Annotated in this window: 55 protein-coding genes, 2 tRNA genes, 1 pseudogene and 1 other annotated feature (1 of these 59 running past the window's edge); of the genes and pseudogenes, 52 read left to right on the top strand and 6 right to left on the bottom strand. The window is 47.9% G+C overall.

Features of this window, described 5'->3' with window-relative positions:
- Positions 1 to 523, top strand: partial view of a 16S rRNA (cytidine(1402)-2'-O)-methyltransferase gene (gene rsmI / locus HPY28_RS25850; protein ID WP_017246929.1) — the 3' portion only. Its footprint begins 350 nt before the window's first position; only the last 523 of its 873 coding nucleotides appear in the window; the start codon falls outside the window, past its left edge; it ends in the stop codon at positions 521 to 523.
- 132 nt (positions 524 to 655) lie between these two features.
- Positions 656 to 1,306, top strand: coding sequence for a class I SAM-dependent methyltransferase (locus HPY28_RS25845; protein ID WP_174231692.1), 651 nt, complete (start codon positions 656 to 658; stop codon positions 1,304 to 1,306).
- Positions 1,307 to 1,366: 60 nt separating this feature from the next.
- Here the strand turns inward: HPY28_RS25845 and HPY28_RS25840 are convergent, their stop codons facing one another.
- Entirely contained in the window at positions 1,367 to 1,615 is a 249-nt protein-coding gene (locus HPY28_RS25840) for an AbrB/MazE/SpoVT family DNA-binding domain-containing protein (RefSeq protein ID WP_007719913.1), read from the bottom strand.
- Positions 1,616 to 2,059: 444 nt separating this feature from the next.
- Positions 2,060 to 2,314: a binding site (T-box leader), on the top strand.
- Between the two features lie 58 nt (positions 2,315 to 2,372).
- Here HPY28_RS25840 and metG point away from each other — a divergent pair.
- The 11 genes from metG (at position 2,373) to spoVG (ending at position 11,906) form a co-directional block, all read left to right on the top strand.
- Positions 2,373 to 4,400, top strand: coding sequence for a methionine--tRNA ligase (gene metG, locus HPY28_RS25835; protein ID WP_017246932.1), 2,028 nt, complete (start codon positions 2,373 to 2,375; stop codon positions 4,398 to 4,400).
- 27 nt (positions 4,401 to 4,427) lie between these two features.
- Positions 4,428 to 5,198 (top strand): TatD family hydrolase, encoded by a 771-nt coding sequence (locus HPY28_RS25830; protein WP_017246933.1) that lies wholly within the window; start codon positions 4,428 to 4,430, stop codon positions 5,196 to 5,198.
- Positions 5,199 to 5,557: 359 nt separating this feature from the next.
- Positions 5,558 to 6,655 carry a resuscitation-promoting factor gene (locus HPY28_RS25825; protein WP_017246934.1) on the top strand — a complete coding sequence of 366 codons (1,098 nt, stop codon included), beginning with the start codon at positions 5,558 to 5,560 and terminating at the stop codon, positions 6,653 to 6,655.
- A 170-nt stretch (positions 6,656 to 6,825) separates the two neighbouring features.
- The gene (gene rnmV / locus HPY28_RS25820; protein WP_017246935.1) at positions 6,826 to 7,374 is read left to right on the top strand and encodes a ribonuclease M5; all 549 of its coding nucleotides are present in this window, start codon (positions 6,826 to 6,828) and stop codon (positions 7,372 to 7,374) included.
- Between the two features lie 3 nt (positions 7,375 to 7,377).
- On the top strand, positions 7,378 to 8,271 hold the full coding sequence (rsmA, locus tag HPY28_RS25815; protein WP_017246936.1) for a 16S rRNA (adenine(1518)-N(6)/adenine(1519)-N(6))-dimethyltransferase RsmA: 894 nt from the start codon (positions 7,378 to 7,380) through the stop codon (positions 8,269 to 8,271).
- A gap of 216 nt (positions 8,272 to 8,487) precedes the next feature.
- Entirely contained in the window at positions 8,488 to 8,760 is a 273-nt protein-coding gene (gene veg, locus HPY28_RS25810; protein ID WP_005830485.1) for a biofilm formation stimulator Veg, read from the top strand.
- 117 nt (positions 8,761 to 8,877) lie between these two features.
- Positions 8,878 to 9,057: a small, acid-soluble spore protein, alpha/beta type gene (locus HPY28_RS25805; RefSeq protein WP_017246937.1), complete on the top strand. Its 180-nt coding sequence runs from the start codon at positions 8,878 to 8,880 to the stop codon at positions 9,055 to 9,057.
- Positions 9,058 to 9,272: 215 nt separating this feature from the next.
- Complete coding sequence (gene ispE / locus HPY28_RS25800; RefSeq protein ID WP_017246938.1) at positions 9,273 to 10,151, top strand: 4-(cytidine 5'-diphospho)-2-C-methyl-D-erythritol kinase; 879 nt, start codon at positions 9,273 to 9,275, stop codon at positions 10,149 to 10,151.
- Positions 10,152 to 10,206: 55 nt separating this feature from the next.
- The gene (purR, locus tag HPY28_RS25795) at positions 10,207 to 11,040 is read left to right on the top strand and encodes a pur operon repressor (protein ID WP_007719934.1); all 834 of its coding nucleotides are present in this window, start codon (positions 10,207 to 10,209) and stop codon (positions 11,038 to 11,040) included.
- A 6-nt stretch (positions 11,041 to 11,046) separates the two neighbouring features.
- Positions 11,047 to 11,427 (top strand): RidA family protein, encoded by a 381-nt coding sequence (locus tag HPY28_RS25790; protein WP_017246939.1) that lies wholly within the window; start codon positions 11,047 to 11,049, stop codon positions 11,425 to 11,427.
- Between the two features lie 191 nt (positions 11,428 to 11,618).
- The gene (gene spoVG, locus HPY28_RS25785; RefSeq protein WP_007719936.1) at positions 11,619 to 11,906 is read left to right on the top strand and encodes a septation regulator SpoVG; all 288 of its coding nucleotides are present in this window, start codon (positions 11,619 to 11,621) and stop codon (positions 11,904 to 11,906) included.
- Positions 11,907 to 11,953: 47 nt separating this feature from the next.
- On the opposite strand, the gene HPY28_RS25780 is transcribed toward spoVG, so the two are convergent.
- Positions 11,954 to 12,970 (bottom strand): CobW family GTP-binding protein, encoded by a 1,017-nt coding sequence (locus HPY28_RS25780; protein WP_017246940.1) that lies wholly within the window; start codon positions 12,968 to 12,970, stop codon positions 11,954 to 11,956.
- A gap of 196 nt (positions 12,971 to 13,166) precedes the next feature.
- On the opposite strand from HPY28_RS25780, the gene glmU reads away from it, so the two are divergent.
- The 30 genes and pseudogenes from glmU to nadA all read left to right on the top strand — a co-directional run bounded on the left by glmU (position 13,167) and on the right by nadA (position 47,221).
- Positions 13,167 to 14,552: a bifunctional UDP-N-acetylglucosamine diphosphorylase/glucosamine-1-phosphate N-acetyltransferase GlmU gene (gene glmU / locus HPY28_RS25775; protein ID WP_173624227.1), complete on the top strand. Its 1,386-nt coding sequence runs from the start codon at positions 13,167 to 13,169 to the stop codon at positions 14,550 to 14,552.
- A 22-nt stretch (positions 14,553 to 14,574) separates the two neighbouring features.
- Positions 14,575 to 15,525, top strand: a complete 951-nt coding sequence (locus tag HPY28_RS25770) for a ribose-phosphate diphosphokinase (protein ID WP_017246942.1) — start codon at positions 14,575 to 14,577, stop codon at positions 15,523 to 15,525.
- Between the two features lie 89 nt (positions 15,526 to 15,614).
- Positions 15,615 to 16,223 carry a 50S ribosomal protein L25 gene (locus tag HPY28_RS25765; RefSeq protein WP_017246943.1) on the top strand — a complete coding sequence of 203 codons (609 nt, stop codon included), beginning with the start codon at positions 15,615 to 15,617 and terminating at the stop codon, positions 16,221 to 16,223.
- A gap of 106 nt (positions 16,224 to 16,329) precedes the next feature.
- Entirely contained in the window at positions 16,330 to 16,899 is a 570-nt protein-coding gene (pth, locus tag HPY28_RS25760; protein WP_017246944.1) for an aminoacyl-tRNA hydrolase, read from the top strand.
- Positions 16,900 to 16,960: 61 nt separating this feature from the next.
- A complete protein-coding gene (locus HPY28_RS25755; RefSeq protein ID WP_007726431.1) occupies positions 16,961 to 17,191 on the top strand; it encodes an anti-sigma-F factor Fin in 231 nt (76 codons plus the stop codon).
- Between the two features lie 146 nt (positions 17,192 to 17,337).
- Positions 17,338 to 20,886: a transcription-repair coupling factor gene (gene mfd / locus HPY28_RS25750; RefSeq protein ID WP_017246945.1), complete on the top strand. Its 3,549-nt coding sequence runs from the start codon at positions 17,338 to 17,340 to the stop codon at positions 20,884 to 20,886.
- 40 nt (positions 20,887 to 20,926) lie between these two features.
- A complete protein-coding gene (locus HPY28_RS25745) occupies positions 20,927 to 21,994 on the top strand; it encodes a peptidylprolyl isomerase (RefSeq protein ID WP_017246946.1) in 1,068 nt (355 codons plus the stop codon).
- 235 nt (positions 21,995 to 22,229) lie between these two features.
- Positions 22,230 to 22,772 carry a stage V sporulation protein T gene (gene spoVT / locus HPY28_RS25740; RefSeq protein WP_017246947.1) on the top strand — a complete coding sequence of 181 codons (543 nt, stop codon included), beginning with the start codon at positions 22,230 to 22,232 and terminating at the stop codon, positions 22,770 to 22,772.
- 109 nt (positions 22,773 to 22,881) lie between these two features.
- Positions 22,882 to 24,546, top strand: a complete 1,665-nt coding sequence (locus HPY28_RS25735; protein ID WP_173624225.1) for a putative polysaccharide biosynthesis protein — start codon at positions 22,882 to 22,884, stop codon at positions 24,544 to 24,546.
- Between the two features lie 9 nt (positions 24,547 to 24,555).
- Positions 24,556 to 26,025, top strand: a complete 1,470-nt coding sequence (gene yabN, locus HPY28_RS25730) for a bifunctional methyltransferase/pyrophosphohydrolase YabN (RefSeq protein ID WP_174231704.1) — start codon at positions 24,556 to 24,558, stop codon at positions 26,023 to 26,025.
- Positions 26,015 to 26,308: an RNA-binding S4 domain-containing protein gene (locus HPY28_RS25725; protein ID WP_012683879.1), complete on the top strand. Its 294-nt coding sequence runs from the start codon at positions 26,015 to 26,017 to the stop codon at positions 26,306 to 26,308. The genes yabN and HPY28_RS25725 overlap by 11 nt, the downstream gene beginning before the upstream one ends.
- Before the next feature lie 109 nt (positions 26,309 to 26,417).
- Positions 26,418 to 28,553 (top strand): GDYXXLXY domain-containing protein, encoded by a 2,136-nt coding sequence (locus tag HPY28_RS25720; protein WP_174231691.1) that lies wholly within the window; start codon positions 26,418 to 26,420, stop codon positions 28,551 to 28,553.
- Positions 28,554 to 28,811: 258 nt separating this feature from the next.
- On the top strand, positions 28,812 to 30,845 hold the full coding sequence (locus HPY28_RS25715; protein WP_173624223.1) for a copper amine oxidase N-terminal domain-containing protein: 2,034 nt from the start codon (positions 28,812 to 28,814) through the stop codon (positions 30,843 to 30,845).
- 183 nt (positions 30,846 to 31,028) lie between these two features.
- On the top strand, positions 31,029 to 31,313 hold the full coding sequence (gene yabP / locus HPY28_RS25710; protein WP_007726414.1) for a sporulation protein YabP: 285 nt from the start codon (positions 31,029 to 31,031) through the stop codon (positions 31,311 to 31,313).
- A complete protein-coding gene (yabQ, locus tag HPY28_RS25705; RefSeq protein WP_017246952.1) occupies positions 31,310 to 31,882 on the top strand; it encodes a spore cortex biosynthesis protein YabQ in 573 nt (190 codons plus the stop codon). The genes yabP and yabQ overlap by 4 nt, the downstream gene beginning before the upstream one ends.
- 18 nt (positions 31,883 to 31,900) lie before the next feature.
- Entirely contained in the window at positions 31,901 to 32,209 is a 309-nt protein-coding gene (locus tag HPY28_RS25700; RefSeq protein WP_017246953.1) for an FtsB family cell division protein, read from the top strand.
- 41 nt (positions 32,210 to 32,250) lie between these two features.
- A complete protein-coding gene (locus HPY28_RS25695) occupies positions 32,251 to 32,622 on the top strand; it encodes a S1 RNA-binding domain-containing protein (protein WP_017246954.1) in 372 nt (123 codons plus the stop codon).
- Between the two features lie 285 nt (positions 32,623 to 32,907).
- Positions 32,908 to 35,382, top strand: a complete 2,475-nt coding sequence (gene spoIIE, locus HPY28_RS25690) for a stage II sporulation protein E (protein ID WP_106836629.1) — start codon at positions 32,908 to 32,910, stop codon at positions 35,380 to 35,382.
- Positions 35,383 to 35,521: 139 nt separating this feature from the next.
- Positions 35,522 to 36,283, top strand: coding sequence for a vWA domain-containing protein (locus HPY28_RS25685; protein WP_017246956.1), 762 nt, complete (start codon positions 35,522 to 35,524; stop codon positions 36,281 to 36,283).
- Positions 36,273 to 37,208 carry a serine/threonine protein kinase gene (locus tag HPY28_RS25680; protein ID WP_254613005.1) on the top strand — a complete coding sequence of 312 codons (936 nt, stop codon included), beginning with the start codon at positions 36,273 to 36,275 and terminating at the stop codon, positions 37,206 to 37,208. Before HPY28_RS25685 ends, HPY28_RS25680 begins: the two co-directional genes overlap by 11 nt.
- Positions 37,209 to 37,223: 15 nt before the next feature.
- Positions 37,224 to 37,973: a threonine/serine exporter family protein gene (locus HPY28_RS25675; protein ID WP_017246958.1), complete on the top strand. Its 750-nt coding sequence runs from the start codon at positions 37,224 to 37,226 to the stop codon at positions 37,971 to 37,973.
- Between the two features lie 5 nt (positions 37,974 to 37,978).
- Positions 37,979 to 38,425 carry a threonine/serine exporter family protein gene (locus tag HPY28_RS25670; RefSeq protein WP_017246959.1) on the top strand — a complete coding sequence of 149 codons (447 nt, stop codon included), beginning with the start codon at positions 37,979 to 37,981 and terminating at the stop codon, positions 38,423 to 38,425.
- Positions 38,403 to 39,833, top strand: a complete 1,431-nt coding sequence (tilS, locus tag HPY28_RS25665; RefSeq protein ID WP_017246960.1) for a tRNA lysidine(34) synthetase TilS — start codon at positions 38,403 to 38,405, stop codon at positions 39,831 to 39,833. The genes HPY28_RS25670 and tilS overlap by 23 nt, the downstream gene beginning before the upstream one ends.
- Positions 39,830 to 40,369 carry a hypoxanthine phosphoribosyltransferase gene (gene hpt, locus HPY28_RS25660; RefSeq protein WP_017246961.1) on the top strand — a complete coding sequence of 180 codons (540 nt, stop codon included), beginning with the start codon at positions 39,830 to 39,832 and terminating at the stop codon, positions 40,367 to 40,369. Before tilS ends, hpt begins: the two co-directional genes overlap by 4 nt.
- 69 nt (positions 40,370 to 40,438) lie before the next feature.
- Positions 40,439 to 42,397 (top strand): ATP-dependent zinc metalloprotease FtsH, encoded by a 1,959-nt coding sequence (gene ftsH / locus HPY28_RS25655; protein WP_017246962.1) that lies wholly within the window; start codon positions 40,439 to 40,441, stop codon positions 42,395 to 42,397.
- Positions 42,398 to 42,746: 349 nt separating this feature from the next.
- The gene (locus HPY28_RS25650; protein ID WP_017246963.1) at positions 42,747 to 43,616 is read left to right on the top strand and encodes a Cof-type HAD-IIB family hydrolase; all 870 of its coding nucleotides are present in this window, start codon (positions 42,747 to 42,749) and stop codon (positions 43,614 to 43,616) included.
- 4 nt (positions 43,617 to 43,620) lie between these two features.
- Positions 43,621 to 45,030 (top strand): helix-turn-helix transcriptional regulator, encoded by a 1,410-nt coding sequence (locus tag HPY28_RS25645; protein ID WP_174231690.1) that lies wholly within the window; start codon positions 43,621 to 43,623, stop codon positions 45,028 to 45,030.
- 13 nt (positions 45,031 to 45,043) lie between these two features.
- Positions 45,044 to 45,415 (top strand): annotated as a pseudogene (locus HPY28_RS25640) (ABC transporter substrate-binding protein); the annotation flags it as partial.
- A 20-nt stretch (positions 45,416 to 45,435) separates the two neighbouring features.
- Positions 45,436 to 46,188, top strand: a complete 753-nt coding sequence (locus HPY28_RS25635) for an alpha/beta hydrolase (RefSeq protein WP_174231689.1) — start codon at positions 45,436 to 45,438, stop codon at positions 46,186 to 46,188.
- Between the two features lie 88 nt (positions 46,189 to 46,276).
- On the top strand, positions 46,277 to 47,221 hold the full coding sequence (gene nadA, locus HPY28_RS25630) for a quinolinate synthase NadA (protein WP_007729946.1): 945 nt from the start codon (positions 46,277 to 46,279) through the stop codon (positions 47,219 to 47,221).
- A 63-nt stretch (positions 47,222 to 47,284) separates the two neighbouring features.
- Here the strand turns inward: nadA and HPY28_RS25625 are convergent, their stop codons facing one another.
- The 3 genes from HPY28_RS25625 to HPY28_RS25615 all read right to left on the bottom strand — a co-directional run bounded on the left by HPY28_RS25625 (position 47,285) and on the right by HPY28_RS25615 (position 49,515).
- Positions 47,285 to 48,577 carry an FtsW/RodA/SpoVE family cell cycle protein gene (locus HPY28_RS25625; protein ID WP_017246968.1) on the bottom strand — a complete coding sequence of 431 codons (1,293 nt, stop codon included), beginning with the start codon at positions 48,575 to 48,577 and terminating at the stop codon, positions 47,285 to 47,287.
- Positions 48,574 to 48,909 (bottom strand): PadR family transcriptional regulator, encoded by a 336-nt coding sequence (locus tag HPY28_RS25620; protein WP_017246969.1) that lies wholly within the window; start codon positions 48,907 to 48,909, stop codon positions 48,574 to 48,576. The genes HPY28_RS25625 and HPY28_RS25620 overlap by 4 nt, the downstream gene beginning before the upstream one ends.
- A gap of 111 nt (positions 48,910 to 49,020) precedes the next feature.
- Positions 49,021 to 49,515, bottom strand: a complete 495-nt coding sequence (locus tag HPY28_RS25615) for a PCYCGC domain-containing protein (RefSeq protein WP_017246970.1) — start codon at positions 49,513 to 49,515, stop codon at positions 49,021 to 49,023.
- A gap of 192 nt (positions 49,516 to 49,707) precedes the next feature.
- Here HPY28_RS25615 and HPY28_RS25610 point away from each other — a divergent pair, with 192 nt between their 5' ends.
- The 7 genes from HPY28_RS25610 (at position 49,708) to HPY28_RS25580 (ending at position 56,284) form a co-directional block, all read left to right on the top strand.
- Positions 49,708 to 50,688, top strand: coding sequence for a metal ABC transporter substrate-binding protein (locus HPY28_RS25610; RefSeq protein ID WP_017246971.1), 981 nt, complete (start codon positions 49,708 to 49,710; stop codon positions 50,686 to 50,688).
- Between the two features lie 132 nt (positions 50,689 to 50,820).
- Entirely contained in the window at positions 50,821 to 51,591 is a 771-nt protein-coding gene (locus tag HPY28_RS25605) for a metal ABC transporter ATP-binding protein (protein ID WP_069852625.1), read from the top strand.
- Positions 51,592 to 51,626: 35 nt separating this feature from the next.
- Positions 51,627 to 52,466, top strand: coding sequence for a metal ABC transporter permease (locus tag HPY28_RS25600; protein ID WP_007729939.1), 840 nt, complete (start codon positions 51,627 to 51,629; stop codon positions 52,464 to 52,466).
- A gap of 39 nt (positions 52,467 to 52,505) precedes the next feature.
- Positions 52,506 to 52,931: a Fur family transcriptional regulator gene (locus tag HPY28_RS25595; protein WP_016740938.1), complete on the top strand. Its 426-nt coding sequence runs from the start codon at positions 52,506 to 52,508 to the stop codon at positions 52,929 to 52,931.
- Between the two features lie 115 nt (positions 52,932 to 53,046).
- Positions 53,047 to 54,669, top strand: coding sequence for an L-aspartate oxidase (nadB, locus tag HPY28_RS25590; RefSeq protein WP_017246972.1), 1,623 nt, complete (start codon positions 53,047 to 53,049; stop codon positions 54,667 to 54,669).
- Positions 54,656 to 55,504, top strand: a complete 849-nt coding sequence (gene nadC / locus HPY28_RS25585) for a carboxylating nicotinate-nucleotide diphosphorylase (protein WP_174231688.1) — start codon at positions 54,656 to 54,658, stop codon at positions 55,502 to 55,504. The genes nadB and nadC overlap by 14 nt, the downstream gene beginning before the upstream one ends.
- A 12-nt stretch (positions 55,505 to 55,516) precedes the next feature.
- Positions 55,517 to 56,284 carry a type III pantothenate kinase gene (locus tag HPY28_RS25580; RefSeq protein ID WP_069852630.1) on the top strand — a complete coding sequence of 256 codons (768 nt, stop codon included), beginning with the start codon at positions 55,517 to 55,519 and terminating at the stop codon, positions 56,282 to 56,284.
- On the opposite strand, the gene HPY28_RS25575 is transcribed toward HPY28_RS25580, so the two are convergent.
- Positions 56,279 to 56,710: a GNAT family N-acetyltransferase gene (locus HPY28_RS25575; RefSeq protein WP_174231687.1), complete on the bottom strand. Its 432-nt coding sequence runs from the start codon at positions 56,708 to 56,710 to the stop codon at positions 56,279 to 56,281. The genes HPY28_RS25580 and HPY28_RS25575 overlap by 6 nt on opposite strands.
- Before the next feature lie 755 nt (positions 56,711 to 57,465).
- Between HPY28_RS25575 and HPY28_RS25570 the strand changes: the two genes are divergently transcribed.
- Positions 57,466 to 57,558 (top strand) — tRNA-Ser (locus tag HPY28_RS25570).
- A gap of 16 nt (positions 57,559 to 57,574) precedes the next feature.
- A tRNA-Glu gene (locus HPY28_RS25565) sits at positions 57,575 to 57,648 on the top strand.
- Positions 57,649 to 57,671 lie beyond the last annotated feature (23 nt).

The raw sequence follows: 57,671 nt of genomic DNA, 5'->3' as shown, positions 1-57,671 counted from the left end.
TATCCCCGTTCCAGGTGCCAATGCGGCGTTGACAGCTTTGATTGCTTCCGGTCTTCCTACTGATCGCTTCGTATTTTGCGGATTTATAGGCCGCGAAAACAAAGAAAGACGCGAAGAGCTGGAACGATTGAAGCGATATCCAGAAACGCTCATTTTTTATGAAGCTCCTCATCGAGTGGAAAAGACGCTTGCTGCCATGCGGGAGGCGTGGGGGAATCGGAGAGCTGTCCTGGCAAGAGAGCTGACAAAGCGCTACGAGGAATTTGTGCGTGGGACGTTGGACGAGCTGCTGGAATGGCTCAGAAGCGGCGAGGTGCGCGGTGAGTTTTGTGTCATTGTCGAAGGGAACACAGGACCACTGGAAGCGGAAGTCGATGATACATGGTGGCAATCGCTGAGTATCGTGGAGCACGTGGATCATTACTGCGCACAAGGCATGGGGAAAAAGGAAGCCATCAAGCAAGCAGCCGATGATCGAAACGTATCCAAACGAGATGTTTACAACGAATATCATCGGGAATAGAAGGCAATGAGTGAGCAAAGCTGGCCGATACGGTCGGCTTTTTTTCTTTTCGTCATGTCGACGGTGTACGTGAATACGATGGTAATGGGCGTTGACGGTGTTTTCGGAAGGAAAGGAAGGGGGGAATCAGCAGTGAGTATACGTGATTCTCGTTTTATTGTGAATACAGATGAAAAAGACGATCACTTCATTTTTACACTGCCGGTTACATGGAACAGTAGGCCGTACGAATATGCCTGGGCCAAGCAATTTGCCAATCCGAATGATGTTGTGCTTGATTCGGCATGCGGGATATGCCATCCATTCAAATTTTATTTGGCTGATCAATGTCGAGAAGTACACGCTTGTGATCTCGATAATCGGATTCTGTATAAGGAAGCGATCTATCAAGATATTGTGGACGTATTTGGGAAAAGAGTAGCAGACAGCTTGCCTGCGCATTATTTTGACGGTATTCATTATTGTCGAGCCAATTTGACCTACTTGCCGTACCCGAATCAAAAGTTTGATACGGTTTTTTGTATTTCTGTTCTCGAGCATCTCGAAGACCCGATTATGGTGCAAGCATTCCGCGAATTTCACAGAGTGCTAAAAGACGATGGGCAGCTTGTACTCACTTTTGATTACCCGCTGATCAATTTAGCGCGACTACAGCAAGTTTTGGCGGAGGTTGGGCTACAGTTTTCTAGCGATGTATCCTTTGAAATGCCGGCTGATGTGGTCTATTCTGATTTGTATGCGCCTAGGCTGTTCTTCTTCCGAGCGCTGTTGAAGAAAAAATAGCAAACAAAAAGCCTTTGTGAGGCTCGTCCCACAAAGGCATGTTTATGTAATCAAATGATATTAGCGTTTAACAGGCATTTCTGTCAGGCAATCTTGGCACACGATTTTACCTTTAAAGTGAGATACTTTGTCAGCGTTTCCACAGAAGATACATGCAGGCTCATACTTTTTCAGGATGATGCGCTCTCCGTCAACGTAGATTTCCAAAGCATCTTTCTCAGCGATACCCAGAGTGCGGCGCAATTCGATTGGAATAACAACACGACCCAATTCATCTACTTTGCGAACGATACCGGTTGATTTCATCATAGTTAAAATCTCCTCCCAAAAACTGTATATGTCGATGCTATTGTTATACACTCATCATTTATCGTCAATATTCGACATTTTCTGTTGGGATAATCATACCAGCCATTCCCAAAGGTGTCAACATGATTTTGACAATTCCTTGAAAAGCAAAATGTTTTTTCAAAACGAAAATGCCGTTAAATCAGTGTTTATCAAAGCATTGGAAGCGATATGGAAATTTTTATGGATAAAATTTACTGGGATTATTGGGTGTCGAATAAGTCGATGAATGTCGAAACACATCAAGGCGATTCGACAAAAACTCCAAGTTTTCTCTTTTCTTCTTGTAATTTGTAAAGCTGGTATGAAGCAAGCGATAAAATTCCTTAGGAAAATGGGCTTGCCGAGGATGTTTACAAAACAGGTTGGTCGTGTACAATAGAGGATAAATGCAGCAAATGATACCAAACGACCATGATGGGAAGAGTAAGCCGATCCTCCTTATTTCAGAGAGCCGGGGTAGCTGAAAACCGGTATAAGTGAGCAAGCTGAACATGGACCCTGAGTCTTGCAGATGAACAGTGACGGCATTGACCGTACCTAGTAGTCTGTGACGTATGCCCACGTTACGGGTAGAGTCATGTTTTGACTCACCAAGTCTGTTCTCCGTGAGGGGACGGAGTGTTTGGGTGGTACCGCGAGATAGAGCTCGCCCCAATTTTTTTGGGGTGGGCTTTTCCTTATTTTAATAAACGTAAACAGGAGGGGAATAGTTGCAATGAAACCTACTTATTACATCACAACACCGATCTACTATCCGAGTAACAAACTCCACATCGGTAACGCCTACACCACAATCGCGTGTGATGCTATGGCTCGTTATAAGCGTTTGCGCGGCTATGATGTGTATTACCTGACAGGGACAGATGAGCATGGTCAAAAGCTCCAAGAGCGTGCTGCCGAGGATGGCAAACAACCGCTGGAATTCATCGACCCGATTGTCGATTGGGTAAAGGACCTGTGGCAAAAGCTCGACATCTCTTATGACGATTTCATCCGTACCACAGAGCCTCGTCATAAAGAGGTTGTACAAAAAGTGTTCCAGCGCCTGCTCGACCAAGGTGATATTTATTTGGGCGAGTATGAGGGCTTCTACTGTGTACCTTGCGAGGCTTTCTGGACAGAAACCCAAGCGAAAACGGACAACGGGTATGCTTGCCCAGACTGTGGTCGCGAAGTGAAAAAAGTGAAGGAGAAAAACTACTTCTTCCGCATGTCCAAGTATCAGGACAGACTGCTTGCGCACATCGAAGCAAACCCTGAATTTATTCAGCCGGAGAGCCGCCGCAACGAAATGATCAACAACTTCCTGAAGCCAGGTCTCCAGGATTTGTCTGTATCCCGTAGTACATTTGACTGGGGAATCAAGGTGCCAAGCGATCCAGAGCACGTCATTTACGTATGGATCGATGCATTGACGAACTATATCTCTGCTCTCGGCTATTTGTCCGAGGATGACAGCAAATATCGTAACTTCTGGCCTGCCAATGTTCATATGGTTGGAAAAGACATTTTGCGCTTCCATACGATCTACTGGCCAATCCTGTTGATGGCACTGGATATCCCGTTGCCAAAACAAATTTTTGGTCATGGCTGGCTTCTGATGCCAGATGGAAAAATGTCAAAATCCAAGGGCAATGTCATTGATCCGAAGGTTTTGATCGACCGTTACGGTTCTGACGGCGTTCGCTACTTCCTGCTTCGTGAAATCAACTTCGGTCAGGATGGCATCTTCACGCCAGAATCGTTCGTACAGCGCCTGAACTACGACTTGGCTAATGACATCGGAAACCTGCTGAGCCGTACCGCTACGATGATTGAGAAATATTTCGATGGTATCGTTCCAGCGCCACAGGATGCAGGAGAGCCGGATGACAGCTTGATCGGCCTCGCGATGAAAACGAAAGCGCTGGTGGAAGAGCACATAGAAGAAATGCGCTTCTCCAATGCACTGGCTCACATCTGGGAACTGGTGGGACGTACAAACAAATACATCGACGAGACCATGCCTTGGAATTTGGCAAAAACCGAAGAAACCAAAGGTCGTCTGGCAACCGTTATGTACAATTTGGTGGAAAGCATCCGCATTAGCTCCGTGCTGATCCAACCGTTCATGACCAAAGCACCAGCGAAAATTTGGGACCAACTGGGTATTTTGGGCAATGAAGAAGCAACAAGCTGGGAATCTGCAAGTGTATGGGGTGGATTGCCTGCTGGAAGCACCGTTAGCCGCAAGGAACTGCTCTTCCCTCGTCTGGATGTTCAAGCAGAACTGGCTTTCATCGACGATTCGACAGCAGAGGCACGTCGCCAAGCAGAGGAAAACAAGAAAAAGCAAGCAGCTTTGAAAGGGGAAGCACCTGTGAGTGAGACAAACACCAACCAAACAGAAGCAGCAACAGACAAACCAGCTGATGCAAAAGAAGAAATTAGCATCGACGATTTTGGAAAAGTAGAGCTGCGCGTCGCACAGGTAGTGGAATGTGCCAAGCATCCAAATGCGGACAAACTGTTGGTTCTGCAATTGGATCTCGGCTACGAGAAGCGCCAGGTTGTTTCTGGTATCGCGAAATACTACTCCCCAGAAGATATGGTCGGCAAAAAAGTGATCCTCGTAGCTAACCTGAAGCCAGTGAAGCTTCGCGGCGAGCTGTCTCAAGGGATGATCTTGGCAGCATCGGCAGGAGATCAGTTGACACTTGCGACTGTTGACCCAAGTATGCCAAATGGAGCAATCGTGAAGTAACGAGGGCAAGGAAAGGAAGGACCCATCTTGTTATTTGAAACCCATGCTCATCTAAATGCGAAGGAATTCGATGAAGATCGTGCAGAGGTCATTGCTCGTGCGCAAGAAAATGGCGTCAGTACAATTGTGAACATCGGATTCAACGCTGAAACAATTCCAACTTGCATGGATTTGGCTCATGCGTATGACTTTATTTACGCCGTCATCGGTTGGCATCCACAAGACGCCAAGGACATGACAGACGAACACCTAGAATGGATCGAGGAGCTCAGTCGTGATCCGAAAGTAGTGGGATTGGGTGAAATGGGCTTGGACTACTACTGGGATACGTCGCCACGTGATGTGCAGGCAGAGGTGTTTCGCAAGCAGATTCGTCTGGCTCGCAAGCTCGACATGCCGATCATCATCCACAATCGCGATGCGCACCAAGACGTTTTAACGATCCTGAAGGAAGAGAAGGCAGCAGATGTTGGCGGCATCATGCACTGCTTCTCTGGCAGCTGGGAAACAGCGAAGCAGGCACTCGATATGAATTTTTATATTTCGTTCGGTGGTCCGCTTACATTCAAAAATGCCAAGCAGCCAAAAGAAGTAGCAGCGAAGGTACCGCTAGACAAGCTGTTGATAGAGACAGATTGCCCGTATCTCACTCCGCATCCTTTCCGCGGGAAGCGAAATGAGAGTGGATATGTGCGCTACGTCTGTGAGGAAATGGCGAACATTCATGGTTTGTCTTACGAGGAAATGGCACAAATTACCGCAGACAACGCCAGACGTCTTTTTCGCATGAATGGTTAATAAAAACGGGAAATCACGATTGATTACGTGATTTCCCGTTTTTTTTGTGTTATGTAACCGGGTTCTACTCTATTTTGTCGACGCATACGATGAACAATGTGTCGAACGATTATTGTCCATCCGACATGGCTTCTCGACAGGTTTCTGCTACCATTCGCCATGCCTATTTTGCTAGTCTGGTACCATTATCGCTTCAGCCAAAAGGGAGGGTAAATTTGACAAAGCCGGGAAAGTGAAATACAATCAAAGCCGACCTTGTGAAGTACCGGCCACTTCCAGAATATTAGTGCAATTACATCGACCCTTACCTGGCTAGACAAGAAGAGCCTTGCGCTTTTCTAGGAAAAGGAGTGTGGGAAATGGAGTTACGCGCGATATGGGAAAGGTATAAGAATCGTGGGCTAGTCATGTTTGGCTGCCTTGCTCTTGTGCTCGTTCCCATGATTGGCTATTTCTCTGCCCAGGCTACTCAGCCAAAACAGGTCACTTTTTCGTTGGACGGAGAAAGCAAGACGGTCGCTACAAAAGCCAAGACCGTTGAGCAGTTCTTAACCGAGCGAAACATTACGGTAACGGAAAAGGATTCCCTTCAACCGACCCCCGAGACGAAGCTAAAAGACGGAGCACTCATTACTTTATATACAACCTGGTCCATACCAATCCAGGTTGACGGGCAGAAAAAAACGATAGAGACACTTAGTCGTGATGTTGCTGGTGCGTTGAAGGACGGCGGCATCGTGCTAGGTGAGAAGGACCGGGTAGAACCGGCATTGACCGCTACACTTACCAAGGACTCCTCGATCAGCGTAAAGCGGGTTGTTGAGAAAATGGTAAAAGTCGATGAGCGAGTCACCTTTCAAGAAATACGCAAAAATGATCCAGCGCTGGAAAAAGGTAAGACCCGCGTATTACAGAGCGGGCAAGAAGGTAAGGCAATTGCACACTATAAGCTAGTCATGGAAGATGGAAAAGAAGTCTCCCGTGATCTGGTCAAAAAAGATGTACTTGTACCGAAGAAAGATAATGTCGTAGCCGTGGGTACCGCAGTCCCAACGTTGCAGAAAAAGGGTCAACCAGATCGGGTCCTGGTTGCTTCAGCAGCGGGTCCGGTATCACGTGGTGGAAAAGTGTTTAGGCCGAAAAAAGTACTGAACGGGGTTACCCTGACTGCTTATACTCCTTCGGGAGGTGGCAAACACCCAAGCTCTCCGGGATATGGACGCACATCGACAGGGGTAAAAGCCAAGACAGGTCACACAATCGCTGTAGATCCTAAAGTCATTCCGTATGGATGGTGGGTGTACATTGAAGGTGTTGGGTATCGTCGAGCTGAAGATACGGGTGGTGCCATGAAAGGTGGCAAAATCGACGTATTCGTAGGCACGGAATCCGAGGCGAGGAAATTCGGTCGCAAGCGAAACAAAACTGTATATATCATTGGACCACAGAAGCCTTAGGACAGGAGCGATTGCTCCTGTTCTTCTGTTTCCTACATGGTTATTGTGATAAGCTGTTTGTTAGTTAGACGATCCTTTTTACCAAATGTTACATGTATTTTTGGCTTTGGGTACGGTTTTTTTTGGAACACTAGTATCGTACCGACTTTGTACGAAAGTGGGAGCACATGATGAAGATCAAGGAAGTCATCGTGGTGGAAGGACGAGACGATACCGCAGCAATCAAGCGTGCGGTTAATGCTGATACGATTGAAACTGGTGGTTCTGCCATTCATAAAAGAACGATTGAAAAAATCAGGCTGGCGCAACAAAAACGCGGTGTTATTATTTTTACAGACCCTGATTATCAAGGGGAGCGCATCCGAAAAATTATCAGTAAGTCGGTTCCAGGCTGCAAGCACGCATTTATTACCCAGGAGGACGGGACCAAAAAGGGCGACATCGGCGTTGAGAACGCGTCACCTGACGTGATTATTCGTGCGCTTTCAGAGGTACGTACCGAAATGGCGGAAACGGCTGGAGAGATTACCTCAGACGATCTGTTGGCAAATGGCCTTACGTCCGGAGTAGATGCTAAAGATCGCAGAATTAAGCTGGGAGAAGCATTGGGGATCGGATACGCCAACGCCAAGCAAATGCTGCAGCGGCTCAATGCCTTCCAAATCAGTCGAGCAGAATTCGAAGCGGCCATTACGGCTATCAACAAAGAGAGGGAGTAAGCCATGACCCAAATAGCGGGCAAGGATATTGCGACACCTACGCGTACAAAAGAAATATTGGAGAAGTACGGCTTTTCTTTTAAGAAGAGTCTGGGCCAGAACTTCCTGATAGACACCAACATTTTACATAACATTGTTTCAGAGGCAGACCTTACCAAGGAAAAGGGAGCGATTGAAATTGGGCCCGGTATCGGTGCGCTGACGGAGCAATTGGGACGAGCAGCCAAAAAAGTAATGGCGATCGAAATCGACCAGCGTCTTTTGCCTATTTTGCAGGACACGCTGTCACCCTATGAAAATATTGAAGTCGTTCATGGGGACGTACTGGAGCTGGATCTGAAGAAGTTAATAGAAGAAAAGATGACAGGAGTGGAAAAGCTGAGCGTAGTGGCGAATCTGCCTTACTATGTGACGACCCCCATCCTGATGAAGCTGTTGGAAGAGAGATTGCCCCTCGAAAACATCGTGGTCATGATTCAAAAGGAAGTGGCAGAGAGAATTGCAGCCAAACCAGGAACGAAAGACTATGGCTCTCTTTCAGTCGCAGCTCAATTCTATGCAGAAACAGAAGTAGCGATGATTGTGCCTGCAAGTGTGTTCATTCCGCGTCCGAATGTCGACTCGGCAGTGATTCGCTTAAAGGTAAGGGATCGTCCTCCAGTGGAAGTAGACGACCAGGATGTGTTTTTCCGGGTGGTACGCAGCTCGTTTGCGCAGCGCCGTAAGACGTTGTTGAACAACCTAATGAACGGACTGTTTCCTAAAACCCAAAAGGATGAAGTAATACAGATGCTCACTGACATCGGGATCAATCCGACTCGACGTGGTGAAACACTCAGTTTGGACGAATTTGCCCGCCTAGCGAACGAAGGTATGCGCCGCGGACTGATTACATAAATCGTGTAGACGACCCCCTTGTTTTTGGGCGAGATCACCCAAGAATGGGGGTTTTTGTGTATTTATGCCCTTTATGCATATCTTTTGACAAATATCTACGTTTTTTATGAAAAAAACCCCGTTGACAAAATATCTACAGGGTTGCTATAATTTTTTATTTCTTTGACAAAATATAAGTGAGCTGTTATAATAGATGTAAGCGAGGTGGATGGAACAATGGCAAGAAACGCGTTACTTGACATTAAACGCAGTTTAGACGGACACATCGGTGAGCGCATCCTGCTGAAGGCTAATGGCGGTCGCCGCAAAACCGTTGAACGTAGTGGCATCCTCGAAGAAACTTACCCATCTGTGTTTGTGGTAAAGCTGGATGACGACCAACTCTTTGAGCGGGTATCTTACAGCTATGCTGACATCTTGACGGAAACAGTAGAATTGACGGTGTGCCGCGAAAACGAGCACATCCGCATCACATTTGTACAACAGTAGAGCCCTTTTGGGTTCTACTGTTTTGTTTTTTATATCGAAAAGCTCTGAACATTTGGTTGAGGCAATAAAAAGAGCAGCATAGAGCACACTAAGCCTGTCAACGAGAAGGAGGGTGCTATGGGGCGCAGACGAGGACTGATGTCAGAGCAGTTTAAGATGGAACTGGCCAAAGAGCTTGGGTTTTACGATACAGTAAAAGCCGAGGGTTGGGGAGGCATCACGACACGGGATGCGGGTAACATGGTCAAGCGTGCTGTTCAGCTTGCTGAGGAAGCATTAGCCGCTAAGCGATTGTAGCATTTGGTTTGATCGTACGGACGTTTCTCACCATATAAACACTCGTTGACAAGGCCGGGGCAACCCGGTTTTTTTTCTGTAAAGAGAGCTGAATTTTCGAAATACCCATAATGATCTCGATCCTATTCTTTTTAATTGATCAAGTGGCATGGGAGAGTTTGCCTATGCTACAATAAGAGACTAGGAAATTTAGAAAGTAGGCAGAGGTGAATTACGTGCGTATCTCGGTCAAAGCTCCGGCCAAAATTAATTTGACTCTCGACGTGCTTGCCAAACGGCCGGACGGTTATCACGAAGTGGAAATGGTGATGACAACCGTAGACTTGGCAGATCGTGTGGACATGACTCTACGCGAAGATGGTGAGATTACGCTGGACTGTTCTGCCAGCTTCGTACCGGATGATATCCGTAACCACGCATATAAAGCGGCAACGCTCATGAAAGAAAAATTTCAAGTACGCCAGGGCGTACACTTGTATATCGACAAGCAAATTCCGGTTGCGGCTGGACTGGCAGGTGGCAGTAGTGATGCAGCAGCAACACTACGCGGCTTGAACCAATTGTGGAATCTCGGGTTGACCAGAGATGAGCTGGCCAAAATCGGAGCAGAAATTGGCTCTGATGTGCCATTTTGCGTTTATGGAGGAACAGCGCTGGCGACAGGGCGTGGCGAACAGATTGCGCATCTGGGAGCGCCTGCACCGTGCTGGGTCATTCTAGCCAAGCCGCCTATCGGAGTATCTACCCCGGATGTATACGGAAACCTGCGTGTGGCCCAGATCGATAATCATCCAGATACCCAACAAATGCTGCAAGCCATCGCGACTCAAGACTTTTCACTCATGTGCCATTCTCTTGGGAATGTGTTGGAGAACGTCACGCTATCGCTCCATCCACAAGTAAGACAGATCAAGGATCTCATGGTCGCTTCGGGGGCAGATGGTGTCCTGATGTCTGGCAGTGGTCCTACTGTGTTTGCTCTTGTGCAAAAGGAAGCGAAAGTACATCGGATCTACAACGCGTTGCGAGGTTTTGTCAAAGATGTGTTTGTTGTCCGAATGTTAGGCGCTCAAGATGGGGAAATACTTGCATAAACCCGTATGGAAATGATACATTATCAGCATAATATTCGGTTTTGGAGGAAGAGCCATGAAGAAATTGCGCAGAAGTGCACGTCTGGTTGATATGACGCAGCACTTGCTCGCCCATCCCCATACGCTGACTCCTCTCACTCTGTTCGCGGAACAATACGGCGCAGCGAAATCATCCATCAGTGAAGACTTGTCTATCATCAAAGAGGCTTTTGAAGTCCAAGGGGTAGGCTTGTTGAAAACGGTGGCGGGAGCGGCAGGCGGAGTGAAGTATATTCCACAGGTCAAAACGGAAGAGGCCCTTCACTTCATGCGCGAACTGATCGGTCAACTCGCTAATCCAGAGAGACTTTTGCCAGGTGGATACTTGTACATGTCCGACATTCTCGGGAATCCACAAACGATGGCGAAGATCGGAAAGCTCTTTGCAACCGCTTATGCGGATAAAAATGTGGATGTCGTTATGACGGTGGAAACAAAGGGGATTCCACTTGCGTATGCGACGGCTATGTTTTTGAATGTGCCTGTTGTGATTGTGCGCCGTGACAACAAGGTGACGGAAGGTTCAGTAGTGAGCATTAACTATGTATCGGGTTCCAGTAAACGAATTCAAACCATGTCACTCGCTCGCCGCGGTTTGGCCGAGCAGTCTCGCGTCCTCATTGTGGATGACTTTATGAAAGCTGGCGGGACATTGCGGGGCATGATTGATCTGTTGCAGGAATTCCGTGCAACCGTAGTAGGGTGCGGCGTACTGGTAGAAACAACAGCAGATGTTTCTGAGCGTTTGGTAGATGAATATGTATCGCTTGCAAAACTGCAGGATGTAGACTTCAAGGGCAAGCAAATTGAAATAGAGCTAGGCAGTTTTTTTGAAAATAGAGGGGAGTAGATAGGTATGGCAATCTCTTTTGTTTCAACTGACAAGGCTCCTGCCGCTATTGGTCCTTACAGCCAAGCTGCGAAGGTAGGTCCATTTCTTTTTGCATCGGGTCAAATTCCGCTGCGTGCTGACGGCACTCTGGTAGAAGGTGACGTCGTGGAGCAAACCCATCAGGTTTTTTCCAACATTCAAGCAGTACTAGCAGAAGCCGGTGGCAACCTGACGAACGTAGTGAAGGCGACTGTATTCATCAAAGACATGAATGATTTTGGCCAACTGAATGAAGTGTACGGCCACTATTTCGGCGATCACAAGCCAGCTCGTTCCACTGTGGAAGTGGCACGTCTGCCACGCGACGTAAAAGTCGAGATCGAAATTGTAGCTTATATCGAATAGAAAAAATTGGAAAATAGCCTGATGCCACGCGCGTTAGGCTATTTTTTGTGTGATTGTAGAAAATTTCCAAAAAATGACATATAAACATATTTATATATTTTTTCAAATATTGCATAATGGTAAGCAGGAATATTTACCCAGCGAGTGGAAATAATCCTAAACGCGTTACATAGATAAAGGGAGTGAACTAGATGGAAGTAACAGACGTAAGGCTGCGCCGAGTGAATACGGATGGTAGGATGAAAGCGATTGCATCCATTACAATTGACCATGAGTTTGTGGTTCATGATATCCGTGTCATTGACGGAAACAATGGTATGTTTGTAGCTATGCCGAGCAAGCGTACACCAGATGGAGAATTCCGTGATATTGCCCATCCGATTTCTTCGACTACCCGTGAAAAAATCCAGGCAGCAGTTCTCACAGAATACGACCGCGTAGGTCAAGAGGAAGAAAGCACTATCGAAGCTGGTGCTTAAAACACACAAAGCACCCTGTCACTTGCGGCAGGGTGCTTCGGCGTCCGTTAACCATAACATTTTTTTAGGTCGTTCAAAATAATTTCTCGGTCCATGCCTTCCCCGATGAAAACAGCCACCATTTTTGGTCCGAAATTTTCAAAAGGGAACAGGAGCACCTGATTATCGGTATGTTGAAACGAGATCAGCTCGGGCTTTCCGTGAAACTGGACGTAACCTTTTGCCCGATAGACGTTTTTGGGGAGATCGTATAGGAAGTCCTCGAATTTTTTCGCGTCTACTGGTCCGGTGAATACATAGGAAAATGTTTCGATACTATTGTAGAGAGAGGGCTGGCTTGTTTTTAGGCCAAGGGATTGCTTGAGCCTGTCCATCGTGGACATTCGGCCGATGCTTTTCTGTACGGCAATAGGGCGGTTTGTCTCGTTGTCGAGCGGTCGCTCATGAACGGTGCGTTTGACAGACAAAAGCCGGGAGACTTCAATTTCCGCCTGAACAGTAGCGTGTATGGGTGCAGTGGGATTGATTTCACTGAGCTTTTGACGAACCCGCTCTATGACATCAGGACTGGTCAAATCGGTTTTGTTCAAAAGAAGCAAGTCTGCGTAACGCACTTGGTTTCGAATCGTTTTGACCAGAGTGCCAGTCGAGGAGAATCGGGAGTTGAGGTCCAGAAAGCGAGAGGCGTCGACAACACTAATGGTCCCTTTTAACTCCAGTCGATCATACAGCTCTGGATGGGTAATCGTATCGATGACATCAAGTGGATCGGCTACGCCAGTAGTCTCGATGAGGATTCGGTCTGGCGCAATGGCGTTCATAATATCTTTCAAACCCTCCGTCAGCTCGCCCTTGATCGAGCAGCAGATGCAGCCATCGAGCATTTTTTTGACAGGAAAGCCGAAGCCTTGCAATTGTTCCCCGTCAATATCTTCCTCCCCCATTTCATTCATCAAGACGACTACTTTCTGGTCTGTGATGCGCAAATGAGTCAGCCATTGTTGCAAAAGGGTGGTTTTTCCGCTTCCTAAATACCCAGTCAGCAAGTATACCTCTGCGCTCATCTCATCCTACCTCCTTCAAAATAACCCCTTTCGCCCAACAATATATCACATTTCTGTCAGAAAATTAAATGTTGTCTGCCTTGTGTCTAACTACTGGCAATGCAAGGAATCGGGGATAATCCTGTATCGATTGTCTTGAAATTCACATATGAATTAGGATATAGTCATTGTGGAACTTCTACGATGGAGGGTTGACATGTCTAAGATCCATGCCGTGGTTCTGGCTGCTGGTCAGGGTACACGGATGAAATCGAAGCTGTACAAAGTCCTGCACCCTGTGTGCGGAAAGCCTATGGTTCAGCATGTAGTCGATACGATGGCGTCCATGCAGGTTCAGGATATCGTTGTCGTCGTAGGTCATGGTGCTGACGCTGTCCGCGCCAAGCTAGGCGAGGATATCACTTATGCACTGCAAGAAGAACAGTTGGGAACGGCACATGCCGTTTCGCAGGCAGCGCCGTTTTTACAGGATAAAGAAGGAACTACGTTTCTTTTATATGGCGACGTTCCCCTCTTGTCAGCGACTACGTTGTCGGCCTTGCTGACCTATCACGAGGAGCAGCAAGCGGCTGCAACTGTATTAACCGCCGTATTACCTGATGCAACAGGTTATGGGCGTATCGTGCGCAATGAGGCGGGCGAAGTATTGCGAATCGTGGAACATAAGGACGCTACAGAAGCGGAACGGGCGATCAGAGAAATTAATACGGGCATATACTGCTATGACAACCGAAAATTATGGAAAGCCTTGGCGGAAGTGAAAAATGACAACGCACAAGGCGAATACTATGTAACAGACGTTGTCGGTATTTTGCGTGAGGCAGGTGAAAAGGTAGTTGGGTACGAAGCGGTTGACCCGGAGGAAACGATGGGTGTGAACGATCGTGTACAGCTATCCGAAGCAGAAGCCTACATGAAAAAACGTATTATGATTGGTCACATGCGAAATGGTGTGACAATCATCGATCCAGCTTCTACGTACATCGAAACTGATGTGAAGATTGAGGCAGATACCGTGATCCACCCAGGTTCTTTCCTGCGTGGACAAACAACCGTGGGAGCTGATTGTGTAATCGGACCTCAAGCGGATCTGACGAATGTGGAAGTAGCGAGTGGCGTGACCATTTCTTACTCGGTAATGGTTGATTCGAGTGTGGAAAGCGAGTCTTCTGTTGGGCCATTTGCTTATGTTCGACCAGGAACACAGATTGGAAGCAATGCTAAAATCGGTGATTTCGTGGAATTGAAAAATGCGAAAATTGGTGACGGTACGAAGGTTCCTCATCTCAGCTATGTAGGAGATGCGGAGATCGGAGACGGAGTCAATATTGGCTGTGGAACGATTACCGTCAACTACGATGGGGCAGTAAAGCATAAAACGACAGTAAAAGACGGCGCATTCATCGGTTGCAACAGCAATCTGGTGGCGCCCGTTACAGTTGGACAAAGTGCTTATGTAGCTGCTGGCTCGACCATTAACCAAGATGTGCCGGATAATGCGCTTGCGATCGCACGTGAGCGTCAAGTCAATAAGATCGATTACGCGAACAAAATGCCTCGCAAGGGCAAAAAGCAATCATAAACGGGAGGTTCTTGAGAAGATCATGGCTAACTACCGCGACCCAAAACTGAAGGTATTTACGTGCAACGCAAACCCGGAACTGGCAAAAGAAATCGCCGAACACATCGGTGTACCACTCGGAAACGCACAAGTAGTGCGCTTTAGTGATGGCGAATGCCAACTCAAACTCAATGAAAGCGTTCGCGGTTGTGACGTATTTGTCATTCAGCCAACATCTGCTCCCGTTAATGAGCATCTGATGGAGCTTTTGGTCATGGTCGATGCATTGAAGCGCGCTTCGGCTAAGAGTATTAACGTGGTAATTCCTTACTACGGCTACGCTCGTCAAGATCGCAAAGCACGTGCACGTGATCCAATCACAGCCAAGCTGGTTGCTAACCTGATCGAGACTGCAGGTGCACAACGTGTGATTACGATGGATCTGCACGCAACACAAATCCAAGGCTTCTTCGATATTCCAGTTGATCATCTGCTGGGTGTGCCTATCTTGGGTAAACACTTCTCTGAAAAAGGTCTGAAAGATATCGTTGTCGTATCTCCAGACCACGGTGGAGTGACTCGTGCTCGTAAATTGGCAGAACGTCTGGAAGCGCCTATTGCCATTATTGACAAACGCCGCCCAGAACCAAACGTAGCCGAAGTAATGAACATCGTAGGTAACATCGAAGGCAAAACAGCGATCATCATCGACGATATTATCGATACCGCTGGAACGATCACACTGGCTGCAAGTGCACTTGTAGAAGCAGGCGCACGTGAAGTATATGCATGCTGCACGCACCCAGTTCTGTCTGGTCCTGCTATCGAGCGTATTGCTAACTCGACGATCAAGGAACTGATTGTGACCAACTCGATCCCGCTGACAGAAGAACAAATTATCGATAAGATTACCGTTCTTTCCGTAGCGCCAATCATTGGTGAAGCAATCATTCGTGTTCACGAAGAGCTTTCCGTAAGCAAGTTGTTCGATTAATATACAATCCCCTGTAGGGGATTGAACTAAACCTCCGATGGACAAGCTAGTGAGGAAACTTTTACTAGCAGTCCGAAGGAGGTTTTTTTGTGGAACAATTACAGGCACAGTCTCGTGAAAAAAAGACAGGCAATGCTGTAAAGGTACTGCGCAAGGAAGGCTGGGTTCCCGGTATTATGTACGGCAGCGAAGTGGGCAATAAGCCGATTCAGCTCAAAGGAAGAGAACTGGATGCGGCCCTGCGTCATCAGACGACGAATAAGCCATTTCGGTTGAGTGTAGACGGGGACACGCACGATGTCATGGTTTATGAGCTGCAACGGCATCCTTTGCAGGGAAACATTTTGCATGCAGATTTTAAGAAGATCAATATGAATGAAAAAATACACACGTCCGTACCTGTCCTCATGACAGGAGATCCGGAGTTGGGTGTGGCTACTCTTGTCCGCCATAGTGTGGAAGTGACTTGCTTGCCAGGTAATATACCAGAATCGTTCCTAGTCGATGTAGACGGGTTCAACATCGGGGATGTCGTTTTGGTAGCGGATCTGACAGTCCCGCCAGGAGTGGAGCTAGGGCTTGATTCCACGGAAGTGCTGATCAGTGTCCTGCCAGTTAAGGTCAAGTCCGAAGAATCGATTGATGCGGAGCAAGAAGCAGAGGCAGTGGCCGAAAAAGCAGGAACCGCTAACGAATAAAATCATGGCTTAAAAAAAGAAGGGCGAGGTGATTTCATCTCTGCCCTTCTACTTTTGTTCACGTAACCATTCGAGTACAATGGGGAGAGAGTGGGAGGGAATAAGCGTGAAAGTCATAATTGGATTGGGTAATCCCGGCAAAAAATATGAAGACACCAGACATAATGCTGGCTTTATGGCCATAGATAAGATTAGCGACAAATGGGGAATTCCTGTTACGCAAAACAAGTTTCGTGCACTAGTTGGCGAAGGCCGAATCGAAGGCGAGAAGGTGCTGCTGGTGAAGCCGCAGACGTACATGAATCTCTCTGGTGAATCGGTAGCGGAAGTCCTCAAGTTTTACAAACTGATTCCAGACGATCTCGTTGTCATCTACGACGATCTTGATTTGCCGACCGGACATCTTCGTCTGCGAGAAAAAGGCAGCGCTGGTGGGCACAACGGCATCAAGTCGATGATTCAGCATTTGGGCACACAGGAGTTTAAACGAATCAAGGTAGGTATCAGTCGTCCTGAACCAGGGCGGAGCGTCAGCGACTATGTTTTGAATACGTTTCCAGTGGCGGAAAGAGCCGACATTCAAGAAGCGGTGAGCGTGGCTGCTGAAGCATGCGCCATGTGGACAAGAGAGTCGTTTTTAAAGGTCATGAACCATTACAACAGCTTGAAGAAGTAGTATGATTTCCCACCCAATCGTCCATACTAACCGATAGGAACAGTATGGGGGTGGTATGTGCATGAGCATACGCTATACATGTCGTTGCTGCGGCATGAAGATTGCAGAATTTGACGAATCGCAAGTAACAGAAGCGCAGCTCGGGTTTGATTCCTTGACCCCGGAGGAACGTGCTCTTATAATATCGAGAGAACAAAGTGGAGATACGGTCGTCAGCATCACGTGCGACTATTGCCGTGAAGCGCTGATTCAGCATCCAGAGCTTTCGCTAGTCGGAAACCCACTTCAATAAGTGGATACGCATTAGGAAGGCTTGCACTGACAAGGCCTTAGCTTGGGGAGCTAAGGCTTCTTTTCGCATGGCTGACCTGCGGTTATTGTGAACGTGAGCGAGGCTCTGCTTTTAGTTGACAGAAGAATTAGAGAGGGGATTAGTGAATGCAAGTCATCATTAACCCGATGAAACAGGACACGAATGTCGGGACAATCGTGGCTGGTTTGGAGAAGGGGCTTCATGAGCAGCTTGTCTCTGGCTTAGCTGGTTCCGCCCGGCAAGTATTGATGGCGTCATTGCAACAAATGTCAGATCGTCCGGTCTGCGTAGTGACGCATAACATGTACCAAGCACAAAAAGTATACGAAGATTTGATCGAGTTGGTTCCCTCTGATCAGGTGTTGCTTTATCCCGGTAATGAGCTGATTGGCTCTGAGCTTGCCATTGCCAGCCCTGAAATGCTGGCGCAGCGAATTCATGTATTCAACCGTCTGGCCCAAGGCTTTACGGGTTTTTTGGTTGCACCTTTTGCTGGCTTGCGTCGCTTAGTCGTTCCCCCGCAAGTATGGAAGGAAGCACAAATTCAGTTATCTGTCGGTGATGAGCTCGATATTGATTCCTTTTTACTCCGATGTATTGAGCTTGGCTATGAGAGAGTGGACATGGTCGAGCGCAAGGGAGAAATGAGTATTCGCGGTGGAATTATCGATTTGTATCCGATCGATTCGGAGTGGCCGGTGCGGATTGAGCTGTTTGATGTGGAGATCGACTCGATCCGTACGTTTGACATGCTCTCCCAACGGTCACTGGAATCCGTCCAGACTTATATTCTCGGTCCGGCAAAAGAAATGATCGCTTCGACTCCGTTATTGCAGGAATCGGCTGTTCGCTTGGAACAAAAGCTGGGAGAAACCATCGCCAATTTGAAGGATGGGGCTGCCAAGGAAAAAGTCATGGAGCGAATCGGCTCTGATGCAGAGAGAATGAAGCAAGGACAGCGTTTTGCACAGCTGTATTCGTACATCTCTGTCATTTACCCGACGGGTGATACCTTATTGTCCTATATGCCTTCCGATACCTTGCTGATCGTTGATGAGCCTTCCCGTGTGTTGGATACGGCAGCGCAATTGCAAAAAGAAGAAGGGGAATGGCTGACAGGACGCATCATCCAGGGCGAATACATGTCCAATCTCAGCCTGTCGCGCACGTACGACGAGATCGTGTCGACGAAAAAGCGCCAGATCGTTTACCTCTCCCTATTTTTGAGACAATCACCAAAGACTCAGCCGCAAAACATCGTGAATCTGACTTGTCGTACCATGCAAAACTTCCATGGACAGATGAACGTACTGAAAACAGAACTAGCTCGTTGGAAGAAGTCCCAGGATCAGATCGTCTTTGTCGCAGCTGATTTGGAGCGTGCAAAGCGACTGGAGCGTGTCCTGCATGACTACGAAATGGAAGCGGATGTTTTAACTGATGCAGTGGAAACGGTGCCTCCGGGGCGTCCTACGATCATTTTAGGAAATCTCCAGACAGGCTTTGAGCTGCCATTAAACAAGCTGGTCGTTATTACGGAAGGCGAAGTTTTTACAGCAAAACAGCGCAAGGCACGCAAAGTTCAACAGACGATGAACAACGCCGAGCGTATCAAAAACTACCTTGAGCTCAAGCCCGGTGATTTCGTCGTCCACGTCAATCACGGGATTGGGAAATACCTCGGAATTGAAACCAAGGAAATTCTCGGAATTCATAAAGATTACCTTCATATTCAATACGCGGCAGGAGACAGTCTGTTTGTTCCGATTGATCAAATCGACCATGTGCAGAAGTACGTGGCGAGCGAAGAGGCACAGCCGAAGATTTACAGCTTGGGCGGCAGCGAGTGGAAACGGGTCAAAAATAAAGTCCAGTCGTCTGTAAAGGATATCGCTGAAGATTTGATCAAGCTGTACGCAGCACGCGAAGCGGCTGTCGGGCATACATTCTCTCCCGACACGACAGAGCAGCGTGAATTTGAGGCGATGTTCCCGTATCAGGAAACACAAGACCAGCTCCGCGCGATTTCTGAAGTCAAAGCGGACATGGAGCGCAAACGTCCGATGGATCGCCTCGTTTGTGGGGACGTGGGTTACGGGAAGACAGAGGTTGCGATTCGTGCTGCCTTCAAGTCTGTCATGGACGGAAAACAGGTAGCCGTTTTGGTTCCAACTACGATTCTGGCTCAGCAGCATTACGAGACGTTCCGTGAGCGTTTTGCGGAATATCCGATCCGCGTGGAGGTATTGAGTCGATTCCGTTCGCGCAAAGAGCAGAATGCCACGTTAAAAGGACTGAAGGAAGGCACAGTCGATGTCGTCATCGGTACACACCGTCTCCTTTCCAAAGACCTGACATTCCGCGAGCTCGGTCTGTTAATCGTAGACGAGGAGCAGCGCTTCGGTGTGAGCCACAAGGAAAAGCTCAAGCAGATCAAAACGAATGTGGATGTCATGACACTGACCGCTACGCCGATTCCACGTACCTTGCACATGTCGATGCTCGGTGTGCGTGATTTGTCTGTTATCGAAACACCGCCAGAAAATCGTTTTCCGGTGCAGACGTATGTGATGGATTACAGCCCTGCTTTGGTTCGCGAAGCGATTGAGCGTGAGATGGCTCGTGATGGTCAAGTGTTCTTCCTCTACAACCAAGTACAAGGAATCGAACAGATGGCGGAGCAGATTTCTATGCTCGTGCCTGACGCGCGCATCGCTGTGGCGCATGGGCAGATGAACGAAAGTGAGCTGGAGGGCGTCATTCTCGACTTTTTGGAAGGGAATTTTGACGTATTGGTCAGCACGACGATCATTGAGACCGGGGTGGACATCCCGAACGTCAATACGCTGATTATTTACAATGCAGATAAAATGGGCTTGTCCCAGCTGTATCAGCTGCGTGGACGTGTAGGTCGTTCCAACCGAATTGCGTACGCTTACTTTACGTATCAACGGGACAAGGTGCTGACAGAGGTAGCGGAAAAACGTCTGCAAGCCATCAAGGAATTTACCGAGCTCGGCTCTGGTTTCAAGATCGCGATGCGAGACTTGTCCATTCGTGGAGCCGGTAATTTGCTGGGCGCGGAGCAGCATGGTTTTATTAATACGGTCGGATTCGACTTGTACAGCCAGATGCTGAAAGAGGCCATTGATGAGCTAAAGGGCGAAGTCAAACACGAAATTGTCACACCTGTGGAGATCAATCTGCAACTGGATGCCTATATTCCGTCGATGTACATTACGGACAGCCGACAAAAAATCGAGATGTACAAAAAGTTTGTCGCGGTGTCTACATTGGAAGACGTCGACGATTTGGCAGAGGAGCTGCTAGACCGTTTTGGACCAGTTCCGAAGCCGGTTGATAATCTGTTGACCATTTCCCGTTTGCGTGTGTATGCCCTGAAGCATCACATCACCGAAATTAGCCAAAAGAATCCAGACGAGATTAAATTGTTCCTGCACCCTAGTCAGAACAACAACATCGATGGTGGAGCCTTGTTTGCACTTACCAGCAACTGGAGTAAGAGGGTTGGGCTGTCGGGTGGACAACAGATCACGATTGCTGTTAAAGTAAAGGGGTTAAAAGAAGATGAGGGCGTGCAGTTGGTTGAAAAGCTGCTGCGTCAATTTCACCAGGTGCGAAGAGACACCGGTACGGAAAGCCCCGTGTCTTAACTGACAAAATGGGCTTGCCCGGGAAGGGAGAACCTTATTTATGAAACGTTCTGTAGCGATTCTATCTTCGGCTGTTCTGGTCGTTGCACTCATGACTGGTTGCGGCGGAAAAGCAGAAGAAGCGAAACAAGAATCAAAAACTCCAGCGAATCAGACAGATGGCAGCAATCAAGCTGCTAATGATCCTTTGGTACAATTCCCTAAACTCACTCTGCCTTACGCAGCAGACCCGAAAGCGGTCATTGTGGAGTATCAAGGAGGAACTGTAACAGGAAATGAGTTCGAAGAGTTCCTGCGTGTCATTAACTTCATGAACCCACAACAAGGTACCATGATTGAAATGGCAGATAGCAACTCACTGAAAGCTTTTGCGCGTGAGTATACAGCTACCAAGGTTTTGGCTAGCCGTTCTGACGATGCCATGAAAAAAGAGGCCAAAGAACTCGCTGAGAAAACCTTCGAGAAAATCAAAACGCAGTACATGGGCTTTTTGGGCAAGGATGAAGCTCAGTTCACCAAGCTCTTGGAAGGTCAAGGCGTAACGAAGGACATGATCGTCAATCAGATGAACCTGATCAACCAGTCCATCAATGTGATGAAAAAGAATATCGACGATGCTACGATGAAGCAAACCTATGATCAAATGGACAAAGCTTCCCGTACCGTTGCTTCTGTTCGCCACATCCTGATCTCTACCGAAAAGCGCACACCAGAAGAGGCGTTGAAAATCTCCAACGACTTGGTAGCGCGCCTGAAAAAGGGTGAAGACTTCGCGAAGCTGGCAAAAGAGTTTACAGATGACCCAGGCAGCAAGGAGTCTGGCGGCTTGTACGAAAATGCGGATGTAACGCAATGGGTACCAGAATTTAAAGAAGCATCCCTGACACAAAAAGTCGGTGAAGTTGGCCCGCCAGTAAAAACTGATTTTGGTTACCATATTATTAAGGTCGAGAATCGCAAAGAAAAGACCTTTGATGAGATGAAAGAACAGCTCCGCGCGAGTTCTTTGGAGAAAGCCTACGATGCTTTCGCCAAGAACGAGCTGGACAAGCTCATTACGAAATTCAACATCCCGCAGTCCAAAAACGACGCTCCGGCGAAGAAATAAGAAGTCCGAAGAAAAACAGGGAATTCGTTTCCCTGTTTTTTCGTTTTCTCGCATATTCTTCAAACATGGGCAAATACTATTATCACTCGCTACCACCCGGGGGAGAGTAATTGAGGTAACTGGTAAAAATTGATACCATCACCCATAGTTAAAATTAGAATTTGAGGAAAAAATACAACTAACCAACCACCATCTATTCACTACCCACTTCTCAGGGAAAGCGAGGCAACAAGACATGAAAGCAACTGGTATCGTTCGTCGAATTGACGACCTCGGTAGGGTCGTGATTCCTAAGGAGATTCGTCGTACACTGCGCATTCGTGAGGGCGACCCGCTTGAGATTTTTGTGGATCGTGACGGAGAAGTCATTCTCAAAAAGTATTCACCAATTGGAGAATTGGGTGATTTTGCAAAAGAGTACGCCGACTCTTTGTATGAAAGCATGAATCATACCGTACTGATTTCAGACAGGGATACTGTCATTGCTGTGGCAGGTGCCTCCAAAAAGGAATACTTGGAGAAACCCATTGGTAGTATTGTTGAGAAATGCTTGGAGGAAAGAAAAACCCGACTGGAGAAAAACGTAGGCTCTTATGAAATTTGTCGTGATATGAACGAAACATATGGATCGTTCGTCGTTGCACCCATTGTGGCAGGAGGCGATCCAATCGGGTCCGTGATCCTCCTCAACAAAAACGAGTCAACCAAGATGAGTGATTTGGAGATCAAAATGTCGGAAACAGCGGCCGGTTTCCTGGCAAAGCAGATGGAGCAGTAGGATAGGATCAGCAAAAACAGCCTCGTACCCCGGGGCTGTTTTTCTTGTGCCTATGGCCTTGTGGTATAATGAACGAAGTTTTAGGTTGGAGAGGAGAAATTTCACGCACATGGCTCAAGAAAAGGCTTCCGTTCAATTTGTGAAAGGCGCGGCGATACTTGGAATTGCCGGTCTTGTCTCCAAGCTGTTAGGCGCTGTATACCGCATCCCATACCAAAACATTGCCGGGGATATCGGCTTGTACGTATATATGCAAGTATACCCGCTGTACACCACGTTGTTGATTCTGGCGACGGCGGGTTTTCCCATCGCCATCTCCAAGATCGTCTCAGAGCGCGTCGCTGTCGGGGATGCGATCGGGGCGCGCAGGGCGTTTCGAGTAGCCAGTATATCGCTGGTTGTTCTCGGGATCTTTTTCTTCTTCCTGTTATATGGAGGGGCACCTATGATTGCCCGTATGATGGGTGATGAGCATTTGATTACCCCGCTCCGAGCGGTAGCTTGGTCACTCCCGTTGGTGCCGATGGTTGCGATCTTGCGCGGCTATTTTCAGGGGCATCAAAATATGATGCCGACTGGCGTCTCTCAGGTTGCTGAGCAGTTCATTCGCGTGATTTTCATCCTGGTCGCTGCATTCTGGGCGATGAACATGTATCAGGACCCGTACATGGCTGGTACAGGTGCCGTTTTTGCTGCTTTTCCAGGTGCCATTGCTGCTATTCTCGTCTTGCTTTGGTATTGGAGAAAAGACAAGCAGATGGGGCTAACGACCATCAATCAAGTGCAGCAATCAACCGCGAATTCGTGGACCAATCGCCAGATATTACGTCATCTCTTGACCTATGCCGTTCCGATTTGTATGGGGGCACTGGTTTTGCCGCTTGTTCCGCTTGTAGACTCGATGACCGTCGTCAATATGCTGCAATGGAGCGGGACCCCGGAGGACTTAGCCAAGCTTTTGAAGGGTGCATTTGACCGTGGTCAGCCACTCATTCAGTTTGGTACGTTTTTCGCCACGTCCTTGTCTCTGGCATTAGTGCCTGCGATCAGTGAAGCTGTTGCCCAGCGCCAGCATCAATTGATCTCTCATCGTTCCGAAGTAGCGATTCGACTGACCTTCCTGTTAGGATTGCCTGCTTCCTTTGGACTTGCTCTGTTGGCGGAGCCGATCAACGTCATGCTCTACGGAGACAGCAACGGTACCGAGGCCCTCGCTGTACAGTCCTTCACGATTATTTTCGCCACGGTGAGTATTGCCAGCGCGGGGATTTTGCAAGGCTTGGGACGTGTAATGCGACCTGCCCGCAACTTGTTTATTGGTGTATTGGTGAAGCTCATCCTCAATCTGGCGCTCGTTCCGTTCTGGGGCATCTCTGGTGCAGCAGTGTCCACCGTTTTAGCTTATTTGGTCGCCATGGGACTGAACGTTCTTGCGGTAAGCAAATACACGGGGGCACAAATCGGATTCCGCCAAACGGTGAAAAAGCCATTCATCTCCGTCGTGGTGATGTCGATTGTCGTGTTGCTGGTCGAGTGGCTCGCTAATACAGTGCTCGGCAGTACCGGACTTTCAAATCGCTTGTTCCATACGCTGGTAGGCTTAATTGCTGTCGGTTCAGGAGCATTGGTCTATTTGCTGGCACTTTTGAAAACGGGTGGACTTACGAGAAATGATATTCAATTTTTGCCAAAAGGAAAGCGAATTGCTTCGCTGTTAACGAAATATAAGCTCCTCCCAGCGGAGAAAGCGAGAATGAACGAAAAGGAGGCGTGACGAGTGGAAATGAAGAATAAGACCATTACCGTGGTCGGTCTTGGTGCCGGAGATTTGGACCAGCTCCCTTATGGCATCTATCGTACACTCAAAGCTGCCAAACAGCTGTATTTGCGCACGAAAGAGCATCCGGTCGTAGCCGATCTGATCGCAGATGGCATCGCGATTGAGTCCTTTGATGCTGTATATGAGCAGCACGATACGTTTTCCGATGTGTACACCGATATTGTGGAGCGACTTTTTTCACAGGTAAACGAAGCAGGCAGTCTTGTCTATGCCGTGCCTGGCCATCCTTTGGTGGCGGAACGTACTGTGCAGCTGTTGTTGGCAGAGGGACCAAAACGTGGAGTAGAGATCGAAATTGGCGGTGGACAGAGCTTTATCGATCCGTTGTTTGCCCGCCTACATATCGACCCGATCGAGGGATTCTCTTTGCTAGATGGGACGGCGCTCGCTGCTCATCAAGTATCTCCGGGTCTGCATACGATTATCGCGCAAGTGTACGATGCCTTTGTGGCTTCTGATGTGAAGCTGACCTTGATGGAAGTGCTGCCGGACGATTACGAGGTGACGGTAGCGACTGCCGTAGGGGTAGCGGGACAAGAAATCATTGAGACAGTGCCGTTGTATGAACTGGACAGACTCGATCATTTCGGGAATTTGTCCCTGGTGTATGTACCGCCGACGAAGGATGAGAAGGTATCGTACCGCCAATTCTCCTACTTGAAGGAGATCGTTGCGATCCTGCGCAGTCCGGATGGATGCCCGTGGGATCGCGAGCAAACACATCAAAGCATCCGCAAAAACTTGATTGAAGAGACGTACGAGGTTTTGGAGACGATCGACGACGATGATCCAGATGCGATGTGTGAGGAGCTAGGTGATTTGTTGATGCAAATCATGCTGCATTCGCAGATGGCAGCCGAAGACGGATATTTTTCGGTAGATGATGTTGTCGCGACATTGAATGAAAAGCTAGTTCGCCGCCACCCGCACGTATTCGGGGAAAAGAGCGCGAATGATTCCGAGGAAGCACTGGCGAATTGGCAGGAGATCAAAGCACAGGAAAAAGCAGCAAAAGGTATCGATGTAACGGTTCAATCACAGTTGGCGGGAATACCACGTGATTTGCCAGCACTGATGTATGGGTACAAGCTGCAGAAAAAAGCAGCCCAAGTCGGCTTTGACTGGGATGATATTGCAGACGTGTACAAAAAGGTAGAAGAGGAGTACCGCGAGCTGCAAGAAGCATCAGAAGAAGAACGCGCTGGCGAGCTGGGTGATTTGCTATTTGCGGTAGTCAATCTGGCGCGCTTCCTGGGGCTCGATCCGGAAGCAGCCCTCGCGTTGACCAACAACAAGTTCAAGAAGCGCTTTTCCTATATTGAAGGCAAGCTGCAAGAGGCGGGTCGTACCTTCGAGCAGACAGACCTGCAAGAGATGGACAAATGGTGGGAGGAAGCCAAACATGAGACTTGATAAATATTTGAAAGTGTCTCGACTGATCAAGCGGCGCACGCTCGCAAAAGAAGTGTGCGACAAACAGCGTGTGGAAATCAACGATCGCCCTGCAAAGGCGTCCAGTAACGTAAAAATCGGCGACAAGCTGGCGATCCGTTTCGGACAAAAAATCGTGTCAGTAAAAGTAGAGGACATTAAGGAAAACCCGCGCAAGGAAGAAGCGGCTTCGCTGTATACAGTCATTGGCGAAGTTCCCGTTCCGCGTGATGAAAAAGAAGAAGACGCCTACCTCAAAGGGTAATGTACAACGAAAAGAGACTGCCGAGATGGCAGTCTTTTTTTAGGCTTTTTTTCCAAGCAAAGGATATAATGAGAGTACCTGAAGGCATTTCCGAAGGGATGTGTGCTGTGTGCAACAAAACGGAGTTCGAACGGGCTACTTTTTGTCTATTTCGCTTCTGTTATCATCTATCCTGTACTTTTTTGCCTCGAACTGGCCGCTTATGGTCAGGGAGCAAAAGATCGGCGTCAGTGTGGCAATCCTCGTTCTTTTTTATTTGTTATCCTATGGACTGCGTTTCATCAAACGTCATACGTTTTTGAGCAATTGGCTTCTGGTGGCTGGTGGCTTGGCCTTTGGCATCAGCGTGGCTTTGTTGGGGCAAATATACAATAGTCACGCCGATAGCTACATGCTGTTCGTCGTATGGCTCATTCCGAATTTGTTATTTGCGATTTTCACGCGCTATCAGCCGTTCTATGTCATCAGCTATGTCCTCGCTCATTTGGCCATTTACTTCTTTCTCCATCCATCAGTCATTCATGTAGCGCGCGAAGACGAGTGGTGGTTCATGATTTTTTGGTTGATTGCTTTGGGAAATATGGTCTTGTTCTGGCTAACTACGACAGGAAGGTTACATTCTAAACCGATTTACTACTTATCTTTTCTGACCTTTTCCGTCAGTCTTTTCTGGTCAGCTTTCACGGATGTATACGGTTCGTTTCCTGAGCTTTTATATGTCCTTACCGGGGGCATCCTGTTTGTCACGTTTTTAAAGTGGGTGCCGAGTCGCGGGCTTCTGATTGTGACAGCCTCGCTGCTCTCGCTGTTTGTGCTCGTTAAATTCATATCTTACATGGTGATGTATTATTCAGAAGGCTTCTTTATTTTGATGCTGCTGCTGACCGTACTCATTATTTGGGGAGCAGTTGCAGGGATTAATTGGCTGCGCAAGGAATCAGCGTATCAAAAAAGCAAATGGGTTGTGTTTTTTCAAGAGGCATTTACGGTTCTCGTTACGACCATTGCCGCATCTATTGGAGCTATTTCGATAGCAGGTCTGCTTTTTCTGATCATTCAAGAGGAAACGGTTATTGATTTGCTGTTTTTCCTTTCCTTAATTGGCTTTATTGGCCCTGTGGTGTTTATGAGTGGGATGAATGCAACGGTACGATATACGCTGCTCACAATGGGGTATATATTGGGTGTCGGTTCTGTTCTGTTTTTAGAAGGAGCTTACTGGATCGTTTTCCTGTTGGTACTGTTATACGTGTGGAAAGCTGTCTCTGCCATTCCGGCGCGGCTTATGACACAGCTGACTTTTTTAGTCGTCCTCGCTACGAAGCTGGATGAGTACCTGCCTTCCTTTGAATATGTACTCTTGATCATATTTGCTACGCAGTTGGCGATGCATTACGTAAAGCAATTGCCAGTCGTTTTGCAAAACAGCTCGTTGGTGTACGCCTTACTCTCGCTTTTGATCCTGACAGAGGAAGGATTTCAATCGGGCTCCATGAATGTGGTAGTGAATCTGGCTTTTTTCGCAGTCAGCACGTATTTGTTGTATCGGACATTGCATCAGCAAAATAAGGTGAGATTCGGTATTGTACTCGGTTTCTGGTTTGCCTTTCTCCTCATGAAGTACTACGACATGCTATGGAGCTTGCTGCACAAGTCACTGAGCCTGCTTTTGCTCAGCCTGGTGTTTTTCATCGCTACCCTGTGGTGGGATCGAAGGTCGAAAATTGAGTGGCCGAGAAGCGAGCCTTCCCTTTTTGTGAGAAAAGCGTTTGTGTTGCTTCCTGTCATTTTGCTGCAATTTGTTTTGATTGGCTATCAAGTATGGAGCAGTGAGACGATCCTGGCCAACGGAAAAACGGTGAAGCTGGAGCTGGTTCCAATCGATCCGCGTTCGTTACTCCAAGGTGATTACGTCAGACTTGGCTACACCATTTCTACACTGGACCAGGAACAGGTTGACTCAGGGGATAAGATTCGAGTCGTACTCCGCCAAAAAGCAGATGGCTTGCACAGCTACAGTGGCTATTATGAGATCGATGGTCGATGGAATCGAGCCTACGAGCCTCAGTCATCGGATGTGGTGATTAATGGAAGTTCAATCGGTGGCAATCAGGTGGAATACGGCATAGAAAGCTATTTTGTCCCAGAAGGAACCGGACTTGAAGTCGAGCGGAATGCCAAATACGCTATTGTGAAAATTGGTGAGAGAGGCGATGCCATCCTGGAGAGCCTGTCGAACCAGTAGACATTACAAAAGAAGAAGCTGCCTGTGTCATCGGGCAGCTTCTTTTGTGTGGGGAAGTAAACGTTCTTTGGAATCCATTTGCAACACGATCAAGCGGGTGAGGATAACGCCTACGATCCCCAGGAATTGCGGTCGATTCGTTTGGATGGATCGACTTTTCCAAACTGTGGGTTAAATCATTCGTTACCAGTCTGTAACCCTTTCTTGCCGAACATTTCCTATCATAGTAAGGAAATTGTAGAGAAGGAGGCGTTACCGTTGAAAAAAAGCGTAAACAAAGGGATCTCAGTGCTGCTGGCCACTGCGGTTTTGGCAAGTCCACTGATGCTCGAGCCAAAAGCGGCTTATGCTCTCTCTATTGAGGATGTTTCTGCAGACGATACAGATGCAGACGAGGAAACAGAATATACGATTGAGTTTGAAATCAATAAGGAATTAACAGCAGGGGATAGTATTTACGTTAGATTCCCTTCAGATTATTCGGTAGATAAAAAGCTGAGAACATCAGACATCACGCTTGAAGATGACGATGATGATGAGATCTCGATCGACAGCGTATCCGTCAGCAAAAATGTAGTGGAGATTGAAGTCGATGAAAAGATCAAAAAAGGCACTGTTCTCACATTGACTATTGATAACATCACCAACCCGGAAGACAAGGGCAGCTATGAGATCGAAGTAAAAACGAGTGAGGAAAACAGCTACAAGGGTAAAAAAATCACCATCGGCAAATCTTCGAGCAGTAGCAGTAGTAGCAGCAAGGGCGACTTCGAGGCCTCCCATAGTAGTAAAAATGCCGAGGACGGAATCTCCTTAACGCTCGGAAAATTTAATCTTTCCTCGAAGAGCAAGCTGAAAGATGGCAAGTACATTTATGTCGATTTCCCTTCCAAAGACATGCTGCCAAAGAGCATCAGCAAGTCTGATGTGACTGTAAATGGGTACAAAGCAGAATACGTCACGATCGTTGACAACGACTCGATTCGGATTGAGGTTCCGAGTGGTGCAGACGGCGATAGCTACATAAAGCTGGAGTTTACGTCCTCAGCGGGGATTGTAAACCCATCCAAAGCAGACAAGTACTATTCGTATGAAATTGAATATGACAGCAAGAAGTACAAGTCAAAAGATGTTGAAATTACAGGCATAAGTAATACGCCATTCACCGTTTCTTTGTCGGACAGTGCAGCTGGGGCGCGCACGAGCTATACGTTTGAAGTGGATCTTTCCTCCAAGCTGGGGTCGAACGCAGAAATCGAAGTTGAATTCCCAAGTGAGGTAACTGTTCCGCCGATTCTTACCAGCAATAGCGTCACTGTCAATGGTTCTCAAGTGACGAATGTAAGCGTGTTGGGGAATAAGGTTTATTTCCGCACGCCATACGGATTCAATGGCACAAATCGCGCGAGCATCAAGTTTGCATTCGAAGGCTACTTGACCGCTCCGAAAACAGCGGGAACATATACCGTGGCGGCCAAGATCGACAACAAGTCCTATAAGTCGAAGGAATTCCAAATTACAGGAATGACTCCACCAGTCGCCGTGGACAACGCATTGGCAACGGTTGGGCTGACAAGAGCGACTGCCTCTACTCCTGCTGGAATTTCAATCGGTATCAAAGCCATGGGTGCTCCGATTGTTCGCAATCAGGGATTCATTGAAGTCGTACTCCCTGTTGGCTTCCGTGTTCCAGCCTATTTGCCAGCAAACACAGTAACGGTGAACGGTGTGGCCGCTAGCTTTGTTGGTGTGCGCGGACAAAATCTGATTATTATTCCTGCCCAGGATATTCCGGCAAAAACAGCAGCTCAGGTCAATATCGCCGAGACAGCTGGTATTGTGAATCCGGCTACTCCAGGTGTGTACAACATTGGTGTCTACAACTCCGAGGAGAGGGGCTTACTCTTCTCTCGTCCAGCGACCATCGTGTCTCTAAATGGCGTCAGCTTCAAGCAGAATGTCGCTTCCTTTACGAAGGCTGGTAAAACAACCGGACTCGCAGTGGCACCGTATACCGTAAATGGCAACACGCTGATGCCAACTACGTTTTTCCGTGATGCCCTCGGGTTTTCGATCAGCTACACCAAAACGACTGCCAAAGTCGTGAGCGGCAATACGGTCATGCAATTCAAGGTCGGTTCAAACGTAGCGACCATCAATGGCAAAAATGTAACGCTGCCTGCAGCGGTTCAGCTGAAAAACAACGTTCCTACTCTGCCTCTTAAAACCATCACGGAGCGTACCGGTTACAAAATCATCTATGTGAACGGGAACTACACCGTTTACAAGTAAGGACAGTCTGGCAAAAACCCCGTATTCATACGGGGTTTTTTTTGTAGAAAACATCGAAATGTTATTCATTAGAGTTAATGCGACCGCTTGCAGTCAACAAAAACGGTATTGACCGTTTTTGTTCTATCAGGACATCCCTCCCCATATGATAGTACAAGAAGGGTACGTGAGGAGGGAGTAATCATGAACGATCACACGAGACGGCCACGTCATGAAGTCGTGATGATTAATCGTCGCAGCTTAGCGATATCGGGAGTAAAAAACGTCGAAAGCTTTGATAGCGAAGAATTCCTCTTGGAGACGGACGGCGGCTTTTTAACCATACGAGGCCAAAACCTGCATATGAAAAATTTGAGTCTGGAAACCGGAGAAGTAGCGATCGAGGGGCTCGTTCACGAGATGGCCTATCTGGAGCAAGGGCAGGCCGGCGATCGGTCGAGAGGATTCTTCGGCAAGTTATTCAAGTGAACATTGCCATCCAGTTACAGACGGTATTGGCCATGTCGACGTGTGGTGCACTGATGGGTATGGGATTCGATACGTACCATGTATTTAAGGGCAAGGCCAGACTGCCACTCTGGTTGGTCTTTTTCTTTGATATCCTTTTTTGGGTGGGCAGTATGGGCGCTGTCTTCTTGATTTTGGTGAAAGTGAACGACGGGATTATTCGGTTTCCGATATTTTTTGGAATGCTATTTGGCGCGTGGCTTTACTTCTTATTAGGTAGTAAGAAGTATATCCTTTTCTTGCATCGCGTGATAAAATTCTGTCAGTGGTTTTACCGTACGGTCGTAAAAATTATAGACATCCTGCTTGTACGTCCTGTGCTCTTTCTTTTCCGAGTGATCATCATGGTGCTGACATTTTTGTATTCCGTGTTGCTCGCGATCCTCGGCTTTTTGTGGAAAGTGACGCGTTTTGTCACCTCCCCTTTTGCCAGATGGGGTCAACATTTGTGGAAAAAAATGTACGGAAAAACAACAGGAATTTGGACCAATTGGAAGAATTGGTTTCACTCAAAGAGAAAGCGGGAGTAGATTCGAGGTGGCGTACTGATGAAGGAAGCAAGAACCTCTTCCATTAACCGAAAAGGGCAAAGAAGGAGAATGCGTCTCTTTTTCTTTGTGATCCTGTGCTTTTTCGTCTGGACTAGCTATACCTTGTTTTTGCAAAGTGGCGAGTTGTCCAAGAAGGAGACAGAGCTGGAAGCCCTGAAGCAAGAATCAGCGATCTTGCAGCAAAAGCAAGAAGATCTGACCTATGAAGCAAGCCGGCTAAACGATCAGGAGTACTTGGCAGAGCTGGTCCGTAAGCGAATTTTGTTTACCAAGCAGGGCGAAAGCATCTATATCATTCCGGATTGAGTATACATCTGATCTTCAACGAGAGGGAGGCATTCCACGTCATGGAGATCGAGGTCGGGAGCATACTGGAAGGGAAAGTCACGGGTATCACCAAATTCGGAGCGTTTGTTCAACTGCCGGGCGATGTGACCGGACTGGTGCATATTAGTGAAATTGCTGACGTCTACGTCCGGGACATCCATCAATTTTTAAAAATGGGAGACACGGTAAAGGTAAAAGTCCTCAGCCTCCGTGAGGGCAAGATCGGGCTTTCTATCAAAAAAACAATGGAAAAGGAACGGCCACCCCGCTATCAGCGGGAGCGAAGTGAAGGTTTTGAAGAAAAGCTGAACCGCTTTTTGAAAGAAAGTGAAGACAGGCAGTCCTCCTTGAAGAAAAGCGTAGAGAAAAAGGGCCGCGGTCGGTCTTTTTGATTCGGAAAATTGTGACTTTTCTTTCTTTGTGAAAAGCGCATTTTGACTGTAAAAATAGGAAGGTCATTTCAAAGTCTTGACGAATAAAGTATCCTAAGCCCGTTTCGCAAAGCGCGAATCACCTGTCAGCCGACGTTATCCGCCATAACGTCGGTTTTTTTTGTCCGTTTTCGTTACTGAATTTGTCGCACGATTCTGTGAATATTCATTGGATTTTTGACAAATTTTACAATGCCCCCTCCGTATAATGGAGAAACACATTGACCAAGAACGGGGTGGAGCGAAATGATTGCGAACAAAAACGTAACACAGGCCGGACAAGCTTGGACGCGGCAAGTGTCCGATCGAATGGGTACCACTGCCCAGACGTGGGGAGAAAAAGTAGCAGATTTCATAGAAAAGTGGAATGTTCTCCCCATCCTCATGGGCTTCTTATTAGGACGAGCTCTGATTGTGGAAGAGCTAACCCCCTTTGCTATACCGTATTTCATTGTCATGTTTTATATTCGCCGAGATTGCTTGCTTGTCACGGGGATGGCTCTTATTATCGGCGCTTTTACCCAGTCGGTACCTGTTGGACTGGAAACCGCGTTGAGCGTGATACTTGCCTTGTTTGCCTGCAAATTGATGAATAAAATGCGCAAGAAAGATTTTTCACGGACGCCTTTGCTGGTCGTCGGGACGATTTTCATCAGCCGTCTGTTGTATGCGGTTCTGACCAATCAGGTAACGACCTACGAGCTTGTGATGGTAGCAGTGGAAGCGATTCTTGGCTTTGTACTGACGCTCATCTTCATCCAGTCCTTATCGATCATTCATTTGGCGAAGCCTTACGAACCTCTCAAAAATGAAGAGATCGTTTCGTTAGTCATTTTACTGGCTTCCTTGATGACGGGTACTGTGGACTGGATGGTCGAAGGCATTTCGATGGAGCATGTACTTACACGCTATTTGTTGCTCGTCTTTGCTTTTGTCGGTGGTGGCACGATCGGTGCGGCTGTTGGTGTGGTCACAGGTCTCATCCTCAGTCTGGCTAATGTGAGTGCTCTTTTACAAATCAATCTGCTCGCTTTTTCCGGTCTTTTGGCAGGTTTGCTGAAGGAAGGCGGCAAAGTCGGCGTATCCGCAGGCTTGTTGATTGGTACGGCTATTCTTGCGATTTACGGTGGAGCAGAAGAGACACTCTACTACTCCTTGATTGAAACCTCTCTGGCCATTGTGCTCTTCATTCTGACCCCTGCTGCTCTTTGGAAAAAAGTGGCTCGATTTATCCCTGGGACCCCCGAGAATCTACAATCCCATCAAGAATACATGCGCAGAGTCCGCGATGTGACTGCGGGCAAAATCCAGCAATTCTCCGATTTGTTTACGCAACTCTCCCATAGCTTTGCCCAGACAGCCGATCCTGAAGAAATAGAAGAACAGGCCGATGCTTTTCTCAGCCGCGTATCTGAATTCACCTGCCAGAAATGCTGGAAAAAAGAACAATGCTGGGAAAAAGATACGCAATCGACCTATGAGGGAATGCGCTTTTTAAGGGAAAAAGTGTATGAGCACGGTACCTTGGCAGGTGTTACTCCGCCGCGTGATTGGGAGCGCAAGTGTGTCAAAACCGAAAAGGTCATGACTGTAATGGAGCAAGAATACGATCGCCAGCAGTCGTTTGACCAACTGAAAAAGCAGGTAAAGGAAAGCCGGATGCTTGTAGCTGACCAGCTATCGGGAGTTTCTCGTGTCATGAGTGATTTTGCCCGGGAAATACAACGAGAGGGCATGGAGCTGAGCTTTCAGGAAAAGCAGGTCTCACAAGCATTGGAGGGTTTGGGTCTGTCGGTACGCCGCGTAGAAATACACAGCTTGGAAGAAGGCAAGGTCGATATCGAAATCAGTCAGCCGACTTGCTATGGCCGCGACGAATGCGCGAAGATCGTGGCTCCCATGCTCACGGAGATTTTGGGAGAAAACATTGTGGTTCGCGAGCGGCATTGTGAAGCGCAAAAAGACGGCTCATGCACGATGTGCCTTGCTTCCGCCAAAACGTATGAAATCGATATCGGGGTCGCAGGAGCGGCCAAAGACGGTAAGCTATTATCCGGTGACAGCTTCCGCACGATGGATTTGGGTAATGGAAAAATGGCGCTGGCGATCAGCGATGGAATGGGAAATGGCGAGCGGGCATCCATAGAGAGTCAATCCGCCCTCGATATGCTCCAGCAGCTTCTGCGATCTGGTATGGACGAAAAAATTTCGATCAAAACCGTTAATTCCGTGCTCGCCCTGCGCTCCAAGGAGGAAATGTTCGCGACGGTGGACTTGGCTCTGATCGATTTGCAAACAGCTCATACGCGTTTTGTAAAAATCGGCTCCACCCCGAGCTTTGTCAAAAGAAATAAAGACGTCATCACAATCACCGCAAACAACCTGCCAGTGGGGATTTTGGAAGAAATCGAGGTGGATGTTGTATCTCGTATGCTCAAGCCAGGTGATTTGCTCGTAATGATGTCCGATGGCATCTATGAGGCGCCACGTCATATTGAGAATAGGCAAGCGTGGATGAAGCGAATCATCAGCGAACTGGAGACGAATGATCCGCAGGAGGTTGCTGATTTACTATTGGAAAAAGTCATTCGCCAGCATTCCGGACAAATTGTCGATGACATGACCGTGTTGGTGGCGCGAATTGACCGCTTTGTACCACAGTGGGCTGCCATCGCAGTGCATGGGATGGAGAAGCTCGAGCGTCCACGGATTGTGAGTTAGGAGTATGTTTTCTCTATTACCCGTCGATACTGTTGCTAAAAATATCCTGCGAAGTGAAGTGGATGTATGGTCGCTGCGCGGAGCAGGGAACCTCAACAATAGTTGAGGCAATAAAAACAGATCGAATGGGGAGATTATTGTGAAAGAAGCGACACTTCGTCAAATACTGGTAGTGACAGACGGCTGCTCCAACTCGGGAATGAGTCCCGTTGCTGCAGCGGCATTGGCACGGGAGCAAGGGATTACAGTCAATGTCATTGGTGTAATCGACAAGAGTGAGTTGGGTGAAAAAGGGGAGAAGGAAATCAGGGATATTGCGGAAGCAGGTGGTGGACTCTGCGACATCGTGTTCCCCCAACAGCTTGCGCAAACGGTACAAATGCTGACGCGAAAAGCAATGACGCGCACTATTCATCAAGTGGTCAATAAAGAATTAAAAGAGATTTTGGGCGATTCCGGAATAGAGGAGCTGGCACCTGATAAAAGAGTGCAGGTGGCCGGAATGGTTGACGAGTTGGGTGAAAAAAGCAGCTTGAACGTCGTGATGCTGGTGGATACCTCAGGAAGTATGAAGCCAAAGCTGTCGGCTGTTCAGCAAGCGATACACGATTTCAGTATCAGTCTGCATTCGCGGAGTGGACAAAGCAGAATGGCGGTCGGTTCATTTCCGGGGAAACAAAAGCATCTCGATATCCGCATTCCGTGGACAGAAAAGGTCGAGCAGGCTCATCAAATTACGAGTGATTTGGCGATGAGCGGAACTACTCCTACTGGCCCCGCCATCGTAGAGGCAATTGCCCTGTTTGAGCAGGACAAGCTCCCACGCTCGCTGCAAGAGCGTTACATCGACCAAGACGAAGAGGACGACTCGAACGGAATGCTGCGTGACCATGTCTTTTAAGGCAGCCACCCCCGACCTGCCCAAGCACTTTACTGGCAAATGGAACAAAAAATCGTATCACGTCTTACGGGAGTTGGGGCGTGGTGCAAACGGGACCGTGTACTTGGTATCCCAAGGTGGCGTACAGCGCGCGGTTAAGATCGGTGTGGAAGGCATAGACATTTTAATGGAAGTGAATGTGTTGAAAAGCACACAGCAGGGGCGGGATTCCAAAGTGGGACCGCTCCTGTGCGACGTGGACGATCTCGTTGTAAACGGGAAGGCCTGTACGTTTTATGCTATGGAGTATCTTCAAGGCTTGCAATTGGATGAATATATCAAGCAAGAGGGTACGGACTGGGTGGCCGTGATGATGGTTCAATTGCTGGCGCGACTGGATGTTTTGCATCAGCATGGCTATATTTTTGGTGATTTGAAACCACAGAATGTGATGGTTACCCAAACGGACAAGCAGGTACGCTTGATTGATTTCGGTGGAGTGACCAAGCTGGGCAACGCCGTTCGGCAGTTTACAGAAGAGTATGATCGAGCTTTTTGGCACGCAGGTGATAGACGGGCTGAAGTAAGCTATGATCTGTTCTCGACAGCCGTGATGATGGTGCGTCTGACGGTTGGAACGGAAACGTGGAAAAACAGCCTTGGTGACCCACGTCACACGATATTGCTCTGTGATATAATACGAAAAAGTGACAGCCTGTACCCTTACCGGGAGCCTTTATTGAAGGCGTTTCACGGTAAGTTTGCGACCGCGAAAGAAATGCGAGCGGAGCTGTTGGCAGTCTTGCGAGATAGCATGGGCGCCAAACCGCAAAAGACGCAAAAGAAAGCGCGGACGAAAGGGAATGTAGGAGCGGGCATTAGCGGTCTTTTTGTCGCCTCGTTACTCCTATTGGCTGGCACTTTGTATTACGCATGGTTTATGTGAAGGATGTGACGGTTCGTGTCCTCAGATTTGGTGATGGATACTTGCTTGTTGGCAGGCTCGATTATTTTGAAAAACGGTGGGGAGACATATCGGACGGAAGAGACAATGGCATTGATTGCGAAGGCTGCGGGGATGGATGATGTCAACAGCTCTGCTACGCCCACGAGCATCATCTTGTCCTTTCGTTGCAGTGGACTGGATCATACAAGAATGGTTCGCACCCCCAAACGTACGACCAATCTCAATAAAATTACGCTGGTGAATGATGTTTCCCGACAGTTTGTCGGTGGGAAAATTAATTTGGAGCAAGCCTATCGGACGCTGCGTGAGATCGATCAAAAAAAGCAGATCTATCCGAAATGGTTGCAGCATCTAGCAGCCGCTACGGCCAGCGGCTCCTTTTCTATGCTTGCAGGGGGAGATTGGGGTAGTCTGATTCCTTCTGCGATGGCAGGGTTGATTGTGAATCTGAGCCAGGAATATTTAGAACAGTTTGTCCGGATGAAGTTTTTTACGGAGTTCTCTGCCGCTTTACTAGGGGGACTTTTCGCGTTGTTGACCGTGACGATCTTTCCGCAGTTGCATTTAAGCATCATTATTATTGGTGCGATGCTTCCGTTGTTTCCGGGGATCGCCATCACCAACTCGCTTCGGGATTTGATGGCTGGTGATTTGGTTGCAGGTGTTTCACGCGGAGTAGAAGCCATGCTGACAGCTGTCTCCGTAGCGGTAGCCACAGCCATTATTCTTTCGTTTACGAGGTGAGTACGATGTTGATACAAGGATTGGCGCTTAGCTTCGCCTCTTCAGTAGCGTGGTGTGTGCTGTTCAATGTGCCGGTTCGAACCATCGTAGCGGGTGGTTTTGCTGGAGTGGTCGGTTTTCTCGTCTACTCGATTCTTCCTATCTACGGTGCAGAGGTATTGTTGTCGACGTTTGTTTCGGCGGCGGCTGTCTCTTTGCTCAGTCAGCTCTTATCTATTATACTGCGAGTTCCTTCTACGAATTTTAGTGTCGCGGGCATAATTCCACTGGTACCAGGATCGTTGGCTTACAAAGCCATGCTTGCTTTTGTGAACAACGATTATGTCGGAGGGATTACACTGGCGACCAAGACTTTGATGGTGGCTGGCGCGATTGCTTCTGGACTTATATTTGGAATTTCGGTTCTGACGATTTGGAAAGGAGCCCGCTATGCTGGCAAGCGTGCGCAATGAGATTGAGTCCGAGGGGCTTTTGCTTCCAGGTGAGACCATTGTTGTCGGAGTTTCCGGTGGCAACGATTCTACCGCACTGTTGCATATATTGGCTTCTCTCAATAAACAATACCAGTATAATTGGAAGCTGCATGCTGTCCATCTGAACCACGGCTTTCGTGGGGAAGAAGCAAGGCAGGACGCACTCTATGCAGAAGAGCTGTGTCGTGAACTCGGCGTGGCTTTCCACCTGTTTGAGTATGATGTCCCCGCTTATATGGAAAAAACGGGACTGGGCGGGCAAGAAGCAAGTCGCGACATTCGCTATCGGCTGTATCGAGAAGTAGGTCTGGCGCAAGGAGCGACCAAGCTGGCATTGGCCCATCATGCTGACGATCAGGTGGAAACGATTCTTTTTCGTTTTGTGCGAGGCAGCAGGTTGCATGGACTGACAGGGATGCCGAAGCGAAGAATGCTTGCGGATTGCCCGATTGAGCTCGTGCGTCCGCTCTTGCATAAAACGCGTCAAGAACTGGAAGGCTACTGTCGGGAACATCAACTTGTCCCTCGTGAGGATAGCAGCAACCAATCGCGCAAGTATACGCGCAATCTGCTGCGTCTGGATGTCATGCCCTTATTGGAAAAAGTGAATGACAAGTATCGGGAGCATATCTTGGCTACCGCAGAGGCAATCCGGCAGGACGAAGCGCTTTTAATGAGGCTGGCGATTGAGCAGTTGGACGAGGTAACGATTGAGAAAAAACCCGAAGCATTTTTGATGGACAATGACAAGTTTCAAACTTGTGACGTTGCTTTACAAAGGAGAATGATTACTCTAATATTAAGTTATCTCTCAAAACATACCGAATGGTCTTCGCAACATGTGGAGACCGTTTTGCACATGCTAGGGGGAAGTCGCCCTTCTGCGGAATTGCATTTGCCCAATGACCTGGTAGTCGACCGGGTGTACGAGCGAATCACTTTTCGTCGTAGAAAGCGACAGGATCGCATACATACGTATAGTTACGAGCTCGCCGTTCCCGGTGTAACCTGGATCGACGAGAGTAAGGCCACGGTACATATTACTTACCTGGAAGGTCCCATGGATTGGGAGCGACTCCCGGCGAATGAAGCGGTCTTTGATGCCGATCAGTTGCCAGGATCGCTGTATTTGCGTAACCGAAAACCTGGAGACCGCATCACCCTGTTTGGCTCAGCAGATGGAAAGAAGAAGCTAAAGGATTTATTGATTGATGCCAAATTTCCGCGAGCATGGCGTGACAAACTTCCGCTTTTGACGGCGGGCGATGAGGTGATTTTGATACCAGGTGTGCGCCGTTCCGCCGTAGCGCCTGTCAGTGGACAGACCAGGCGTTTTCTACACGTGCGGGTAGAGTTTGGAGAAGATTGGCGGGAGGTTTTTTCATGAATCAAGACATCGAGAAGATTTTGCTATCAGAAGAGGATATCGCGGTAAAAGTTCAAGAATTAGGCAAGACGCTGGCTGCAGAATACAAGGATAAAAATCCATTGGTCATCTGCGTGCTGAAAGGTGCAGTCGTTTTCATGGCTGATCTGATCCGTCACATGGATATTCCGTGCGAAATGGATTTCATGGCTGTTTCCAGCTACGGAAGCGGGACAGAATCCTCCGGCATGGTGAAAATCTTGAAGGATCTCGATACATCTGTGCAAAACAGACATGTGCTGGTTGTAGAAGACATCATGGACAGTGGGCTGACGCTGAGCCGCTTGGTAGAGCTGTTGCGCCATCGGGAAGCTGCTTCCGTAAAAGTGGTGACTCTCTTGAACAAACCAGAGCGTCGCAAGGTGGATATTTCACCAGACTATAAGGGTTACGATGTTCCAGACGAATTCGTTGTGGGATACGGCTTGGACTATGACGAGCACTACCGTAATCTGCCTTATATCGGTGTATTGAAGCCTGAGGTCTACACAAAGTAGGTTTGTTGTGGAGACTGTGCTTTCTATGATAAAATGTGAAAAGTGTCTGTTCGTGAGAGGAGGTAAGGAATGAATCGCTTTTTTCGTAATACCGGGTTCTACCTACTGATTTTTCTTGTCACGGTCGGGATCGTGAATTTCATCCTCTCCGGTACTGATAAGGTTGGGAAACTTACATATCAGGAATTCCGGATACAGCTAAAAGCTGACAACGTCACTGAGTTGGCGCTTCGACCAGAGAATGGTACTTACAGGGTTGAGGGTACGTTGGCAAAAGCTATTCCGGGACAGGAAAGCAACAAATTTTTTACCAATGTTCCTTTGTATGATTCAGATGTTGTGAAGCTAGTCGAAGAGAAAATCGATGCACAAAAAGTGAAGAATGTAGCGTTCAATCCTGCGGAGGGCAACAGCATTTGGCTCACGTTCTTGACCTCTATCATTCCTTTTGTCATCATCTTCATCCTGTTTTTCTTTCTTCTGAACAACGCCCAAGGTGGCGGAAGCCGAGTCATGAACTTCGGTAAAAGCCGCGCGAAGCTTTACAACGAAGAAAAGAAACGCGTTACCTTTGACGACGTAGCAGGAGCGGACGAAGAAAAGGCTGAGCTGGAGGAAGTCGTTGACTTCCTGAAAGACAACCGTAAGTTCAACGCGGTTGGTGCTCGTATTCCAAAAGGGGTACTGCTTGTAGGACCTCCAGGTACTGGTAAAACCTTGCTCGCTCGCGCTGTTGCAGGCGAAGCTGGTGTACCGTTCTTCAGTATCTCTGGTTCTGACTTCGTGGAAATGTTCGTTGGGGTGGGTGCATCTCGCGTACGTGACCTGTTTGAAAATGCGAAGAAAAATGCTCCTTGCATTATCTTTATTGACGAGATTGACGCTGTGGGTCGTCAACGCGGAGCTGGACTCGGCGGCGGCCACGACGAGCGCGAGCAAACTCTCAACCAGTTGCTCGTAGAGATGGACGGTTTTGGTGGAAACGAAGGGATCATCATGATCGCTGCGACCAACCGACCTGACATTCTCGACCCGGCTCTCTTGCGTCCGGGACGTTTTGACCGTCAAATTACAGTAGATCGTCCTGATATCAAAGGCCGTGAAGCGGTGCTCAAGGTTCATGCCCGCAACAAGCCGATTGGTGAAGACGTGAAGCTGGACGTGATTGCTCGGGGTACATCGGGCTTCACGGGTGCAGATTTGGAGAACTTGTTGAATGAAGCAGCTCTCTTGACTGCCCGTAGAAACAAAAAGCAAATTACCATGACAGAAGTGGATGAAGCGATCGACCGCGTAATTGCTGGTCCAGCGAAGAAGTCTCGCGTAGTGAGCGAAGACGAACGACGCCTAGTAGCCTTCCACGAAGCTGGTCATACAATCATCGGATACCATCTGAGAAATGCAGAAATGGTACATAAGGTAACAATCATTCCGCGCGGCCAAGCTGGCGGATACACAGTGATGCTGCCGAAAGAAGACCGTTTCTTTGCTACCAAAACGGACCTGCTCGACAAAATCGTCGGTCTGTTGGGTGGACGTGTTGCGGAGGAAATAGTGCTTGGGGACATTAGTACCGGCGCACATAATGACTTCCAGCGCGCGACTGCTATCGCTCGCAGCATGATTACCGAATACGGAATGAGCAAGCTCGGACCGATGCAGTTCGGTAAGAGTCAAGGACAGGTATTCCTGGGCCGCGACTATGGCAATGAGCGTAACTACTCCGATCAGATTGCATACGAGATCGATCAAGAAATGCAAAATATTATCAACGAGTGCTACGCAAAGTGTACAGAATTGCTGACGACGCACCGTGATCAGCTCGATCTGATTGCGAACACGCTGCTCCGTGTAGAGACTCTCGATGCTGAGCAGATCAAGCAATTGATCGAAACAGGTAAAATGGATAACGATCCAGACGCAAATAAAGATGTGGTCGTGAACATTCAACCGAAGCTGGAAGAAGTAAAAGAAGAAGTAAAAGAAGAACCAAAGCAAGAAGATACAAACGAAGAACCGAAACAATAAGGGGCGCCTCAGGTGCCCTTTTTTGCAATATCGGAATGTATTAGGTTACCTTTTTAAAAGGTATCGATGAACCAATAAAGCTGGTGAGAAGAAAAAGCACAGGGCTCGCAGACCTTGACAACGCCTACCTAGTCGGAACTTAAAAAAGGGGACCACGCTTGTCGAACACTTCTTCTTTGAGAAACCTCCGCCCGTAGGGTGGCTTTGGCTCGACGGGCCCCTTTTTAAAGTGGAGACGGCCAGTGAATCCCCCCTGCTGGCGTGTCAGAGTCGAAGAGAACTGTGCTTTTTCTTCTCCTTCACTATGTTGACTCAATGGCAAATCCAAAGCGAATGAGAGGGATTGGATATGTTGCTTACACCGGGTATGGCTGCATTTGACATGGATGGAACCTTACTGACTCACGAATCAAAGCTGACAGAAGGAACCAAAGAAGCACTTCGCCAATTACAACAGCAAGGCTGCAAACTCGTTTTGTCTACGGGCAGGATGTATGGCTCCGCTCAAATTCCGATCGAATCCTTTCCTTTTGACGGGTATGTCTGTAGCAATGGGGGTGCTGTTTTCGAAGGGGATGGCACGTTGGTCCGTAAATGGCTCCTTCCTACTGAGATGGTAATCGGTGCGATCCATGCATTGAGGCAAGAAACGATATATTATGAGCTTCATGATACCAACAGCAATCGCTGGATGATCAAAGAAGACCGTGAACGCTTGGAAGCGACTCTGAGTGAGGACGCATCTGTGGAAGGCTTCTCGATCTTGAAATTTCCTTACTACAGGCTCGCTCGCGTAGAGCCATTGGCAGAGATGCTGGAAAAAGTAGAGTCCGGGGAAGTAGAAATCGTCAAGTTCTTCATCTGGCATCAAGACCCGGATCGTCTTGAGTGGGTGAAAGAGCAACTGAGGCCTTGGAGCGAGCAAGTGACGATCACTTCATCTGGCAAGCAGAATGTCGAAGTGATTCCTCAAGGGGTTTCCAAATGGGAAGGGCTTCAATACTTCTGTGAGAAATGGGGAATCTCCCCAGAGAAAGTAATGGCATTTGGCGATGCAGAAAACGATCGTGAGGCATTAACAGGCGCAGGATATTCCGTCGCAATGGAAAACGCTTCTGACGAGATCAAGCAAGTGGCCAAATATATCGCCCCACACCATAATGAGGAAGGCGTTGCCCGATTTATTCGGGAGCGCGTTCTCGGAGATAAAGGCGAGTAAGAGAATGAAAAAGCAGAAACTGCGTCTGTACAGGCCGGTTTCTGCTTTTTTCTCGTTGTTATTGAGAATTATTATCAATTATAATGGTCATATAAATACTGGCAAGTGGAGAGTGATTGCAACGATGATGCGCAAAGAGCTTATGATTTTGTGGAACCATGCATCCGTGAAAGTATTGGATGTACGCCATCAGATCGTGCAGCCAGGTGAAAAAATAACGGCTTATCAGCTCCCGGCCAGCGTGTTTTTGTTTACGGTTCGAGGTCGAGCAGTCGTGCAGCTCAATGATGTGATGTACCCGGTCCATACATTTCATGTGATTCATGGGGGCAAAGGGCTGACTCTCAACGTAAGCGTTACGGATAACGAATGGGAATCCTATATCATTTTCTATAAAGCAATCATTCCGTTGCCAAGTCGTCAGGAAATCATGAATCTCCTGAAATCCCGCAACTGGTTTTTGTCTCCTTATTCTATTGTGCCACAGCAGCCTATCACTCTGTTGGACAAGTTGGATCATCTACGGTCCGTTTGGAACAGCGGGGATGAGGATGAATTGAGACAATTGCGGGCCAAAGGATGGTTTCATCTGTTTATTTGCGAGCTGCTTGATCAGATGGATGAGCAAGAAGAGGGGATTACCCAACATGATCTCGTTTTCCTTGCGAAGCAATACATCCATCAACACTATGCGGAACCAATCACGCTGGAGGCAATCGCTCAGACGTTGAATTACAGCATTCCGTACTTGTCGAAGCAGTTCAAGCGTCAGACGGGTCATAGTCCGATCGATTATTTGATTGGTGTGAGACTCGAAAAGGCAAAGGACTTGTTGGTTCGTACGGATGCCACTCTTCAGGAAGTGGCGGAAGGTGTCGGGTATACGGATTTCTCCTATTTCATCAGAGCCTTCAAAAAATATACGGGTCTGACTCCCGGACAATTCAAGGAGCAAGCATTGTACGTTGATGAAGGCTCAGAATATCCTATGAAAAGGCTAAGATCAGAACTTGTCTTCCTATCGAATGAAACATACAATCTGATTGTTGTTGAAAATCATTCTCAGAGGGATAGGGGAATAGACGTGAAAGGAAGAATGCACAAGCTCGTGCTGGGGCTTGCTTTGTTACTCAGTGCATGTTCAGGTACAACGACAGGAAGTAGTGGAACGCAGCATGCTACACCCGTTGCGACTTCGGCGACAGAGGCGACTTCACAACCGACAGAGCAACAATGGCCGCGAACGTATGTGGATGCACTCGGAAAAGAAGTAGTGATTCCCAAAGAGCCGAAGCGCATTGTCGTGACTCATTTCGGGATGATGGAATACTTTTTTGCGTTAGAAACGCCACCGATTGCGTCTACACTTGCTGACCGCATGCTGACTACTTTTGAAACGTTGAAGCCAGCATAAAGACAAGTCCGTAACGTTTTTACGGGCGACAGGTGATGGAAGCACTTTTTATGTACTGGACGACAATGACGTTTCGTATGCATACGACCAAGAAACAGGCTTGGGAATGAAGTCTCCGGGGCAGTACAAGCTGGAGGGCGATGTGATTTCACTGGAGGGTGTCACGGTTCTTAATCCAGATTATATTTTCGTGGTCGATCATGCGGACAGAATGGATACAACGATGGCGGAGTTAAACCAAAGCAAAGTATGGCAATCGTTAAAAGCCGTAAAAGAAAAGCATGTATTCCCGTTGGATGTATCGATTAGTACGAAAGGACCGTTGGCGATCAAGTATGCGACGAATAGGGTACTCGAATACATGTCCACCAACGAAAGCTTTTGAGAAAGGAGGAGGAAGGGAGAATGCAACCTATCGTGGAGCAGTTCCAAAACCGCAAGCTCACAATCTATTTACCTGAGGGCTATTATCAAAGCGAAGAGCGTTACGCGGTTGTCTATTTGCAGGATGACGGTGATTTGATTGACCCAAAGGATAGTGATGTTCTTCGGAAGAGTAGAGAATTAACTGCGACAAATCAATTGCCAGGCCTGTTATTTGTCGGTATTGAATCGTTCGACCGAAATGATGAGTATACGCCGTTTGTGTCGCCGAATATTTTTGAGCCGGGGACCGGCAAGCAGTTTGGCGGAAACGCTTCTGTTTATGCCGATTTTCTCGCCAATGGATTGAAGCCGTACATCGACAGCAAATACCGCACATTACAGGAGCGAGAGTACACCGGGATCATGGGTTTTTCCTTTGGGGGACTCATTTCCGTCTACATAGGGTTACGCTATCCCGATGTTTTTGGACGGGTTGGCAGCTTTTCCGGCTCCTTCTGGTTCCCGGGGATCGTAGATTGGATCGAGCAGCTCACCATTCGTGATACAGGCCAGCGCCTTTACATGAATTTGGGTCATGCGGAGGGCTCCGGTCGAACGAACGGACAGCAATGGATGGTGCCAAATAGCAAAAGAGTTTATCAATATTTGCTGCAAAATGGTTTTCATGAGGACTCGATCCGACAGGTAATTTATGAGAGCAACTTCCACTCGTTTGACTTGGGTGTGCAATACGTACCAGAAGCACTGCAATGGTTGTTCAACGAGGAGTAGTCTCGTTCAGACGTACCACGTTGACAAGGTGAGGTTATACGCTTACAATGACCGTAAATTATGACACCACCGTAGGGGGATTTTTTCCATGGACGCTTTAGCGTTAGAAAAAAAAGCCCAGCGCAACGCTGAGTTACGTGAACGACTGCTGCAGCTGAAGAAAGAGCGTAATGCCATCATTCTTGCTCACTTTTACCAACGTCCCGAGATTCAGGAGGTCGCTGACTTCATTGGAGATTCGTTTGGGTTGGCGCAAAAAGCGAAAGAAACGGATGCCGATGTGATTTTGTTCTGTGGCGTTCACTTTATGGGAGAAAGTGCAAAAATTCTCAATCCCCAGAAGACCGTCATTATTCCCGATGAACGGGCTGGCTGTCCGATGGCGGACATGGTGAACGTAGACGGGCTCCGCAAGCTCAAGGCACAGCATCCAAATGCAAAGGTAGTGGCTTACATCAATACTTCTGCGGATGTCAAAGCAGAAACTTACATCTGCTGTACGTCGTCCAATGCGAAGCGCGTGATCGAGTCGATCGACAGTGACGAGATCATTTGGGTGCCGGACAAAAACCTCGGCCACTATGTATCCCAATTCACGGACAAGAAAATGATTATTTGGGAAGGGTACTGCAATACGCATGACCAACTGTCTGTAGAAGACATCATGACGTTGAAGCAGCAACACCCTGAGGCTGTGGTTGTCGTTCATCCGGAGTGCCGCCCAGAAGTGGTATCCCTGGCTGACTACGTTGGTTCCACGACCGGAATTTTGAAATACTGCCGTGAGTCTTCGCACAAAGAGTTTATTATCGGAACGGAAGACGGCACACGCTACATGCTGGAAAAGGACAGCCCGGACAAAACGTTCATTTTCGCTTCCAAGTACCTCGTTTGCCCGAATATGAAGGTGAACAACCTGAAGAAGTGCGTCGAGGCGCTGGAGAATATGAAGCCGGAGATTTTTGTGCCAACAGATGTTGCTGATGCGGCACGTGCTTCGTTGGAGCGCATGCTTGCGGTAGCTCCTGCTTAAGGGACAGTCTGATAAAAATGCAAAAAGGGAGTAGAGCTCAGAGGGCTTTACTCCCTTTTTCTATTAGGAGGCTTTGGTCAAAGGCTGGATGTCTTTTCGTCGGTAAATGTTCAAGACGAGTCCTATCAAGGCCATTTGCAATACGGTATGCACGATTCCAAAGCCAACGAATGGTAGATTCACAGTGATAGGGGGAGCCAGACCGACAGTCATGAAAATACCCCAGAAAAACGGCGTGAAAAAGAGTACAACCATACCGGATAAAAGCAAGGATCCGTATACATCTTTTACTCGTCTGATGGCATGGAGCAAACGAAGCAACAGCATAACGCCCAGAATGAAAAAAGCTATCCCTACAATTGGTCCAAAGATATACACCATGTAGGCAAAAATATAGTCAGATTCAAGGGCGGGCAATGCATCTAGAGAGGCACCGAAGCCTTGTCCCCATAAGGTAGCTGACTGGATGGCTTTCAAGGATTGAATGATGATATATCCTCTTCCATCCGGCTCGAGGTACGGATTCAGGAAGTAAAACAGACGATCTAGCTGATAAGGTTTAGCGAACAGGTAAACCCTCCCTCCGACATACGCGAAAATCATAGTGAGGAAGCTCAGTATAACAAGCTTTCTAGGCTTAGCGGCAATCACGAGCGCGATGTAGCCACCGACATATAAGAGAACGGCAAATTCGTATTTGCCTAACGTGAGAAGAAGGCAAGGGGGTAAGAAGTACGAAATCACTTTTACGATGGTGTAGTGATTGTGCGCCTTCCACTCTGTGAAAATTCCTGCGAGGGCTACGATGAACAGGAAGGGACTGATTCCAATGAAATGGAGTGGAGAATCTCCGATGTTCAGATACTGGATACCGGCTATAGGACTCCCTGTGAGCAGTGTATATAGGAGTAAGATCATCGTGCCGTAATACAGAAACTTACTATATCTCTTTAATTTACTGTAATCCCAAAAGAGAATCGCCACGAGGACGACTGTTCCGATCATGATACCGACTAGTTGTCTCCCGATCAAATTACGATTATCTTCCGCAATATGAAGAGAATACAGGGTAACCAGCCCGATAGCGAGCAGGATTCCCACAATCGAAACAATTCCCCACTCCATCCGCGGTTTATGCGCCTGATGGAGGTGACGCCCTACATTGACAGGATCACCCATCTCCGCAATCGCAATTCGAGTCGCTTCATCTTCCCCATACCCGGCCTCACGATAATCCTCGATCTTTTCGGCGAAATGATTCTCCAACTCTAGCGTAATGGCTGCATGAACCTCTTTGTTTTTGATCTGATCGCAAACTTCCTCTATGTAACGCGCAATTCGCTTGTTTTCGCTCATGTTGCCTGCCCTCCCAACACGGAGTCAACAGCGGTACGAAAAGATTCCCACTCCTGTTTTTTCTCTTTGAGATGCTTCTTGCCTTCGCGGGTGATTTGATAGTATTTGCGTTTTCGCTCTCCTTCACCTTCGCTCCAAAACGCCTCGACCTTTCCTTCAGACTCAAGGGTATGAAGAATGGGATAGAGGGTGCCTTCCTTGAGCGACAGCACACCGTTCGAGCTCGTTTCCATCGTCTTGATCATCTCATAGCCGTACATTGCCTTTTGTTCCAGCAAGGTAAGAATGAGAATGACCGTACTGCCTTTCATCAACTCTTTGTTAACTGCCATAGCTACCTCCTTATACCTCGGATTTCGATACCTCGAATATCTATGTATCATTCTATTCCATAAAAGGGAAAAAAGAAAGACTTCCTCATCGGGAAGTCTTGTTATATGTGTTTAGGAAGGCATCGGGGTAGGAGTTGGTTTTCCATAGCCTTGCCCATAGGTTTGATCTATGTAGGTACGAATTTCTTTTGTAGATTTGCCTTCTTCTTTCATCTTGCCGGAAATAACGGCGATTTCCATGCATACGCCGCAACGAGTGCCGTGGTCATCCCAGACAATGGAGCCATCAGACTTTTCTTCTTTGATGAAGCAGTTGCCATTATGCCCGTGTCCAGCACTTTCACCACAACCACAATAGCATGGAATGGATTTGAGCAACTCACGATTTGCGGCAGCAACTTTGTAGGATCCGATAATGACAGGGTCTTGGTTGTCTAAAAATTTTGGTAGCTGATCAGCGGAAGCAGTCAATTCCTGCAAATCACCATTGGGGGCGTGCTGCGTGTGATCGCTATGATTCTGTTCAGCTTGATCAGTAGAGCCACAGCCGGCAGTAAGCAGAGCTGCGGTGATAAAAGTAATGGCTAACCATGAGTTACGTTTCATCTTGGACATACCTCCTGCCAGTTATTTTATCATAATGAGATGGAGAAATTGTGAAGCTGGGAGAGAAGATGAACACTTATGATGTTTAAATCGGAATAAATCCTATTTACTTTTTGGGCGCCTCTCCGTATAATGAAAAACGACGAGAGCGTAAATCGGAATCATTTTGAATTGGAGCAGGAGGAAATATATATGAAAAGAGCTATGTTGGCAGCCCTAAGTTTCATTACGGCAGTGGGGCTGGTGGGATGTGGAGCAGCGAACGAAACGGCTGGTACTCCGCAAACTGGCAGTGACGCGTCAGGGAAGCCAAAAGTATACACGACGATTTATCCCTTGGAATATGTAGCGAAGCGAATCGGCGGTGAACACGTGGAGGTAACGAATCTGGTTCCCGCTGGCGTAGAGCCTCACGACTACGAGCCAACTGCAAAAGACATGGTTGCTCTGGCCGGAGCAGATATTTTCGCCTATAACGGCAGTGGTTTGGAGCTGTGGGTAGAGAAGGCTGTAACCAACCTCGATAAAAACAAGACAACGATCGTTAATGCGACGGAAGGTCTCGAGCTGATTAGTGCAGCTGAACATGAGCATGAAGGAGAAGGACACACAGAAGAAAGTCACGCAGAAGAAGCAGGGCATGACCACGGAGATCTGGACCCTCATGTATGGCTCGATCCGATGCAACTGAAGGCACAGGCAGAGAAAGTCAAAAATACGCTCGTACAAAAGGATCAAGCGCACGCTGCCGATTACGAAAAGAACTACACACAACTAGCAACCGACCTGGAGCAGTTGGATAAAGAGTTCAAAGATATGGTTACGCAAGCACCGAAGAAAGAATTCATGGTTTCTCACAGCGCATTCAGCTATATGGCAAAACGCTACGGGCTGGAGCAAGTAGCAATCTCTGGGGTCAATCCTTCTGATGAGCCATCCACAGCAGAGTTGAAGCGCTTGGTGGAGCATGTAAAAGAACACAACATTTCTTATGTGCTGTTCGAGACGTTGGTTTCTCCGAAGGTAGCGGAAGTAATTGCGAAGGAAGCTGGCGTGAAGACAGCCACGCTCAATCCGTTGGAAGGTTTGACGGAAGACGACGTGAAAGCAGGTCGCGATTACTTGTCCATCATGCGCGACAATATGAATACATTAAAGACTGCACTCCAATAAGCTTTCCCTCGAAAAGATGTCGCTTCCCAGGCGGCATTTTTTCGTTAGTAGGATGCTTGTGGTTCGGGCAAAATCGTAGTACGATGAAAGGAATCAAATAAGAACAAATCCGATTTAAGGGATGGATATTTCATGGAACCACATAAACAAGAGGTGCCTGTCATTAAGCTCACGGGCGTCTCCTTTCAATATGAAGACAAACAGGTTCTCGATGAGGTTGAATTCACACTGGAGCGCGGAGACTTTGTGGGCATCGTCGGGCCGAATGGATCAGGAAAATCTACGCTGATGAAGCTGATTTTGGGTCTATTGACGCCAAACAAAGGAACAGTAGAGCTGTTCGGGCAACCACTATCCAAGTTTCGTGAATGGAATCGCATTGGATACGTCGCTCAACAGGTCGCGCATGGAGCGGGTGGATTTCCGGCGACAGTACGAGAAGTCGTGTCATCTGGATTGGTCGGTAAAGTAGGCCTTTTTCGCAGACTGACGAAACAGCACCATGAGAGTGTACGAGCTGCGGTGGAGCGAGTCGGCTTGTTGGAGAAGCTGGATCAACGTATCGGCAACTTGTCCGGTGGGCAATTGCAGCGCGTATTCATAGCGCGTGCTCTTGTAGCTGAACCGGAGCTGTTGATCCTCGATGAGCCAACAGTCGGGGTCGATCAGGAATCGATCGATCAATTTTACAGCTTGCTTCGTTCGCTGAAGGAAGAGAACGGATTGACGATGATGATCGTCAGCCACGATGTGGGAGTCATGTCGCAATGGGTGACCAAGGTGGCTTGTGTGCAGAAGAAAATTCACTTCCACGGAACAGCGCACGATTTTGAGCATAACCAAGAAAAAATCTTGCAAAGTATGTACGGTGATTCGGTCAGACTGCTGTCTCATCATCATTAAGCTTTGTAAATAGGTAAGAAAGAAGGAATATGCACATGCTTGCTGATTGGTGGCAGTATGACTTTTTGCGGTATACCCTGTTTTCAGGGATTTTAATTGGTCTGATCTGTCCTATTTTGGGCACGTTTCTTATTGTTCGTCGCTTGTCGATGATGGCAGATGGCTTGTCACACGTCACGCTTTCCGGTGTAGCTGCCGGGATGCTCATTTCCAAAAAGGTCGCTTTCTTCTCCGCAGTCAATCCGCTGTTTTTCGGAATGTTGTTTGCGGTGATCGGTTCGTTGTTCATCGAGCGGCTGCGTAAGGTGTACAAAGCGTATCAGGATTTGGCGATTCCGATTATTTTGTCCGCGGGACTTGGGCTATTTACGGTATTGATCAGTATCGCAGACGGTTTTAATGCAGATTTGTATTCGTACTTGTTCGGAAAAATCGTAACAGTGTCCATCGAAGACCTGTATGCGCTGATTGGTGTGGCAGTTGTTGTTTTAGGGACAGTTTTGTTGATTTACAAGGAGCTTTTCGCGGTCTCCTTCGACGAAGAATTCGCTCGCGTCTCTGGCGTGGCAAGGCGTTCGATCAACCTGTGGTTTATGGTGCTCGTCGCTCTGACGATTGCGGCTTCCATGCGTATAGTCGGTGTCCTGTTAATCTCGGCGCTGATTACCCTTCCGGTGGCTGCCAGTTTGCAAATCGCGAAAAGCTTTCGACAAACGATTTTCTTGTCGATTTTATTTGCGGAGTTTTCCGTATTGAGCGGTTTGTATTTTGCCTATCTCCTTGATTGGGCATCTGGTGGTACAATTGTACTGATGGCAGTACTGGTTATGCTGGTTGTATTGGGTGTAAAGAAGCTGCGGGTCGCTTTCCGGTAAGAGTTATCCGGATATGACAAAAGGAAGGAGTGTTTGTCGATGAAAGTAGAAGAAGCGCTGCAAATATTGAAAGAACATGGTTTCAAGTATACCGGCAAGCGGGAGGAGATGATTCGAATCTGCGCGGCCGAGAAGCGATACCTGTCTGCCAAAGATATTATGGAGAGAATCAAGGAGCAGTATCCAACACTCAGCTTCGATACCGTCTATCGCAACATTTCCACTTTTGTTGAGCTGGGGATTCTGGAAGAGACGGAGCTGGACGGGGAAGGCAGATTCCGTTTGGCCTGTTCGACAGATGGACACCATCATCACCATGTGATTTGTACGGAATGTGGAAAGACTTCTTCTTTGCCAGGATGTCCGATGAATATCATTTCTGCGGTACCGGAAGAGTTTCAAGTGACGGGGCACAAGTTCGAGGTATATGGCACGTGTAAGGAATGTGTAACGCATTCGAATTAATCGGATAGAGGGGAGTGCTCGCTTTTGCGGGCGCTCTTTTTTTGCATCTCCTTCAAGCGTGTATTTGCTATAATGGGTGGAAAATCATCAGTTACAAGAGAGAAGGGACACAGTCATGATTCCCCGTTATATTGTGGACTTTGATTTGCACACCTTACCTCGGATGAGGGCAGATGTAGCTGTTATTGGAGCAGGAATTGCTGGGTTGTATACGGCGTTGCAAACGAGTGAGTATGCGGATGTGGTGTTGATCAGCAAGAAGGGACTCGATGATAGTAACACACGCTGGGCTCAGGGAGGAATCGCTGCTGTAACAGCCCAATCAGATTCCCCCGCCCTTCATCGACAGGATACGTTAATCGCTGGAGCAGGTCTTTGCTCGTATAACGCTGTGGAAGTCCTTGTGCATGAAGGCCCTGATCGCTTGCATGAACTGATTGCATATGGAACGGAATTTGACCGGGATGAACAAGGGCAGTACGAGCTGACACAGGAAGGCGCGCATAGCAAACGACGAATTTTGCATGCGAACGGAGATGCCACTGGGGCAGAGATTGTCCGCGCTTTGTCCAAGCGTGTGATGGAGCAGCCAAACATTCAGGTTTTGGAATATCATTTTGCAGTGGATGTCATCACGCAGGATGGCGAATGCGTGGGTGTCCTCGTGCGGAAGCCGGATGGCGAATTGTTTTTTCTGGAAGCAAAAGCAACGGTGCTGGCTACAGGAGGTGCAGGTCAGCTTTACCGTTATACGACGAATCCGCAAATCGCAACGGCAGATGGGATCGGCATCGCGTATCGGGCTGGTGCTCGCATTAAAGATGTGGAATTTATCCAGTTTCATCCGACTGCGCTTTACTATCCGGGTGCCCCGCGCTTTTTGATTTCGGAAGCTGTTCGTGGGGAGGGTGCCATTTTGCGCAACAGCAATGGTGATCGTTTCATGGACAAGTACCATCCGCAAAAAGAGCTGGCGCCGCGTGATATTGTCGCCCGGGCGATTGTTTCTGAGATGGAACAGACGAAGTCTACGTTCGTGTATCTCGACATCACTCACGAATCGGAAGAGCTTATTAAGCGTCGTTTTCCGACGATTTATAATTTTTGCTTACAATACGGGCTCAATATGGTGACAGATTGGATTCCGGTAGCTCCGGCTTGCCATTATATTATGGGCGGAGTTCAGACTGACTTGAACGGGGAGACCTCGACGAAGCGGCTTTTTGCATGTGGAGAAGCATCCTGCACAGGGGTACACGGAGCGAATCGACTGGCCAGCAACTCATTATCGGAAGCGGTTGTGTTCGGTCACCGGATAGCGGAGCGGATCAAGCAGCTGGCTGATTTGCAGAGTATTCATCCCTTCCAGATTGTTTCCAAGCAAAAACTGCCCCAAACGTTCAATACACGTGAACAACGATTAAAAATGCAAAAGCTCATGCTGCGGCACGTCAGTGTGAAGCGCGACGAAAAAGGATTAACGAAAGCACTAGCAGAGCTTGCGCGAATGGAGCAATACTATCAGTACGAGCCTGAGAGCCTGGAAACGTTTGAATTCTTCAATCTGCTGAATGCTGCCGTCCTGACAACGAGAGCGGCACTGATGCGGGAAGAAAGTAGAGGCGGGCATTATCGTACTGATTTTCCGAATAAAGATGACTTGCTATGGCGGAAGCATTTGATCCAGTCCGTAGAAGATGGTGTCCAAGAGGAGTGTGAGAAGCATGATGTGGAATAAACGGGAGCTTCAGCGAAAAATAGAGGAATGGCTACAGGAAGATGTAGGATTTGGTGATGTGACGACGATGAGCACGATTCCTGAATCGGAGCAGGGTATCGGCATTTTATATGCGAAAGAAGCGGGAATCGTGGCAGGCTTGCCGATTGCGGAGCAAGTATTTGCCACGGTTGATTCTGCCCTCGTCTTTGAGGCAAAAGTAGAAGAAGGAGCACGAGTCGAGGTTGGTCAGCAGATCGCTGAAGTCAGCGGCTCGGTTCGTTCGATTTTGAGCGGAGAGCGGCTTGCTCTTAATTTAATGCAACGTTTGTCTGGGATTGCCACGAAAACGAGTGAATACGCAACGGCCGTCGCAGGGACGAAAGCACGAGTTGTCGATACGCGGAAGACTACGCCAGGGCTGAGGGCTTTGGAAAAGTACGCGGTTCGAGTCGGGGGAGGCTACAATCATCGTTTTGCCTTGTATGATGCCGTGATGATCAAGGACAATCATATCAAAGGAGCGGGCGGTATTGCGCAAGCTGTTGCAGCGGCCCGCGCAGTTATTCCCCATACGATGACAGTAGAGGTAGAGGCCGAATCGTTCAAACAGGTTCAGGAAGCATTGGCAGCTGGTGCAGATACGATCATGCTCGACAACATGACACTCGATCAAATGGTGGAAGCCGTGCAGTTTATCGATGGACGAGCCATTGTCGAGGCATCTGGCGGTGTCAGTCTGGAGACGATTGGTGACATTGCAAAAACGGGCGTAGATATCATTTCGGTAGGGGCTCTGACTCATTCTGTCAAAGCGTTTGATATCAGCCTCGATCTGAATACGCGCAAGCGATAAGGAGCGAGCTCGATGTTATTGGTGATAGATATAGGCAACTCCAATATTGTGTTGGGCTTGTATGAAGGCGACGAGCTCCAACACCATTGGAGAGTGTCCACAGATCGTAACAAAACGGAAGACGAGTACGGCATGCTCGTCAAAAGCTTGTTTGGTAGCGTGGGGCTTGGCTTTGAACAGGTGAGAGGCGTTATTATCTCGTCTGTCGTTCCACCTCTAAACCTCACGATTGAACGCATGTGTGGGAAGTACATGCAACAAAAAGCGTTGATTGTCGGACCGGGAATCAAGACGGGTTTGAACATCAAGTATGAGTATCCGCGAGAGGTAGGCTCCGATCGAATCGTGAACGCTGTTGCTGCGATTCATCATTATGGTGCACCGCTCATTGTTGTCGATTTTGGTACGGCGACGACCTTTTGCTATGTCGACGAGCGGGCACAATATTGGGGAGGGGCGATTGCTCCCGGTATTGGGATATCAACTGAGGCACTCTTCACTCGTGCTGCCAAGCTGCCGCGAATCGAAATCGCCAAGCCTGCAAGTGTAGTCGGTCGTAATACGATAGCGGCGATGCAGTCCGGCATTTTCTATGGGTTTATCGGTCAGGTCGAAGGCATTGTACGTAGAATCATGGATGAATACGGTACGCGACCTACCGTAGTTGCTACGGGAGGGATGGCAGCGCTTTTTGCCAATGAGACGTCTTGTATTCATGTCGTGGATCAGAACCTTACCCTTAAAGGACTTCGTTTGATTTATGAGCGGAATCAATCATAGTGGATGTCGAACATATTTGCAGAAAAACATTTCGGGATCATCTGGATCTAGGTGAGTCAGGGTTCCGCAGTGAGCGTATCCGAGTTTTAGACAGAGACGTTGCATTTTTTCGTTGGAAAGGTTAGTAGAAGTGAACAATTTCTCCGTAAGGGAGATCGTTTCCAGATAGTGCATCATCTCCTCGCCAACCCCGCGTTTTTGATAGTGAGGGTGAACAATGAGTAGGTGAATAAAGCTGTTCTTAAAAAACGATTGATTGATGATGGCAAAACCGACGATATTCATATCGATTAACGCCACGTAGCAATGCCCTTGCTCGATGGCTTCTTGAAGTTCAGGTGAACGACTGGTTGAACCGAGCACCTTTGAATCAATCATACAGACAGCAGGAATATCTTGAGGAGTAGCGAGACGGATTGAGGTCATCGATTTCAAATCCTTTCTACTTGTAAATCGTTGCTAATGTTGTATGGAATGGAAAAAGGGTGTTAAACTATTGGTAGAGATATTGAATGTCTGACATATAATAAAGGAGCCAATACCGTTGCAGCGGCAAGGCTCCTGAGACAAGTAGCTGTGGAACACCCACGGCGCGCATGATACTAAAACAGCGAATCCACCGTCAGGCGGTCAACCTTAGGCGGTGGGTTTTCGCTTGTTACGCCACTTTCTTATCCATCGGTAGAGCTTCCTGCAGCTAAACCAGAGGCTTAGCAAGGTTGCCAGTACTTTTAGGAAAAGGTAAAGCGTGCCGAGCGAGACCATCAGCATCACCCCCTTTACAGGAAGCTGTGCCGTGGTCTTCCACCGCCAGTCTTGTCTTGAGTTAAATTATACCATTTGAACATTCCTTATGGTGAGATCTCTTGTTAGTGTAGTTACGAGCTGGCTCGACAAAAAGAGTGACCTTCAGCGAGTAACATAGCGACTGACAGGTAATGATATATACGTGTTTCACATCCGTGGATGGGGACAGAGAAAAAAGTTGAGATTTTCAATACTTTTCGTTGACAGCACATGCTCCACGCGCTACAATGGCTATTGTGCCTAGCAGAAAAGTTATGTCACATTGAACTTTTTAAGTTTCTTTAAAAAAGTTCTTGCGTTTCAGATGAAAGCATGCTAACATATGAATTCTGAAAGGCAAACAAGCGGATCGCTTTGATCCACTTCAAATATACGGATGGATGTCCGAGCGGCCGAAGGAGCACGATTGGAAATCGTGTAGGCGGTGTCGAACCGTCTCGTGGGTTCAAATCCCACTCCATCCGCCATCACTTTCTTAGAAATGGCCCGTTGGTGAAGCGGTTTAACACAGCAGCCTTTCACGCTGTCATACAGGGGTTCGAATCCCCTACGGGTCACCTAGCAAAACGCCCTGCAAACG

Origin of the sequence: Brevibacillus sp. HB1.2 (assembly GCF_013332495.1) — a bacterium.
Classification (GTDB): domain Bacteria; phylum Bacillota; class Bacilli; order Brevibacillales; family Brevibacillaceae; genus Brevibacillus; species Brevibacillus porteri.
This window is presented reverse-complemented; position numbering and strand designations above follow the sequence as displayed.

Coding starts and splice junctions, on each gene's coding strand:
- HPY28_RS25840 (WP_007719913.1), bottom strand. CDS start 1,615: ATGATGAAATCAACCGGTATCGTTCGCAAAGTAGATGAATTGGGTCGT.
- metG (WP_017246932.1), top strand. CDS start 2,373: ATGAAACCTACTTATTACATCACAACACCGATCTACTATCCGAGTAAC.
- HPY28_RS25825 (WP_017246934.1), top strand. CDS start 5,558: ATGGAGTTACGCGCGATATGGGAAAGGTATAAGAATCGTGGGCTAGTC.
- rnmV (WP_017246935.1), top strand. CDS start 6,826: ATGAAGATCAAGGAAGTCATCGTGGTGGAAGGACGAGACGATACCGCA.
- rsmA (WP_017246936.1), top strand. CDS start 7,378: ATGACCCAAATAGCGGGCAAGGATATTGCGACACCTACGCGTACAAAA.
- veg (WP_005830485.1), top strand. CDS start 8,488: ATGGCAAGAAACGCGTTACTTGACATTAAACGCAGTTTAGACGGACAC.
- HPY28_RS25805 (WP_017246937.1), top strand. CDS start 8,878: ATGGGGCGCAGACGAGGACTGATGTCAGAGCAGTTTAAGATGGAACTG.
- purR (WP_007719934.1), top strand. CDS start 10,207: ATGAAGAAATTGCGCAGAAGTGCACGTCTGGTTGATATGACGCAGCAC.
- HPY28_RS25790 (WP_017246939.1), top strand. CDS start 11,047: ATGGCAATCTCTTTTGTTTCAACTGACAAGGCTCCTGCCGCTATTGGT.
- spoVG (WP_007719936.1), top strand. CDS start 11,619: ATGGAAGTAACAGACGTAAGGCTGCGCCGAGTGAATACGGATGGTAGG.
- HPY28_RS25780 (WP_017246940.1), bottom strand. CDS start 12,970: ATGAGCGCAGAGGTATACTTGCTGACTGGGTATTTAGGAAGCGGAAAA.
- glmU (WP_173624227.1), top strand. CDS start 13,167: ATGTCTAAGATCCATGCCGTGGTTCTGGCTGCTGGTCAGGGTACACGG.
- HPY28_RS25770 (WP_017246942.1), top strand. CDS start 14,575: ATGGCTAACTACCGCGACCCAAAACTGAAGGTATTTACGTGCAACGCA.
- HPY28_RS25755 (WP_007726431.1), top strand. CDS start 16,961: ATGAGCATACGCTATACATGTCGTTGCTGCGGCATGAAGATTGCAGAA.
- mfd (WP_017246945.1), top strand. CDS start 17,338: ATGCAAGTCATCATTAACCCGATGAAACAGGACACGAATGTCGGGACA.
- HPY28_RS25745 (WP_017246946.1), top strand. CDS start 20,927: ATGAAACGTTCTGTAGCGATTCTATCTTCGGCTGTTCTGGTCGTTGCA.
- spoVT (WP_017246947.1), top strand. CDS start 22,230: ATGAAAGCAACTGGTATCGTTCGTCGAATTGACGACCTCGGTAGGGTC.
- HPY28_RS25735 (WP_173624225.1), top strand. CDS start 22,882: ATGGCTCAAGAAAAGGCTTCCGTTCAATTTGTGAAAGGCGCGGCGATA.
- yabN (WP_174231704.1), top strand. CDS start 24,556: ATGAAGAATAAGACCATTACCGTGGTCGGTCTTGGTGCCGGAGATTTG.
- HPY28_RS25725 (WP_012683879.1), top strand. CDS start 26,015: ATGAGACTTGATAAATATTTGAAAGTGTCTCGACTGATCAAGCGGCGC.
- yabP (WP_007726414.1), top strand. CDS start 31,029: ATGAACGATCACACGAGACGGCCACGTCATGAAGTCGTGATGATTAAT.
- HPY28_RS25700 (WP_017246953.1), top strand. CDS start 31,901: ATGAAGGAAGCAAGAACCTCTTCCATTAACCGAAAAGGGCAAAGAAGG.
- HPY28_RS25695 (WP_017246954.1), top strand. CDS start 32,251: ATGGAGATCGAGGTCGGGAGCATACTGGAAGGGAAAGTCACGGGTATC.
- spoIIE (WP_106836629.1), top strand. CDS start 32,908: ATGATTGCGAACAAAAACGTAACACAGGCCGGACAAGCTTGGACGCGG.
- HPY28_RS25680 (WP_254613005.1), top strand. CDS start 36,273: ATGTCTTTTAAGGCAGCCACCCCCGACCTGCCCAAGCACTTTACTGGC.
- HPY28_RS25670 (WP_017246959.1), top strand. CDS start 37,979: ATGTTGATACAAGGATTGGCGCTTAGCTTCGCCTCTTCAGTAGCGTGG.
- tilS (WP_017246960.1), top strand. CDS start 38,403: ATGCTGGCAAGCGTGCGCAATGAGATTGAGTCCGAGGGGCTTTTGCTT.
- hpt (WP_017246961.1), top strand. CDS start 39,830: ATGAATCAAGACATCGAGAAGATTTTGCTATCAGAAGAGGATATCGCG.
- ftsH (WP_017246962.1), top strand. CDS start 40,439: ATGAATCGCTTTTTTCGTAATACCGGGTTCTACCTACTGATTTTTCTT.
- HPY28_RS25650 (WP_017246963.1), top strand. CDS start 42,747: ATGTTGCTTACACCGGGTATGGCTGCATTTGACATGGATGGAACCTTA.
- HPY28_RS25645 (WP_174231690.1), top strand. CDS start 43,621: ATGAAAAAGCAGAAACTGCGTCTGTACAGGCCGGTTTCTGCTTTTTTC.
- HPY28_RS25635 (WP_174231689.1), top strand. CDS start 45,436: ATGCAACCTATCGTGGAGCAGTTCCAAAACCGCAAGCTCACAATCTAT.
- nadA (WP_007729946.1), top strand. CDS start 46,277: ATGGACGCTTTAGCGTTAGAAAAAAAAGCCCAGCGCAACGCTGAGTTA.
- HPY28_RS25625 (WP_017246968.1), bottom strand. CDS start 48,577: ATGAGCGAAAACAAGCGAATTGCGCGTTACATAGAGGAAGTTTGCGAT.
- HPY28_RS25620 (WP_017246969.1), bottom strand. CDS start 48,909: ATGGCAGTTAACAAAGAGTTGATGAAAGGCAGTACGGTCATTCTCATT.
- HPY28_RS25615 (WP_017246970.1), bottom strand. CDS start 49,515: ATGAAACGTAACTCATGGTTAGCCATTACTTTTATCACCGCAGCTCTG.
- HPY28_RS25610 (WP_017246971.1), top strand. CDS start 49,708: ATGAAAAGAGCTATGTTGGCAGCCCTAAGTTTCATTACGGCAGTGGGG.
- HPY28_RS25605 (WP_069852625.1), top strand. CDS start 50,821: ATGGAACCACATAAACAAGAGGTGCCTGTCATTAAGCTCACGGGCGTC.
- HPY28_RS25600 (WP_007729939.1), top strand. CDS start 51,627: ATGCTTGCTGATTGGTGGCAGTATGACTTTTTGCGGTATACCCTGTTT.
- HPY28_RS25595 (WP_016740938.1), top strand. CDS start 52,506: ATGAAAGTAGAAGAAGCGCTGCAAATATTGAAAGAACATGGTTTCAAG.
- nadB (WP_017246972.1), top strand. CDS start 53,047: ATGATTCCCCGTTATATTGTGGACTTTGATTTGCACACCTTACCTCGG.
- nadC (WP_174231688.1), top strand. CDS start 54,656: ATGATGTGGAATAAACGGGAGCTTCAGCGAAAAATAGAGGAATGGCTA.
- HPY28_RS25580 (WP_069852630.1), top strand. CDS start 55,517: ATGTTATTGGTGATAGATATAGGCAACTCCAATATTGTGTTGGGCTTG.
- HPY28_RS25575 (WP_174231687.1), bottom strand. CDS start 56,710: ATGACCTCAATCCGTCTCGCTACTCCTCAAGATATTCCTGCTGTCTGT.